The sequence below is a fragment of the Streptomyces sp. NPDC001351 genome, assembly GCF_042896045.1.
In the GTDB taxonomy this organism is placed as follows: Bacteria; Actinomycetota; Actinomycetes; order Streptomycetales; family Streptomycetaceae; genus Streptomyces.
Window position 1 is genome coordinate 341261 of the sequence record NZ_JBIAWS010000005.1, and the last position, 57671, is coordinate 398931.

46 protein-coding genes (2 of these 46 running past the window's edge) are annotated in these 57671 nt (G+C 71.0%); 18 read left to right on the forward strand and 28 right to left on the reverse strand.

The features are described 5' to 3' along the window. The 5 genes from ACFY1U_RS20395 to ACFY1U_RS20415 form a co-directional block, all read right to left on the reverse strand. Positions 1–192: the 5' end (the start) of a hypothetical protein gene (locus ACFY1U_RS20395; protein WP_390695514.1), read on the reverse strand. It extends 837 nt beyond the left edge of the window; 192 of the gene's 1029 nt are visible here — the first part of the coding sequence; it begins with the start codon at positions 190–192; its stop codon lies off the left edge, out of view. Then, a complete protein-coding gene (locus ACFY1U_RS20400) occupies positions 189–1583 on the reverse strand; it encodes a vWA domain-containing protein (RefSeq protein ID WP_390695515.1) in 1395 nt (464 codons plus the stop codon). The genes ACFY1U_RS20395 and ACFY1U_RS20400 overlap by 4 nt, the downstream gene beginning before the upstream one ends. A gap of 89 nt (positions 1584–1672) precedes the next feature. Continuing rightward, on the reverse strand, positions 1673–3982 hold the full coding sequence (locus ACFY1U_RS20405) for a tetratricopeptide repeat protein (protein ID WP_390695516.1): 2310 nt from the start codon (positions 3980–3982) through the stop codon (positions 1673–1675). Positions 3983–4023: 41 nt separating this feature from the next. Continuing rightward, a complete protein-coding gene (locus ACFY1U_RS20410; RefSeq protein ID WP_390695517.1) occupies positions 4024–5343 on the reverse strand; it encodes a serine protease in 1320 nt (439 codons plus the stop codon). Positions 5344–5477: 134 nt separating this feature from the next. Further along, the gene (locus tag ACFY1U_RS20415) at positions 5478–10691 is read right to left on the reverse strand and encodes a family 43 glycosylhydrolase (protein ID WP_390695518.1); all 5214 of its coding nucleotides are present in this window, start codon (positions 10689–10691) and stop codon (positions 5478–5480) included. 199 nt (positions 10692–10890) lie between these two features. Between ACFY1U_RS20415 and ACFY1U_RS20420 the strand changes: the two genes are divergently transcribed. Further along, a complete protein-coding gene (locus tag ACFY1U_RS20420) occupies positions 10891–12306 on the forward strand; it encodes a phytoene desaturase family protein (protein WP_390695519.1) in 1416 nt (471 codons plus the stop codon). An 18-nt stretch (positions 12307–12324) separates the two neighbouring features. On the opposite strand, the gene ACFY1U_RS20425 is transcribed toward ACFY1U_RS20420, so the two are convergent. The 10 genes from ACFY1U_RS20425 to ACFY1U_RS20470 form a co-directional block, all read right to left on the reverse strand. Then, positions 12325–13026 (reverse strand): gamma-glutamyl-gamma-aminobutyrate hydrolase family protein, encoded by a 702-nt coding sequence (locus tag ACFY1U_RS20425; RefSeq protein ID WP_390695520.1) that lies wholly within the window; start codon positions 13024–13026, stop codon positions 12325–12327. Next, positions 13023–14513, reverse strand: coding sequence for an aldehyde dehydrogenase (locus ACFY1U_RS20430; RefSeq protein ID WP_390695521.1), 1491 nt, complete (start codon positions 14511–14513; stop codon positions 13023–13025). The genes ACFY1U_RS20425 and ACFY1U_RS20430 overlap by 4 nt, the downstream gene beginning before the upstream one ends. Further along, complete coding sequence (locus ACFY1U_RS20435; protein WP_390695522.1) at positions 14513–16003, reverse strand: APC family permease; 1491 nt, start codon at positions 16001–16003, stop codon at positions 14513–14515. Before ACFY1U_RS20435 ends, ACFY1U_RS20430 begins: the two co-directional genes overlap by 1 nt. A gap of 164 nt (positions 16004–16167) precedes the next feature. After that, positions 16168–16770, reverse strand: a complete 603-nt coding sequence (locus tag ACFY1U_RS20440) for a TetR/AcrR family transcriptional regulator (RefSeq protein ID WP_390695523.1) — start codon at positions 16768–16770, stop codon at positions 16168–16170. 42 nt (positions 16771–16812) lie between these two features. Then, a complete protein-coding gene (locus tag ACFY1U_RS20445; protein WP_390695524.1) occupies positions 16813–17658 on the reverse strand; it encodes a fumarylacetoacetate hydrolase family protein in 846 nt (281 codons plus the stop codon). A gap of 10 nt (positions 17659–17668) precedes the next feature. Continuing rightward, positions 17669–18604: a 3,4-dihydroxyphenylacetate 2,3-dioxygenase gene (locus ACFY1U_RS20450; protein WP_390695525.1), complete on the reverse strand. Its 936-nt coding sequence runs from the start codon at positions 18602–18604 to the stop codon at positions 17669–17671. Beyond that, the gene (locus ACFY1U_RS20455) at positions 18597–20063 is read right to left on the reverse strand and encodes an aldehyde dehydrogenase (RefSeq protein ID WP_390695526.1); all 1467 of its coding nucleotides are present in this window, start codon (positions 20061–20063) and stop codon (positions 18597–18599) included. Before ACFY1U_RS20455 ends, ACFY1U_RS20450 begins: the two co-directional genes overlap by 8 nt. Positions 20064–20097: 34 nt before the next feature. Further along, complete coding sequence (locus ACFY1U_RS20460) at positions 20098–20904, reverse strand: acetoacetate decarboxylase family protein (RefSeq protein WP_390695527.1); 807 nt, start codon at positions 20902–20904, stop codon at positions 20098–20100. Between the two features lie 2 nt (positions 20905–20906). Then, on the reverse strand, positions 20907–22127 hold the full coding sequence (locus ACFY1U_RS20465; RefSeq protein ID WP_390695528.1) for an NAD(P)/FAD-dependent oxidoreductase: 1221 nt from the start codon (positions 22125–22127) through the stop codon (positions 20907–20909). Positions 22128–22129: 2 nt separating this feature from the next. Next, positions 22130–22318, reverse strand: coding sequence for a ferredoxin (locus ACFY1U_RS20470; RefSeq protein ID WP_123963264.1), 189 nt, complete (start codon positions 22316–22318; stop codon positions 22130–22132). A gap of 168 nt (positions 22319–22486) precedes the next feature. Here ACFY1U_RS20470 and ACFY1U_RS20475 point away from each other — a divergent pair, with 168 nt between their 5' ends. Continuing rightward, a complete protein-coding gene (locus tag ACFY1U_RS20475) occupies positions 22487–23842 on the forward strand; it encodes a glutamine synthetase family protein (protein ID WP_390695529.1) in 1356 nt (451 codons plus the stop codon). 16 nt (positions 23843–23858) lie between these two features. Beyond that, positions 23859–25142, forward strand: a complete 1284-nt coding sequence (locus ACFY1U_RS20480) for a cytochrome P450 (RefSeq protein ID WP_390695530.1) — start codon at positions 23859–23861, stop codon at positions 25140–25142. Positions 25143–25146: 4 nt separating this feature from the next. Here the strand turns inward: ACFY1U_RS20480 and ACFY1U_RS20485 are convergent, their stop codons facing one another. From ACFY1U_RS20485 to ACFY1U_RS20495, 3 genes are all read right to left on the reverse strand, one after another. Then, positions 25147–27318, reverse strand: a complete 2172-nt coding sequence (locus ACFY1U_RS20485; RefSeq protein ID WP_390695531.1) for a GH92 family glycosyl hydrolase — start codon at positions 27316–27318, stop codon at positions 25147–25149. A gap of 161 nt (positions 27319–27479) precedes the next feature. Continuing rightward, a complete protein-coding gene (locus ACFY1U_RS20490) occupies positions 27480–28928 on the reverse strand; it encodes an arabinose isomerase (protein ID WP_390695532.1) in 1449 nt (482 codons plus the stop codon). Positions 28929–28985: 57 nt separating this feature from the next. Beyond that, on the reverse strand, positions 28986–30284 hold the full coding sequence (locus ACFY1U_RS20495; protein ID WP_390695533.1) for an MFS transporter: 1299 nt from the start codon (positions 30282–30284) through the stop codon (positions 28986–28988). 249 nt (positions 30285–30533) lie between these two features. Here ACFY1U_RS20495 and ACFY1U_RS20500 point away from each other — a divergent pair, with 249 nt between their 5' ends. Continuing rightward, positions 30534–34496 (forward strand): glycosyl hydrolase, encoded by a 3963-nt coding sequence (locus ACFY1U_RS20500; protein WP_390695534.1) that lies wholly within the window; start codon positions 30534–30536, stop codon positions 34494–34496. On the opposite strand, the gene ACFY1U_RS20505 is transcribed toward ACFY1U_RS20500, so the two are convergent. Both ACFY1U_RS20505 and ACFY1U_RS20510 read right to left on the reverse strand, forming a co-directional pair. Further along, positions 34479–35498 (reverse strand): LacI family DNA-binding transcriptional regulator, encoded by a 1020-nt coding sequence (locus ACFY1U_RS20505; RefSeq protein WP_390695535.1) that lies wholly within the window; start codon positions 35496–35498, stop codon positions 34479–34481. The genes ACFY1U_RS20500 and ACFY1U_RS20505 overlap by 18 nt on opposite strands. A gap of 117 nt (positions 35499–35615) precedes the next feature. After that, on the reverse strand, positions 35616–35957 hold the full coding sequence (locus ACFY1U_RS20510; protein ID WP_390695536.1) for a cupin domain-containing protein: 342 nt from the start codon (positions 35955–35957) through the stop codon (positions 35616–35618). Positions 35958–36128: 171 nt separating this feature from the next. On the opposite strand from ACFY1U_RS20510, the gene ACFY1U_RS20515 reads away from it, so the two are divergent. The 5 genes from ACFY1U_RS20515 to ACFY1U_RS20535 all read left to right on the forward strand — a co-directional run bounded on the left by ACFY1U_RS20515 (position 36129) and on the right by ACFY1U_RS20535 (position 41550). Continuing rightward, the gene (locus tag ACFY1U_RS20515) at positions 36129–37607 is read left to right on the forward strand and encodes a glutamate--cysteine ligase (RefSeq protein WP_390695537.1); all 1479 of its coding nucleotides are present in this window, start codon (positions 36129–36131) and stop codon (positions 37605–37607) included. Positions 37608–37732: 125 nt separating this feature from the next. Further along, a complete protein-coding gene (locus ACFY1U_RS20520) occupies positions 37733–37858 on the forward strand; it encodes a hypothetical protein (RefSeq protein WP_390695538.1) in 126 nt (41 codons plus the stop codon). Between the two features lie 103 nt (positions 37859–37961). Beyond that, positions 37962–38921 (forward strand): LysR family transcriptional regulator, encoded by a 960-nt coding sequence (locus tag ACFY1U_RS20525; protein ID WP_390695539.1) that lies wholly within the window; start codon positions 37962–37964, stop codon positions 38919–38921. 192 nt (positions 38922–39113) lie between these two features. Next, positions 39114–41060 (forward strand): collagenase, encoded by a 1947-nt coding sequence (locus ACFY1U_RS20530; protein WP_390695864.1) that lies wholly within the window; start codon positions 39114–39116, stop codon positions 41058–41060. 208 nt (positions 41061–41268) lie between these two features. After that, positions 41269–41550: a hypothetical protein gene (locus ACFY1U_RS20535; RefSeq protein WP_390695540.1), complete on the forward strand. Its 282-nt coding sequence runs from the start codon at positions 41269–41271 to the stop codon at positions 41548–41550. A gap of 346 nt (positions 41551–41896) precedes the next feature. Here ACFY1U_RS20535 and ACFY1U_RS20540 read toward each other — a convergent pair whose 3' ends face one another. Then, a complete protein-coding gene (locus ACFY1U_RS20540; RefSeq protein ID WP_390695541.1) occupies positions 41897–42184 on the reverse strand; it encodes a hypothetical protein in 288 nt (95 codons plus the stop codon). 216 nt (positions 42185–42400) lie between these two features. Between ACFY1U_RS20540 and ACFY1U_RS20545 the strand changes: the two genes are divergently transcribed. Beyond that, positions 42401–43159, forward strand: a complete 759-nt coding sequence (locus tag ACFY1U_RS20545; RefSeq protein ID WP_390695542.1) for an IclR family transcriptional regulator — start codon at positions 42401–42403, stop codon at positions 43157–43159. Positions 43160–43273: 114 nt separating this feature from the next. Further along, positions 43274–44434, forward strand: coding sequence for a PP2C family protein-serine/threonine phosphatase (locus tag ACFY1U_RS20550; protein WP_390695543.1), 1161 nt, complete (start codon positions 43274–43276; stop codon positions 44432–44434). A gap of 43 nt (positions 44435–44477) precedes the next feature. Here ACFY1U_RS20550 and ACFY1U_RS20555 read toward each other — a convergent pair whose 3' ends face one another. From ACFY1U_RS20555 to ACFY1U_RS20565, 3 genes are all read right to left on the reverse strand, one after another. Beyond that, complete coding sequence (locus ACFY1U_RS20555; RefSeq protein ID WP_390695544.1) at positions 44478–45605, reverse strand: Gfo/Idh/MocA family protein; 1128 nt, start codon at positions 45603–45605, stop codon at positions 44478–44480. Further along, positions 45575–46285: a ThuA domain-containing protein gene (locus tag ACFY1U_RS20560; protein ID WP_390695545.1), complete on the reverse strand. Its 711-nt coding sequence runs from the start codon at positions 46283–46285 to the stop codon at positions 45575–45577. Before ACFY1U_RS20560 ends, ACFY1U_RS20555 begins: the two co-directional genes overlap by 31 nt. Before the next feature lie 112 nt (positions 46286–46397). Next, complete coding sequence (locus ACFY1U_RS20565) at positions 46398–47261, reverse strand: class I SAM-dependent methyltransferase (protein ID WP_390695546.1); 864 nt, start codon at positions 47259–47261, stop codon at positions 46398–46400. 74 nt (positions 47262–47335) lie between these two features. Here ACFY1U_RS20565 and ACFY1U_RS20570 point away from each other — a divergent pair, with 74 nt between their 5' ends. Continuing rightward, positions 47336–47776 (forward strand): helix-turn-helix domain-containing protein, encoded by a 441-nt coding sequence (locus tag ACFY1U_RS20570; protein WP_390695547.1) that lies wholly within the window; start codon positions 47336–47338, stop codon positions 47774–47776. Positions 47777–47801: 25 nt separating this feature from the next. On the opposite strand, the gene ACFY1U_RS20575 is transcribed toward ACFY1U_RS20570, so the two are convergent. Then, positions 47802–48191, reverse strand: coding sequence for a winged helix-turn-helix transcriptional regulator (locus ACFY1U_RS20575; RefSeq protein WP_390695865.1), 390 nt, complete (start codon positions 48189–48191; stop codon positions 47802–47804). Positions 48192–48339: 148 nt separating this feature from the next. On the opposite strand from ACFY1U_RS20575, the gene ACFY1U_RS20580 reads away from it, so the two are divergent. Continuing rightward, positions 48340–49185 (forward strand): NAD(P)H-binding protein, encoded by an 846-nt coding sequence (locus ACFY1U_RS20580; RefSeq protein ID WP_390695548.1) that lies wholly within the window; start codon positions 48340–48342, stop codon positions 49183–49185. Positions 49186–49495: 310 nt separating this feature from the next. Here ACFY1U_RS20580 and ACFY1U_RS20585 read toward each other — a convergent pair whose 3' ends face one another. After that, entirely contained in the window at positions 49496–50629 is a 1134-nt protein-coding gene (locus ACFY1U_RS20585) for a S1 family peptidase (protein ID WP_390695866.1), read from the reverse strand. A 318-nt stretch (positions 50630–50947) separates the two neighbouring features. Here ACFY1U_RS20585 and ACFY1U_RS20590 point away from each other — a divergent pair, with 318 nt between their 5' ends. Genes ACFY1U_RS20590 through ACFY1U_RS20610 form a run of 5 tightly spaced genes read left to right on the forward strand, consistent with a single transcriptional unit; the run spans position 50948 to position 55628 of the window. Then, positions 50948–51886, forward strand: a complete 939-nt coding sequence (locus tag ACFY1U_RS20590) for a PmoA family protein (RefSeq protein ID WP_390695549.1) — start codon at positions 50948–50950, stop codon at positions 51884–51886. A gap of 49 nt (positions 51887–51935) precedes the next feature. Then, the gene (locus tag ACFY1U_RS20595) at positions 51936–53219 is read left to right on the forward strand and encodes an ABC transporter substrate-binding protein (RefSeq protein WP_390695550.1); all 1284 of its coding nucleotides are present in this window, start codon (positions 51936–51938) and stop codon (positions 53217–53219) included. Further along, positions 53216–54160 carry a carbohydrate ABC transporter permease gene (locus tag ACFY1U_RS20600; protein ID WP_390695551.1) on the forward strand — a complete coding sequence of 315 codons (945 nt, stop codon included), beginning with the start codon at positions 53216–53218 and terminating at the stop codon, positions 54158–54160. The genes ACFY1U_RS20595 and ACFY1U_RS20600 overlap by 4 nt, the downstream gene beginning before the upstream one ends. Then, positions 54157–55017, forward strand: a complete 861-nt coding sequence (locus ACFY1U_RS20605; protein WP_390695552.1) for a carbohydrate ABC transporter permease — start codon at positions 54157–54159, stop codon at positions 55015–55017. Before ACFY1U_RS20600 ends, ACFY1U_RS20605 begins: the two co-directional genes overlap by 4 nt. A gap of 5 nt (positions 55018–55022) precedes the next feature. Next, a complete protein-coding gene (locus tag ACFY1U_RS20610) occupies positions 55023–55628 on the forward strand; it encodes a hypothetical protein (protein ID WP_390695553.1) in 606 nt (201 codons plus the stop codon). Positions 55629–55646: 18 nt separating this feature from the next. Here the strand turns inward: ACFY1U_RS20610 and ACFY1U_RS20615 are convergent, their stop codons facing one another. Beyond that, positions 55647–57203, reverse strand: a complete 1557-nt coding sequence (locus ACFY1U_RS20615) for a metallophosphoesterase (RefSeq protein ID WP_390695554.1) — start codon at positions 57201–57203, stop codon at positions 55647–55649. 128 nt (positions 57204–57331) lie between these two features. Then, positions 57332–57671 carry the 3' portion of a VOC family protein gene (locus tag ACFY1U_RS20620; protein ID WP_390695555.1) on the reverse strand. It continues 89 nt past the right edge of the window, so 340 of the gene's 429 nt are visible here — the last part of the coding sequence; its start codon lies off the right edge, out of view; it ends in the stop codon at positions 57332–57334.

The window sequence follows — 57671 nt, forward strand, 5'->3', positions numbered from 1 at the left end:
GGAGAGCGCCTCGACGCCGCGCTGGGTCTGGTGGTAGGAGAGGAGCAGGGAGCCCACCGCCACCATCGCGCACACCGTCAGGACCAGGAGGTGTGCCTCCAGCAGCCGGCGGGTCCGAAAGGGGCTCAGGCGTCCGCGCCAGAAGGCGGCAAGGGAGTGGCCGCGCCGGGAGGTGGCGCCCGTGGTCGTCACAGCAGCTCCTTCCCGCAGGCGATGCAGTAACGGGCCTCGCTCCCGGCCAACGCCGAGCAGTGCCCGCAGTGCGGGCCCGGCCGGGGGTAGACCGTGTCGGTCAGGGTTCCGCCGGGATAGGACCCGGCGCGCAGGATCATCGGGCGGAGGGCACCGGAGTCGACGGCGTTCGGCAGCCGGACCCGTCCCGCGGCAGCGTCCTCGATGTCGGCGACTTCGCGGATCTCGCCCAGCACCCAGTCCGCCTCGAACTTCTCAGCCATGCTCGCGGCCTGCCCCAAGCAGCGTTCGGCGACCTCCCGTTGGCCGTCCTGGAGAGCTTCGAGGCCCTCCCGCAGGGCATTGCGCATGGCGGCGGTGCCGGTCAGGAAGCGCACGCTGTCGGCGCCCGCCGAGGCGTGCGCCGGTGCCGGCCCGGGGCGGTGCCAGCGGGCGACGACGGGCGCATGGACATCGCCGATGGAGACCATGGCGAACTGCAGGTCGGACTCCAGCGGGTCGGTGTCGGCGTCGGCGACGAGAGTGAGCAGATAGTCGCGCCTGCCCTGCTCCTGCCATTGGTAGGTCGGGAAGCTCCAGTGGTGCGGCCGGTCGGGCTGGGACTGCGCGCGCAGGCGGCGCGGCCGGGGCGCCTTCTCGCTGAGCGAGACCTGGCGCACGGAAGGCCGCACGGTCACCTCGATCGGCAGTTGCGGGGTGTGCACCCGGCGCAGCCGCCCGATGGCGCCGGTGATCGCACCGCCGAGCCCCTCGTCCACGAACTCGGCGGTGCCGTGCAGCCGTTCGGCGAGGGCCAGCAAGGGGTCGGGGTTCCAGTTCGCGCCCACGGCGAACACATCGCAGGTGAACTGACCGGCGCAGGCCTCCAGTTCCTCCTCCAGCCGGGTCTCGCCCGGGGCGCTGCTGCCGTCGGTGATCAGCACGAGATGGCGTACGGACAGCGGGCGGCCGGTGAGCAGGGCGCGGGCACCGGCCGCCCAGACGGCGTACCCGGCCGGCCGCGGACCGTCCCGGTGCAGTGGGAGCGCACCTGCGGCGAAGACGGCCCGGCGCTTGACCGCATGGTCGGCGACGGCCCACTCCGCGTCGCCGCGCGGATAGCACCGCACCGGCTCGGGCCCGCTGCCGAGCACGGTGAAGGAGATGCCGTCGGGCAGGGCGCGCAGTGCGGTCGGCAGAGCGTGCCGTACGACCGGCCGGTTGGCCTCGGCGACGTCCACCGCGATGATCACGGCGAGTTCCACCGCGGGCAGGTCGACGGGAGCGCTGTCGGCGGCCACGTCGACCCGCAGATGCGCCTCGATCTTCGCGCTGCGGTGCGGACGCAGGTCACCGTCGAGATCGACGTGCAGCTGGATGGCCGGCTGCAGCGGCAGGGTGTGGCTGCTCATGCCGTACGTCACCGCTCCTTCCCTTTCGTCGCCGTTCGGGCTGTCGTTGCCGTGCGGTCGGCGCGTCGGCCCGTCGGCCCGTCGGCCCGTCAGAAAACTGTCTGCGGCCGCACCGCGTGCAGCAGGTCCACAAGGTGCTCATGGGCGGCGGCCGACTCCCGGTTGCGGGCGGCCAGTTGCCGGTAGTGCGACTCCAGCTGTCTGCGCAGCTCCCGTTCCGCCGCGCTCATGCGTCTGAGGCTGCGGAGGTACAGCCGTCCGGCGTCCCCTCCCGCGGGACCGGGCCTGTCGTCGAGGCCGCGCAGGGCGTCCAGTTTCCATTCGTGCAGTTCCGTGCTCAGGCGCAGCGCCTCGTCCTCGGACAGGCTCGGCTCACCGGCGCCCGGAGTCTGGTGCACCAGACCGGCCAGTTCGGCCAGCGCCGCGTCGACGTCGGCGGGCGCGGGCAGCTGATCGCGCTCCCCGGGCAGCCGGGCCGCGCGGATGCGCAGGGAGGCGATCCGGGCGACCGTGTGGTCCAGGGTGCCGGGGCGGACCCGGCCGAGCACGTCGAGGGCCGCCCTGCGGTCGCCCGCACGCAGTGCGAGGCGGGCCAGGCCCAGGGCGGCGCCGCCGTGCGCGGGGTTGCGGGCGAACACGGCCTCGTACAGCTCCTTGGCGGTCGGGCCGGCCCGGTCGTCGCCGAGCCGCTCCCCGCAGTAGGCGAGGGCCAGTTTGGGCGCGTACTCGCCGGGCAGCTCGAGGTGCACCTGGGCGAAGTGGGTCCTGGCCTCGGCGACCTGCCGCGGGTCGTCGCGCAGGCCGGCGCTGCGCAGCGCGAGCAGCGCGCGGTGCCACTCCAGCCGCCACCGGCGCACGGCGGAGGGGCCGGGGATGGAGTCGGCGGTGTCGAGCTCCAGTTGCGCCCGGTTCAGGTCGTCCTCCGTGTTCCGGTCCAGCAGGACGCGCACGTTGTGCAGGCAGATCTCCACCGAGCGCGGCTCCTTGTCCTCCTGGTCGAGGAGCTGCCCCGGGTCGTAGCCGCTGCTCACCTCGAACCGCGCGGTCTGCGGGTCGCCCGGATAGCGCCGCGGCACCGGCAGACAGCGGGCGATCTCGGCGGGGGTGGGGGCGCCCAGGTCGAGGGCGGGGGCCACCGGCGGTTCGTGGCGGAGGCGGCGGGGGCGCTCCAGCCAGTGCTCGATGCCCGGGACCGTGCCGAGCCGGGCACCGAGCAGCTGCGGGGACGGCCGGAAGTAGTCGGAGGGCTCGGGAGGGTCGGTCTTGCCGCGCAGTGCGCGGATCTCCCGCAGCGCGCCCCGCAGCTGGCCGGCCATCTCCCGGGCGTCGGCGAACCGCTTGCCCGGGTCGGGCCGCACGGCGCGCTCGACGACCTTCCAGAAGGAGGCGCTGCCGAGCCCGGGCACCCTGTCGACGGCCCAGCCTCCGAGTTCCCCCAGGGTGACGCCGACGGTGTGCAGGTCGTGGGCGACGGTGGGGCCCGGCGAGTACGCGGTCTCGGGCGCCATGTACGGGGGCGTCACATGGGCCGGGGGCCGGCTCTGGCCGTGTTCGCGCATGCCGCCGAGATCGATCACCTTGACGCCGTCCCCGTGGTGCACGACGTTCGAGGGCTTCATGTCCCCGTACACGAAGACCCGTTCGCGGCCGGCGTGCAGATGGACGAAGGCCTCCAGGATCTGGCAGCCGTACGCGGCGACATGCTCGATGTCGAGGACCGTCTCACCGCGCCGGGTCTCTTCGACGACCTTCTCGAGGGTGCCGTCGCCGACGTCGTCCATGACGATGTAGCCGCCGGTGACCTGGCCGTCGGTGTCGCTGCGGGCGACGAAGTCGCGGATCTGGACGATGCGCGGGTGGCGGATCGCGACGAGGTTCTGACGTTCGACGTCGGCGAGCCTGGCGCCGTCCTGCTCGTACCGGTTGAGCAGTCCCTTGACGGCGACGACGTCACCGAGATGGGTGTCCTCGGCGAGGTAGACCCAGCCCTGGCCGCCGTGCGCGATGGGTCCCATGATCCGGTACTGGTCGCGCAGCACCTCGCCCTCGGCGAGTTCCGGACGGTACGAGTAGGGCTTGCCGCACACCGGGCAGTACCCCTCGGCCGGCACCGGGCCCTCGGTGTAGGGCGGGGCGAAGGTGATGCCGCACTCGGCGGAGGAGCAGGCCATGGTGATGCGCAGCGGTGCTTCGGGGTCGATGAGGCGTTCCTCAGCGGGGCGCGGTACGCGCTGGGGCAGTGCGAGGAGCAAGTCGGGCCCCAGGTCCCGCGGGTTCTCCGGCAGGGCGGGCAGTTCGGGGGCGTCCTCGGCACGGCCGCAGTCGGAGCAGTAGCCGGTGGGCAGCACGGTGCCGCCGCAGGGGGCTCCGCTGAAACGCCGGTGCGGACAGGCCGTCATGCTCTCGTCCTCCTGCGCTGCCCGGGCCGGGCGCGGCCCCCTCATCCCTGGCCTCGGTGTTGCCGCAGGTCGGCACGTACGGTCTTGATCAGCCCGCGCAGCCGGGACAGTTGCCCGTGCGGGTCCGTGAGGCCTTCGATCACGCGGAGTTCGTGCCGCCGCCGGTCGGCCGTCTCGGTCGCGCGGCTGAGGGAGGCGCTGTCGACGACGCCCCAGCGGATCGCGCGGCCGAACTCCTCGGTCTGCAGACGGGTGATCAGCGCGTCCGCATGGCCGAGCAGGGCGGGCCGCAGCAGTTGGTCGCGGGCGGCGCTCCAGCCGGTGCCGCCCTCGTGACGGAAGACGAGCAGCAGCCGGACGCCGAGGACCCGTAATCGGACCAGGAGTTCGATCAGCGGGCCCGGCTCGGGTTCTTCGTCCAGGCCGTCGACGAGGACCGTGACCGGGCGGACGGGCGCGCGTTCGGCCGCCCGCCGTGGCTGGGGTTTGCGGCCGAGCAGCCAGTACCAGTACGCCAGGTACTCGCCGGTCGGGACGGTGATCCTGTCCAGGGCGTGGTCGGCGAGGTCCGGCCTGCTGGCGCCGCCGCGATGGACGACGTCGGCGCGGTGCAGCAGATGGCGCAGCGAGCGGTCCTTGCCGCTGCCCGCCGTCACCACGGTGATCTTCACCGGGTCCTCGTCCGGGTCCTCGAACCACCGCGTCGACCGCTCCTCGAAGTCGCGGTCCCATGCGGACGGGCGGCTCAACTCTTCGATGAGCGGCGAGAGTCCGGCGATGCGATCAACGGGGATCAGATACGAGAAGGCGAGCCGGTTCTTCTCGGGCAGCACCTCGTTCATGTCGCCGCGCCAGCTGACGACGAGACCGACCACCCGCACGGGCGGTCCTTCGCGCGGCCCTGTGCACACCCCGGCGCCGCTGAAGCCCTTGCGGACCACCTCCGCCTTGGTGACGGCATCGAGCTGCACCAGATCACCGCTGGCCCCGCTGATCCGGCCCCACAGGCTCATGCCGTCGTCGAAGCCCACCGCGTAGCCGGTCGCGTACACCTCCATGCCGCTGTGCAGCGTGCGCTCCAGTGGGGCGGGGCGCGCCTGCGGGCGCGGGCTGTCCAGGCGCAGTACGGCGACGTCCTCACCGCGGTCGGGCAGCCAGCCGCCGGGCAGGACACGTGCGGCCACCGGTTCCAGGTCGCTGTTCTCCGCGAACTCCAGCCACATCACGCCGTCCGGGTGGTCCACCACATGTGCGCAGGTCAGTGCCGTGTCCTGGTCGACGAGGACGCCGGCCCCACAGATGGGCCCATGAGCGCCCTCGCGCCGCAGCCTGAGTCTCCAGTCCGCACGCAGTTCCCCCATGGTGTCTGAGACTACGCTCGGAGCATGCTGCGTCCCTAGACTTGTGACCAGGTTCGATCGGTCAATCAATGGAAGCCGGCCATGAGTTGACATGAGGGTTCCCCGCGCCCCCCTTGGGCGCGGGGAGGGTGCGCCTAGTGCCGGTGGTCTCCGATCCTGACGGTGCCGGTGGTCCTCGTACCGTCCTGGTTGTCGTAGACGACGTCGCCGGTGGACTTCTTCCAGATCCTGATGCGGTACGTGTCCGGGCCGTCGGTGGCGGTGATGCGGAACCCGTAGCCGCCGCGGCCGTCGACCGTGCCGGAGCCCTGGTAGACGGCCCGGGAGCCGGTGATCACCAGCCAGTCGGAGCTGGTGGAGCGGAAGGCGAGCTTGGCGGCCCCGAAGCCGAACACGGCCTCCCCGATGGGGGTGCCGGCCCCCTTTCGGTAGCGGGCGCCGAAGGTGAACGCCGCCTTTCCGGTCAGCCCCGGCTTGGCCGGGAAGGCGCCGGCCGGTGACGTGATCGTGCCGGCGCCGAACGCCGGACCGGCGTCACGGTCGTAGACGATCACCTCGGGGAGCGTGGTGCTGTCCGTGCCCCCGTCGTCGTCGGAGACGGTGAGCACCGGGCGGTGGATGCCCGCGGTGGCGTAGACGTGCCCGGCCCGGCAGGCGTCGCCGGAGTCGGTGAGCCGGCCTGATGCCGGTCCGGTGCCGTCCTTCCAGTCGATCGTGCAGGTGTGGCTGTCGGACGTGCCCGGATCGGTGAAGGAGGCGGTGACAACCACCGGTTTCCCGACCGGAGTCGGGGTCGCCGGGCCTGTCGCCGAGGTGATCGACGGGGCGGCGTTGGCGACCGTGACCGTGGTGGTGTCGGTGCTGCGGCCGCCGGTCAGGGTGAGCTTGAAGGTGCCGTTGTCGGTGCAAGTGACCGTCGTGCGGGCCGAGCCCGGGTCCGTGACCGTGCAGGGTGCGCCGTTCTCCACTGTCCACTTGGGCGTGCCCGCACCGGAGATGGTGCCCGCGAGCGGGATGGCGTCCCCCTCGGTGCCGGTGGCGTCCGGGCCTGCGTGGACGATGGTGACCGGGTCGATGCTCGTGAGTGTCGGGACCACCTTCTCGATCAGGCCGTCGGAGTCGAACTCCATCTTGTCGATGGTGGTTTCACGGTGCGTGCCGTCTCCGCCGGGGATGGCGAAGCGGTGGTAGGCGATGTACCAGTCGTCGGTGTTCGGGACGTGTACGACGCTGTGGTGGCCGGTGCCCTTGATGCCCTGGGAGAGGTCCTTCGAGAGGATCACGCCCCGCTTGGTCCAGGGGCCGGTGGGGGAGGGGCCGGTGGCGTAGGCGACCCGGTAGTTCTCGTCCCGGGTGTCGTTCTCCGACCACATGAAGTAGTAGGTGCCCTTGCGCTTGATGACGAAGGAGCCCTCGTTGTAGCCGCTCGGGGTGATGTCCTTGACCTTCGACGTGTCGATGGAGGTCATGTCCGCGCCCAGCGGGACGACATACGCGTGGCCGTTGCCGAAGTACAGGTACGACTGGCCGTCGTCGTCGGTGAAGACCGCGGGGTCGATCATCTGGCCGCTGAAGTCCCCCGCCTTCAGCAGCGGCTTGCCCAGCGCGTCCTTGAACGGGCCGGTCGGCGAGTCGGAGACCGCGACGCCGATGTTCGCGTCGGCGCAGAAGTAGAAGTAGTACTTCCCGTCCTTCTCGGCGATGGTCGGCGCCCAGGCCCTGCTGTCCGCCCAGGAGATGTCCGGGCCGAGGTCGAGGATGACGCCGCGGTCCTTCCAGTGCACCAGGTCGGTGGAGGAGTACGCCTTGAACTGCGTGCCGCTCCAGCCGTCGAAGCCGTCGGTGGTCGGGTAGATGTAGAAGGTGTCGCCGAAGCGGACGATGTTCGGGTCGGCGTTCAGTCCGGGCAGGACCGGGCTCTTCATGACGAGCGCCGACACGGTCCAGGCGCGCTTCTTGCCGTCGGAGCCCGTCACCTCGTACGTCACCGGCTTGCTGAAGTCCTGGACGCTGCCGGAGGCGGGGCTGATCGCCGCGCCGTGGGCCAGGGTGAACTCAGGTGCCAGCGCGGTGAGATCGGTGCCTTCCTTCATCGGCAGCGTGATTTTGCTGTCGGCGTTGTCGACGATGGCGTCCACCTTCAGATCAGGGTGTGCGGCCTTCGCGATGCCCGCCGTGTTGCCGCTGAGCTCCATGACCTCCGCGGCCGACAGGGCCCGGTCGTAGATGCGGAAGTCGTCGACCTCGCCGCCGAAGTACGGGTCGGCCGAGTACAGGGACCGGCCGATGTAGCCGCTGTAGTCCTTGTTCGCGTCGTACAGCTCGGAGGGCTTGATGGTGGTCGTCGTGCGGGCCGCCTCGATGCCGTCGACGTAGAGGACCATCGTGCCGGTCGAGCCGTCGAGGGTGACGGTGACGTGCCGCCACTCACCGGGCGTGAGCTGCGAGCCGGCCGTCAGCTTCGACTCCGCCGACCAACTGGCCTTCGTGATCGCCGAGTAGAGGCTGGAGCCGCCGTTGGAGGGGGTGGCGAAGAGGTACTTGTCGCTGTCGGGGCCGAGCCCGAACAGCCACTGGAAGCTGCTGCCGCCCTTCCACTTGGCGTAGGTCGACACGGTCACGCTGTCGGCGTTCCTCAGCACGCCGTTCGGGATCTTCACATACGGCGAACTCGACGCGTCCCCCGACATCTTGAACGAGCCGCCCGTCACACCCGTGCCGAAGTCGGGCGTGTGGACGTAGGTGCCGTGGTAGCCGTGTCCGCTGGAGTCATGGGCGATGTTGCCGCCCGTCTCGTCGAAGTCGTAGTGCAGGAGCAGGTCGGCCGGGACGTCCGGGCCCTCCTCCGACACCGTGACCTCGGCCTGGACGGGGAGGGCCGAGCCGTCCGGCAGGCTGCCCGTCACGGTGAAGGTTCCGGGGTTCGCGTAGGCCGAGGCCGGGACGTCGTCCCAGGTGACGGCGACGGGCCGGTCGACCCCGTCGGCGTACTTCGCGATCACGGTGGCCGGCAGGACCGGCGCCTGACCGGTCTTCGTCTTCACCTTCACGCCCTCGACGCTCTCCACCAGCTGGTCGGGCTGGTAGGCGCGCAGCAGTCGGTCGTACTCGGCCTGGGTGACCGGCAGGACGGTGCCGTGGCGCGGCCTGGCCGGCAGGTCGTAGCCGGTGGACGGGGTCCACTTGCCGGAGGCCAGGTCCGTCGTCTCGAACGGGATGTAGCCGCGGCCGCCGAACTCGTCCAGGAAGGCGTACCACTTGTCCTCGGTGTTGGACTTGAACACCAGCGGCCCCTCGGCCGCACTCATCGCGCCCTTGCCGATGCCCTCGGCGACCGGGTCCCAGGAGCCCAGGATCGAGTCGCTCTTCTCCTCGAAGATGAACTTGCTGTTGGGGGTGGAGGAGGTGTTGTTCCGCTCGTCCTTGGACAGGCGGTAGTACGTCCCGTCGTGCTGGATCATCGTGGAGTCGATGACCGAGTAGCCGCGGTCGATCCACACCTTGGGCTCGCTGAAGGTGTAGAAGTCGCGGGTGGTGGCGTACATCATGCGGTTGTACGTGTCGCCGCTGTGCTCGGCGTTGTCGTACAGCTTCGACGCCCAGAAGACCACGTACTCGCCGCGTTTCGCGTCGTAGAAGGCCTCCGGCGCCCAGGTGTTGCCCGCGCTGTCGGGGGAGATCTTCACCAGCCGCTGGTTCGTCCAGTGCACCAGGTCGGTGGACTCCCAGATCATGATGGACTTGCTGCCGGTGCGCTGGGCTGCGTCCCAGTCGCCGTTGCCGTAGATCCTGAGGTCGGTGGCGATCTGGTAGAACTTGTCGCCCTCGGGAGAGCGGATGATGAACGGGTCGCGCAGGCCCTTCTCGCCGAGCGTGGAGGTGAGGACCGGCTTGCCGTCGTTCAACTCCCGCCAGTGCAAGGGGTCGTTGCCCTTGCTGAGGGCGTTGTAGATCTGTTCGCCGTCCGCCGTGCCCTCGCCGGTGAAGTAGCTGAACATGTAGCCCTTGAGGGCCGCCCTGGCGGGCAGTTCGGGCACCTGTGCGGTGAAGGTGCGGGTGGCGGTCGCCTCGCCCTTGGTCACGGTGGCGGTCAGCTCGACGGTGGTGGCGCCGTCGCCGTGCGCGGGGCGGTGGACCACGCCGTCGGCGGAGACGACGTCCGGGTTCGCGGAGGACCAGGCGACCTGCGTGGCGTACGAACCGCTCGTCGGGAGGGTGAGGTTGCCGCGTGCGTCGTCGAGGTTGTGGACGCTCAGCGCGTCGGCGGCCTGCCGGGTGGCGGTGGCGTCGTCGACGTCGGGCAGGACCGTGACCTCGAAGGTGCGGGTGTCGGTGACCGTGCCCTTCTTCAGGGTCGCCGTCAGGGTGGCGTGGCCGTCCGGTGCACCGGCGGCCGGGCGGGTCACCTTGCCCGAGTCCGAGACCACCGCGGTGTTGTCGCTCGCCCAGCTGATCGTGGAGCCGCCCGCCGTACCCGTCTTCGGCAGGTCCAGATCGGCGGTGACGGCGCTGGTGTCACCGAGGCTCAGGGCCGCCTTGTCGTCGGCGACGCCCTGCGTGTCGACGGGAAGGGCGAGTTGCTCGACCTCGGAGCCGGCCAGCGCGCGGTCGTAGACGCGGAAGTCGCGGATACGGCCCTTGAAGAGCTTGTCGCCGGAGTACACGGACTTGCCTATGTAGTTGGCGGTGGTGGTACCGGAGCCGATCGCGCCGGGGGTGATGGTCACCGACGTGTTGCGGCCCACCTCGACGCCGTCCTCGTAGAGCACGCCCGTGGTGCCGGTCTGGGTGTAGGCGAGGTGCTTCCAGACCGCGCGGGTGAGGTTGTGGGAGTCGGACGGCTTCGTGGTCTGTTCCGTCGACCAGTTGCCGGTCGCCACCGAGGTGCGCAGGGAGTTGCCGGTCGTGAACAGGTAGCCGTTGCCGTTGCCGCCGCTGGAGTTGCCGAAGCCGTAGAGGAAGTACGGCGTGCTCTGCGCGGAGTCGAGGAGCACGTCCAGGGAGACGGTGATCGAGTCCATGCCCTTCATGACGTCGTCCGGCACCTTGATGTAGGTGTCGGATCCGTTGAAGGCGAGCCCCTGACCGGAGGCCGACCAGTCGGCGGTGCCGCTCACCGTGCCGTCGCGGCCGTTGCCGGAGGCGTCGCTCACGGTGGTCCCGGATCCGCCGTCGAGTTTGTACCAGAGGGCCAGACCGTCGGTGAGGGCGGAGGCTTCGGCCGTCTGTGCCGCCTGCGCGGGAACGGCGGGACCGGCGAGGGTCAGGAGCATCGCGGCGGCGGTCAGTCCGGCGAGATGACCCGCCAGGCGTCTCGCGCGGGTGCGAAGTCGTGCGCTGTGCGTCATGTCGGGATTCCCTGCTGAGACACGGCTGATGAGGGGGGAAAGGCGGGATGCGGACAAGCGGGAGCGGGCCGACAGCGCGTTCGCCGCGGGCCTGGTGTTACGTGGAGGTGACGTCGTGTTGCGAGAGTTTCAGTCGGCGTCCTACGGGGCGTCAAGAGGTTTCGAACGATGTGCGACAGGTCGAACGAAAGGAGCCGGGATGAGTACGGCGACCGTCGTCGGCGCCGGGCCCAACGGGCTGGCCGCCGCCGTCGCCCTGGCCCGGGCCGGCCTGCGGGTCACGGTGCTGGAGGCGGCCGACACGATCGGCGGCGGCACCCGCTCCGGCGAGGCGATCGTGCCGGGGCTGCTGCACGACTTCTGCTCGGCCATCCACCCCATGGCAGTCGGCTCGTCGTTCCTGAACTCGCTCGGCCTGGAACGCTACGGGCTGCGCTGGGCGTGGCCGGAGATCGACTGCGTCCATCCGCTCGACGGCGGCACGGCCGGGGTGCTGCACCGCTCGGTGACCGCGACCGCCGCCGGTCTCGGCGCCGACGGCCGGACCTGGCGGCGGCTTTTCGAGGGACCGTCGGCGGCGTACGACACCTTGGGCGACGACATCATGGGCCCGCTGCTGCGCCCGCCCCGGCACCCGATCCGCCTGGCCCGCTTCGGCGTTCCCGCGCTCGCCCCCGCCTCCGTGCTGGCGAAGGCGTTCAGGACCGAGGAGGCCCGGGGCCTGTGGGGCGGGGTCGCCGCGCATGCCTTCCACCCGCTGGAGCGGCCGCTGACCGCGAGCATCGGGCTGGGCATCGTCACCGCGGGCCACCGTTACGGCTGGGCCGTGGCCGAGGGCGGCTCGCGTCACATCACCGACGCGATGGCGGCGCTGCTGCGCGAACTCGGCGGGACGATCGAGACCGGGGTACATGTGCGGTCCGTCGCCCAACTCCCGGACGCGGACGTGACCTTGTGGGACGTGGCCCCCACCGCCCTGGCCGACATCCTCGGTGATCTGCTGCCGCCCCGGACCGCCCGCGCCTATCGGCGCTACCGCTACGGACCGGGCGCGTTCAAGGCCGACTTCGCGGTCGAGGGCGGAGTTCCCTGGCGCGCCGAGGCCGCACGGCGGGCCGGCACGGTGCACCTCGGCGGCACCTACGCCGAGATCGCGGCCGCGGAGCGGTACGTCCATGCCGGGCGGATGCCCGAGCGGCCGTTCGTCCTGGTCGGCCAGCAGTACCTGGCCGACCCGTCACGCTCGGCCGGCGACATCCATCCCGTATGGTCGTACGCCCACGTCCCGAACGGCTACACCGGCGACGCCACCGCGGCGATCACCGCCCAGATCGAACGGTTCGCGCCCGGCTTCCGGGACCGCGTCATCGGCACCGCGGTGCGCACCACGCCCGGCTTCGCCGAGTACAACCCCAACTACGTCGGCGGCAACATCATGACCGGCGCCACGGACATCCCCCAGCTCCTCCTCGGAACGCACCTCACCCTGCAGCCCTACGACACCGGAGTTCCCGGCCACTATCTGTGCTCCGCGGCCACCCCGCCCGGCGCCGGCGCCCATGGGATGTGCGGAGCCCATGCCGCGGCCAGGGCCCTGCGGCGGCTGCGCGCGTGACGCGGGGTCCGTCAGGGGTCAATCCCCGTCCCGGGCCGCTCGTACGAGGGCGTCGAAGAGGCCCTGCTGTGCGGTGTCCTCGTGGGCGGTGTCCTCCGGGTGCCACTGAACGGACGTGAACCACCCGTGGGCGTCGGGGAGTTCGAGTCCCTCCACCGTGCCGTCCGCGGCGCGCGCGGTGACCGTGAGCCCTCTGCCGGGGCGGTCCACCCGCTGGTGGTGGTAGCAGGACGCCTCCACCTTCTGCACGCTCGTGGCCTGCTCCAGCAGGGTGCCGGCCCGGATCGCCACCGGGTGCACGAGGTGCCGGTGCTCGCGTTCCGGGCCGCCCATGTCCTGGTGCAGGGTGCCGCCGAGGGCGACGTTGACGACCTGGAGGCCACGGCAGACCGCCAGCAGGGGGAGGCCGAAGTGCAGGGCCGTACGGGCGAGTCCGAGGTCGAAGGCGTCCTGGAGGTCGTCCACGTCGTACACGGTGTCGTGGGTGTCGGTGGCGCCGTAGCGGTGCGGGGCCAGGTCGCCGCCGCCGGGCAGCAGGACGCCGTCGAAGCGGGCGAGCCGGGAGGCGACCTCACCGTCCGCGGGGTGGATGCTCACCGGTTCCCCGCCCGCCCGCCACACCGCCTCGATCAGCGCGCGGGCGTTGACCTCGGCCGCGTACCGCAGGGCAGAGGCGGTGGCGGAGAAGCGCGCGGGGATCGCTATCAAGGGGCGCGTCACAGCTGGATCCAGGTCGTCTTGAGCTCGGTGTACTTCTCGATGGCGTGCACGGACTTGTCACGCCCGTTGCCGGACTGCTTCATACCGCCGAAGGGCACGGTCAGGTCGCCCTCCTCATAGCAGTTGACCCAGACCGTGCCGGCCTTCAGCGCCCGGGAGACCGTGTGGGCGGTGGACAGGTCGGAGGTCCACAGGCCGGCGGCGAGGCCGTACTCGGTGGCGTTGGCGAGTCGTACCGCCTCGTCCAGATCGTCGAAGGCGAGGACAGACAGGACCGGCCCGAAGATCTCCTCGCGGGCCAGCCGCATGCCGGGGGTGACCTGCTCGAAGACGGTCGGCTCCAGGAAGCAGCCGCCGGTGTCGGTGAGGGTGCGGGAGCCGCCCGTGAGCAGGCGTGCGCCTTCCGCACGGCCGGTGGCGACGTGGCCGAGGACGCGGTCCAGATGGTCTTCGCCGACCAGGGCGCCCATCTCGGTCGCCGGGTCCAGCGGATCACCGACCCGCAGCTCGCGGGCCCGGGCCACGATCGCCTCGGTGACGCGTTCGGCGACGGAGGAGTGCACCAGCAGCCGGGAGGGTGCGGTGCACATCTCGCCCTGGTTGAAGAAGATGCCCCAGGCGGCCGTGGCGGCGGCCTTCTCCAGGTCGGGGGCGTCGGGCAGGATGATGTTCGGTGACTTGCCGCCCAGCTCCAGCCAGACGCGTTTGAGGTTGGAGTCGGCCGCGTAGTGCAGGAAGTGGCGGCCGACCGCCGTGGATCCGGTGAACGCCAGGACGTCCACATCGGAATGCAGGCCGATCGCCCGGCCGGCCACCGGTCCGTCGCCGGTCACGACATTGAGCACGCCCGGCGGCAGCCCGGCCTCGGTGGCGAGCCGCCCCAGCAGCACAGCGGACAGAGGTGAGTTCTCGGAGGGCTTCAGGACGACCGTGCAGCCCGCCGCCAGCGCCGGTGCGACCTTCCAACTCGCCAGCGTCAGCGGGAAGTTCCACGGCACGACGGCGCCCACGACACCCGCCGGCTCCCGGGTGATCAGGGCGAGGGCGTCCGGAGCGGTGTGCGGGGACTCGTCGGTGAGTTTGTCCGCCAGCTGCCCGTACCAGCGGAAGGTGTTGATGGCGGCACGCAGTTCGATGTCGTGCGCGTCCGTGATCGGCTTGCCCATCTCCAGGCTGATGGTCAGCGCGAGCTTCTCCCGCTGCTCTTCGAGCAGTTCGGCGATGCGCAGCAGGATCCGCCCGCGGTCGGCGGGCGCGAGGCGCGGCCAGGGGCCGGAGTCGAAGGCACGGCGCGCGGCGGCCACGGCCAGGTCGACCTCGGCGGGCCGGGCGTCGGCGATCTCGGCGAGGACCTGTCCGTCGCGCGGCGAGACGACCGCGAAGGAAGGGCCGGCGCCCGGTTCGTCCGTACCGTCGATGTGGTGCCCGGTGGGCAGCTGCAGATCCTTGGCGCGCCGCAGCAGGTCGTCGTGGGCGAGGGGCGGCATCAGCTGTCCGCTCCCTGGCCCTCGGGGCTTCCGGAGGGTTCGGACCGCTGCCCGTTCCGGGTCAGCCGCGCCGCGGCCAGCCCCAGGACCAGCACCGCCGGGACGGAGAGCTGGAGCCAGACGGCGGTGGCCTGGTCACCGCCGATCAGCGTGGTGAAGTTCTCGATGATCAGCCAGATCCCGCCGGCGATGCCCAGCGCGCCCATAATCGGTGCGACCAGGGTGTTCCAGGTCCGGGTGTCGGCCCGGGTACGGCGGAAGAAGAAGACCACGGAGACGGAGGTCAGGAAGTACAGGAGCATGATCCCCAGGACGGCAACCCCGCTGAACCAGGAGAAGAGCGTCAGCACCGGGTCCTTGCCGAGCAGCGCGAACGGCATGACCAGGGCCACCGCGACCACCGTCTGGACGATTCCCGCAGCCCAGGGGGAGTGGCGCCGGTTCAGCGCGGTCAGCCGGTGCGGCAGCAGCCCTTCACGGCCCAGCGAGAACAGGTAGCGGTTGGCGGAGTTGTGGAACGCCAGGATGCCGGCGAACAGCGAGGTGGCCAGCAGGACGGGCAGCACATCGCCGGCCCAGCCGCCGAACTGGGCGGAGATCGGTGCGAAGACGAAGGACGTGGCGTCGCCCGACGCCAGCGCCTTGCCGGCCTCCGCGGTCGCCTTGGACGCGCCGTGCGCGGAGATCAGCATCCACGAGGTGAAGGCGAAGAAGCCGGTGATCACCGCGACCGCCAGGTAGGTGGCGCGCGGGACGGTCTTCCGGGGATCCCGGGCCTCCTCGCCGTAGATGGCGGTGGCCTCGAAGCCGATCATCGAGGCCACGGCGAACATCAGCGCCACACCGGGGGCGCCCTGCAGTGCGGCGTGGGGAGAGAAGCTGTCGCCGAAGCCGAGCCCCTCGGGGCCACCGCCCTTGACGAAGGTCACGAGGGCGAAGACGGTCAGGATGCTGAACTCCGCCAGCACGAACACGGCCAGGATCTTGGCACCCATCTCGATCCCGGCGGCCCCCAGGACCTGGACGACCGCCATGGTGACCAGCGTGCACACCCACCACGCGACGTGTACGTCCCCGTAGTGCTCGATGAGCCCGCTCACCGTCGCGCCGTACAGCCCGTACATGGCCGCCTGGACGGCGCAGTAGGCGAGGAGGGCGACCCCGGCGCTGCCGGAGCCGGTGGAGCGGCCCAGGCCCTTGCCGATGTACATGTAGAAGGCCCCGGCGTCCACGACGTGACGGCCCATGGCGACGAAGCCGATGGAGAACAGCAGGACCACGAGCCCGGCCGCGAGATAGGCGGCGGGGGTGCCGGCGCCGTTGCCGATGGCGACGGCGATCGGAACCGCTCCGGCGATGCCGGTCAGCGGTGCCTGGGCGGAAAGGACGAAGAAGAGGATGCCCAGGACACCGAGGGAATCGGGCTTGAGCCTGCCGGTCATGGATGAGTCTTGCGCACTGTGCGGGGAGACCGCCGTCTGACTGTCCACTCGGATCACCTGTCGGGCACGGGGAGGGATGGTGGTTCGTTTAGGGTCAAACGAGTTGCTTCATGGTGGGCTGGAACTATCCGTTTGGCAAGGGGGTCGGCGGAGTTTTCCGCGCAACCGCAAAAGGCCCCGGGAAACGCCCCGGGGCCTGGAAAAAGCGCAGCTCAGGAGTCGGCGTCGAGGAGTCTCAGCAGGGCGCGCAGCTGTTCCAGGGCGGCATCCGTGACCGCCGGTTCGCCGAAGACGAGCTGGTGCAGCACCAGGCCGTCGAGCGCGGCGAACACCAACCGGGTCATCGCCTGGTCCGCGCCGGCCGGCAGCATACGGTTCAGCTCGCGCCGGGTGGCGTCGAAGTACTCGTCGTACAGCGCGCGCAGCTGCGGCAGCAGCTCCGGCCTGCGGCGCGCCTCGAGCAGCAGCTCGTACTGGAACGCCTGGATCCCCGGATCCGCCGTCACCATCTCGGAGAGCCCGGTCGAGAAGTCCGCGACCTTGCCGGTGCCCGGTTCGAGGGCGCTGGTGCTCAGCGAGGTACGGATCGTGTGGGCGAGGGCCTCCTCGATCAGCGCGTCGCGCGAACCGAAGTGGTGCACGACGAGCCCGTGGGTGACCCCGGCCTCCTCCGCGACGGCCCGGTAGGTGAGCTTGCGCAGTCCGCCTCGGGCCACCACGCGTACGGCCGCGTTCAGCAGGGCCTCGCGCCCCTCGCCGTACTGCAGGCGCTTGCGTGACGGACGGCCCTTCGGGGCGTCGGCGGACTCGCTCATGCCGGTGACCCTACCCGCACCTGCTGAGCAGCCCTTTCGGCATCAGCGCCGGGGCGGCCGGATGCCGCGGAACTCCCAGTCGCCGCCGAGCGCGGTGGACAGCACCTCCTCGGACTCGGTGGGCTGGGCGCCGACATCGGAGCGGATCGGGGTCGGTCCGGTGACGATGTGGTTGGTGAGGCGGCCCAGGCCCTCGACCTCGACCTCGACGACGTCGCCCGGCTGTACGGGGCGGGAGTTGGCCGGGGTGCCGGACAGCAGCACATCCCCCGGATACAGGGTGATGGTGCGGGCGATGTCGGCGACGAGATAGTGCATGTCCCACTTCATCTCGTCGGTCGAACCGTCCTGGACGACCTCGCCGTTGACATAGGTGCGCAGGCTCTTGCCGTGGAAGTCCCAGTCGGTGACCAGGCCGGGGCCGAGCGGGCAGAGGGTGTCGGAGCCCTTGACCCGGAGCATGGAACCGGCGTCGGTGTCGCGGAAGTCGTGCAGGCCGTAGTCGTTGGCGATCGTGTAGCCGGCGATGTACTCGCCCGCCTCGGCCGGGGAGATGTTCCGCGCGGTCCTCCCGATGACGATGGCGACCTCGCCCTCGTAGTTGAGCCACTTGCAGCCCTCGGGGCGGACGATCGCGCCCTGGTGGGAGTTGAGGGCGGATGTCGGCTTGTGGAAGTAGGTCGGCGTGTCGGGCAGGTCGATCTGGAACTCGTCGACGCGGCTGCGGTGGTTGAGGTGGACGGCGATCACCTTCGACGGCACGACCGGCGGCAGGTGCTGCGCCTGCTCGGTCTTGACGCGGCGGCCGTCCCCGGCGACGAGTGCGTCCCCGTCGACGGTGACCTGGACGGCGGCGCCGTCGAGGAGGATGCGGCGGTATTCGGGCATGGCGGCCTTCCTAGGAGCGGCGGTGCGGGTGGTGGGGTCCGGCGGGCACGGGTGCTCCCGTGCCGGTCCAGCCGTCGGCCGGGCGGTCGAACCACAGGTGGACCTGGCCGGTGCCGACGGCGTTCTCGTACTCGCCGTACTGGCGTGCCCTGGCGGTGCAGGCCCTCTCGCCGAGCGCGCCCGCCATCATCAGGTAGTGGAAGAACTTCGCCTCCGGCTTGAACTTCCAGAACTCGTCCATGGTGTCGAGGACCTTGTCGTGCCGGCCCTCCTTGAACCAGCCGATGCGCTCGAGGTCGGCGGCGCGGGCCGCGGGCGTGAAGATGTGCGCGGGGTCGCTGGCCTCGTGGTCGCGGATCTCGCGCAGCGGCCAGAAGGTGTGCGACAGCGCACCGGAGGCGATCAGCAGGACGCGCCGGCCGGGCGTGGCGGCGATGCCGTCCGCGAGGGCGCGCCCGAGCCGCAGGTGGTCCTCCATGTCGCCGGTCTGGCACACCCCGATGGTCACCCACCGCTTGTCCGGCAGCCCTTGACCGAGGAACTTCCAGAGGTTGATGGTGGCGTAGTAGATCGGCAGGTAGTCGTCCTCGATCGCGGTGATCCAGGTGCCGTGCTGGTCGGCGAACTGCTCCATGTTGCGGGCGAGTTCGGGGTCTCCGGGGAAGTCGTACGGCATCCGACACATACCGCGCGGCAGCTCTTCGGAGGTGAACAGTCCCGCCCGGCGGGTCTGCGCGGTGACGACGAACTCGACCGTGGTCGCCCAGTGGGAGTCGAGGACGACCACGGTGTCGTAGTCGTCGCGCTCGAAGACGTCCCTGCGCAGTTCCTGCAGACCGGTGACGAGGGTGATCTCCTTGCCCTCGTTGAGCTCCAGCCGGTCGGCCTCCGGGAGCACGATGGTGGGCACGTGGGCGAGCAGCCCGGCCCCGACGATCTCACCCATGGTTGTGCTCCCATCCCTTCGGGGCGGTCACGGTGTTCTTCAGGTCGCAGTAGAAGTCGAAGCTCCAGGTGCCGCCCTCGCGGCCGACGCCGGAGAGGCGGGAGCCGCCGAAGGGGGCCTGCAGGTCGCGTACGAAGAAGCAGTTCACCCACACCGTGCCCGCGACGAGCCGGGCGGTGACGCGGTCGGCGCGCTCGCGCGAACCGGTGGCCACGGTGGCGGCCAGCCCGAAGCGGGTGTCATTGGCCAGCCGGACCGCCTCCTCCTCGTCGGCGAAGGTCTGCAGCGTCAGGACCGGACCGAAGACCTCCTCCTGGACGATCTCGCTGTCCTGCCGGACATCGGTGAGCAGGGTCGGCGCGTAGTAATGGCCGTCCCCCCGGTGGCCTCCGATGACGGCGCGGGCTCCGGACGCGAGCGCCCGCTGCACGAAGCCGTCGATCTTCTCCAGCTGGCGGAGGTGGATGTTGGGCCCGATGTCGGTGGCCTCGTCGCGCGGGTCGCCCTGCTTCAGCGCGGTCGCCCTGTCGACGAAACGGCGGGTGAACTCCTCGGCCACCGACTCCTCGACGAGGAGGCGTGTCGCGGCCAGGCACACCTGCCCGGCGTTGTCGTACTGCTCCACCGCGAGGTCGACGGCGAGGTCGAGATCGGCGTCGGCGAACACCAACAGCGGTGATTTGCCGCCCAGTTCGAGGCTGAGCGGGGTGAGGTTGGCCGCAGCCGACTCCGCGATCCGCCGGGCGGTGGGAACGGATCCGGTGAAGCTGATCCGGCGCACGTCCGGGTTCGAGGTGAGCGCGTCGCCGATCTCCGCGCCGTAGCCCTGCACGACGTTGAGGACACCCGCCGGCAGCCCCGCCCCGGCCGCGATGTCGGCCAGCAGCGAGGCGGTCAGCGGAGACCACTCGGCGGACTTCAGGACGACGGTGTTGCCCGCGGCCAGCGCGGGCGCCACCTTCCAGGTCGCCAGCATCAGCGGCGCGTTCCACGGGGTGATCAGGACGCTGGGGCCCGCCGGGTCCCAGCTCACATGGTTGGTGTGGCCACGCGTCTCGAAGTCCTCGTGATCCAGCTTCAGCAGCCAGTCGGCGAAGAAGCGGAAGTTTTGGGCCACGCGGGGCATCACGCCCCGGCGGTGCGAGCGCAGCAGGGCGCCGTTGTCGGTGGTCTCGACGATGGCGAGTTCCTCGAGCCGCTTCTCCACACCCTCAGCGATCGCGTGCAGGATGCGGGCGCGTTCGGCGCGGGAGGTGGCGGCCCAGGCGGGGAAGGCGGCCTTGGCGGCGGCGACCGCGGCGGCGGCCTCCGTCGCCGTACCGCGGGCGATCTCCCCGATCGTGCTGCCGTCGATCGGGGAGACATCGGTGAAGGTGTCGGCGGAGGCGACGCGCTCCCCGCCGATCCAGTGCCGGGTGTCGACGGCGACCCCGGCGACGGTGATGCGGTGCTCGGTCATGTCCGGTCTCCAAGTCCCTTGATGCGTAAGGTGGTCACTCGGCTCCGGACGTACCGGACTCCAGCAGTCGCCCGCCGTCCCAGACGACGCCGACCTGGCGGTAGTAGGCGGCGATCGGCTCGCGGATTTCCAGGCGGGCCAGCTCCTCGGTGGGCGCCTCGAACAGCTCGAGATCGGCGTCCCCGACCCACGGCTGCCCGGCCTCGAAGGCCGCGGCCCCCGTCTCGATCAGCTCGTCCAGCGCCAGGCCCTTGCCCTTCTCGACGGACGGCAGCCAGCGGTGGTGCGCCATGGGGTGGCCGTTGACGAACCCGTTCGTGTCCGACGGCTCCCGCAGCGTCACCACGGCCTGGGCCAGCCTCCGGTCGGCCGCGGCAAGGGTCGCCCCGAACCGTGCGCCCGCCTCGATCCGTGGTGCGGGGCCGTACGGATGCGGGCGGGTCTGGTGGATCGAGCCGAGCTTCTTGGGGTAGCCCTGGTGCAGGCCGCGGGCGATCGCGAAGTCCTTGTCGACCCAGATGTACACACAGCGCGAGTACGTCTGGCCCCGGTACTGGCAGCGGACGACCGCGAAGGCCTCCTTGTACTGCGACAGCACCGGGTCGAGCAGCTCCGCGCCCGAGGCCGAGCAGGACTGCCAGTCGGCCCAGATCAACGCGACCGCACCCGGGTCCTCGTCGGCCAACTCCAGCGGCTCGGGCAGCAGTTCGCGGACGCGTGCGGGATCGGTGCGGTACTCGACGGTGAGCAGGTCACCGGAGTAGCGCCAGGGCGGGGAGGGGATCAGCGACGAGGTGCCCGTCGCCGTCTTGGGGTGGAGGTATCCACGCACGGTGGTCATGGTCAGGAGCTCCCTTGGGCGCTGAGGGCGGGCTGCTTGAGCAGTTCGGCGCGGTGGCGGGCGGCGGCGGACCCGGCGGCGGGGCCGCCGAGCGCCACGACACCGACCAGCCGGCCGTCGTGGTGGTAGCCGACCAGGACGTCCTCGGCCGGATCGCCGTCGAGGACCCGCACGTCGCCGACGCCGAGCGCGGGCGCGCCGAAGGACTGCAGCCGGAAGTCGTGCTGGTCGCTCCAGAACGTGGGCAGCGGAGCGAAGGGCGCGGGCTCGGTGTCGGCGCCGGTGAGATGGGCCACCAGCACCTTCGCCGCGTGCTTGGCCGTGTCGGTGGGGATGCACCAGTGCTCGACCCGGCGCGGTACGCCGTCGTAGCGGGCGTTGGGGAAACGTGCCACGTCGCCCACGGCGACCACCTCCGGACGGCCGCCGACCCGCAGGTGCTCGTCGGTGAGCACCCCGTCGGTCAGGTCGAGGCCGTTGCCGTCCAGCCATTCGGTGTTGGCGAGCGAACCCACCGACTCCACCACCACGTCGGCGGGCAGCACGGTTCCGTCGGCGAGCACCACGCCCGTGACCCGGTCCTCGCCCTCGAATCCGGCGACTCCTGTGCCGAGCGCGAAGCGCACCCCGCGCTGTTCGTGCCGCTCCAGCAGCGCCCGGCCGAGCAACTCGCCCAGCGGGCCGACCATGGGCAGAGGCAGCGGATCGACGACCTTCACCTCGCGGACTCCGAGTCCCACGGCGGTGGCGGCCACCTCGCAGCCGATGAACCCCGCGCCGACCACGACCAACCGGGCGCCGGGGCGGGTCAGTTCGTCCCGCAGCCCCTGGGCGTCGGTCAGCGTGCGGACCGTGTGGCGGCCGGCGAGCGGGCCGGGGCAGCGCAGTCGGCGGGGCCGCATGCCGGTGGCGACGACGAGCCCGTCGTAGGAGAGCGTCGAACCGTCGTCGAGCTCCACGACGCGTTCGGAGAGCCGGGAGGCGACGACCTTCGTGCCGAGGCGCCATTCCGCGTCGGCGACGCTCGCGCGGGGGCGGAAGGCGAGCGATGCGAAGGGTGCCTTCCCGGCCAGTACTTCCTTGGAGAGCGGCGGCCGGTTGTAGGGCATGTGCGGTTCGTCGCCGACGAGCGTGATCGTCCCGGTCCAGCCGGCTGCGCGCAGCTGTTCGGCGGCGCGCAGACCGGCCATGGAAGCGCCGGCCACGATGATGCGTGCGCTCATGCTCAGGCCTCGATCCGGATGGCCTGCAGCGGGCAGACGTCGGCGGCTTCCTCGACCTCGTCGCGCAGCGCGTCGTCGGGGTCGCTGACGTAGCCCAGCCGCCCGTTCTCGTCGAGCTGGAAGACGTCGGGGGCCGCGAAGACGCACTGGCCGTGGTCCTGGCACTTGTTCATGTCGACGACGACCTTCATGGCGGACCCTCCTGGATCTCGTTTGGCTTCAAACAACATAGGAAGCGCACGACCCCTGGTCAATACCTGTCCAGGTGGATAATTTTTTGAGGCCACCCCCTTGCGGGTGGTGGGAGCCGTTCTTATCGTTTGGCATCAAACAACATGCCGGCCGCCGAGGAGACAACGGTGAACGCATCCGAAACACCGGACGTCCGTCAGTACCAGGAGCGGCTTGCCGCCGAGGGCATCGACGTGGTCCGGGTGACCTATCCCGATCTCATCGGCACCGAACGGGCCCGCGACGTCCTGCTCGACCAGCTGCCGACCGCCTGCGAGCACGGGCTCGCCTTCTGCCGGGCCGTCTACCACACCTCACCCCAGGGGGACGTGGTCCCCGTGACCGGCGGCCTGGACGCCGGGCTTCCCGACATCACCGTGCGCCCGGACCTCGCCACCCTGGTCGCGCTGCCCTGGGAGCCCGGGGTCGCCGCCTGCCTGGGGGACGCCATCGACCCGGCGACCGGGGCACCCGCCCCCGAGTCCCCCCGTGACCTGCTGCGCTCGGTCCTCACCCGGTGCGCCGAGCAGGGTCTGCGCCCCGTGGCCGGACCCGAACTCGAGTACTTCCTGTGCGACGCGGACCCGGGATCCCCCAGCGGCTGGAAGCGTTACTCCGCAGCCACCGGAGCCGTCTACACGGCAGGCCTGCGCGCCGACCCCGACAACCATCTGCTGCGCACCCTGCGCCGGCTGCGCGACCTGCGCATCGGCGTCACCAACGGCAACCACGAATTCGACGGCGGACAGTTCGAGATCAACCTCACCCACTCCGAGGCCCTGTCGGCCGCCGACCGCGCCTTCCGCTTCAAGGCCGCCGTCAAGGAACTCGCCCGCAAGGAGGGCCGGCTCGCCACCTTCATGGCCAAGCCCTTCAACGACGCCGGCGGCTCCGGCTTCCACCTCCACCTGTCCTGCGAGGACGACCGCGGCCGCAACGCCTTCGACGACCCGGCGGGCGCCCACGGCCTCTCGGCCACCGCCCGCCATGCCCTCGCCGGCATCCTCGCCCACGCCCCGGCCCTCGCCGCCCTGGCGAACCCGACCGTCAACTCGTACAAACGCTTCGGCCCGGACACCCTCGCGCCCTGGCTGATCGACTGGGGCCTCGACAACCGCAGCGCCATGGTCCGCATCCCGCCCGAGCGCGGCCCCGGCGCCCGCCTGGAGCTGCGGCTCGGCGACGCGAGCGCCAACCCCTACCTGCTGCTGGCCGGCACGATCGCCGCCGCACTGCTCGGCGTCCGGGCGGCGGAGGAGCCGCCCGCCCCGCTGGAGGGCTACGGCTACGACACCGCACGCGCGTCCGTGCTGCCGACGAGTCTGTCCGCCGCCCTCGACGCGCTGGAGGCGGACACCGCCCTGGCCGAGGTGCTCGGCAAGGACTTCACCACCTCATACCTCAGCTACAAGCGCAACGAGGTCGAACGCTTCGGACGGCACGTCACCGACTGGGAGTTCACCGAGTACGCCTACCACCTGTGACGTTTGGGAGCCACCGATGACCGAGACCCTGACCACCGCCGTGGGCGAACCGATGCAGCTCGCGGACGTCGACCTCGCCGACCTCGACAACTTCACCGACGGGGTGACGCCCTGGCGGATGTTCCACACCCTGCGCCACCAGGACCCGGTGCACTGGCAGCCGGAGGAGGCGCCCAACTCCGGTTTCTGGGCGGTGACCCGGCACGCGGACATCGCCCGCGTCGACCGCGACGCCGAGACCTTCACCTCGACCAGGTTCGTCAACCTGGAGGAGGTCGACGACGACCAGATCAAGAAGCGCGCCTCCATCCTCGAAATGGACGGCGTACGGCACCGCGCGCTGCGCAGTGTGATCCAGCGGCAGTTCGGCGCGAGCGTGATCAACGGCTACACCGACTTCCTGCGCGGCCTGACCGCCACCACGCTGGACGCGGCCCTGGCGAAGGGCAGCTTCGACTTCGTCGCCGACGTCTCCGCCGACTTCCCCATCAACGTCCTCGCCCGCCTCCTCGACGTGCCGCCGGAGGACAACCAGAAGCTCATCGACTGGGGCAACCGGATCATCGGCAACACCGACCCCGACTACGCGGACGTGCTGCTGCACAGCGCGGAGAGCGAGAAGTACCGCGACCTGCCCTTCCGCTCACCCGCCTCGCTGGAGGTCTTCGACTACGGCCGTGAGCTGGCCCGGCAGCGGCGCGGCGGCGACGGCACCGACCTCGTCTCACGCCTCGTCAACACCACACCCCGTGACGGGATCCCGCTCTCCGCGCAGGACTTCGACAACTACTTCCTGCTGCTGGTGGTGGCCGGAAACGAGACCACCCGGCACACCATCACCCACTCGATGCTGGCCCTGCTGCAGCACCCGGAGCAGCTCGCCCGCCTGCAGCAGGACCCGTCCCTGATCCCGGTCGCCGTCGAGGAGTTCCTGCGCTGGGCGTCCCCCGTCTACCACTTCCGCCGCACCGCGACCAGGGATGTGGAGCTGGGCGGCAAGCAGGTCAGGGAGGGGGACAAGGTCGTCATGTGGTTCGCCTCCGGCAACCGTGACGAGGAGGTCTTCGGCAACCCGTACGACTTCGACGTCACCCGGCAGCACAACGACCACGTCACCTTCGGCAAGGGCAGCCCCCACCTGTGCCTGGGCAACCTGCTGGCCCGCACCGAGATCCGCATCATGTTCGAGGAGCTGATCCCCCGGCTTGCGGACATCCGCCTGACCGGTGACGTGCCGCGCGTACGGTCCAACTTCGTCAACGGCATCAAGAAGCTGCCCGTCGAGGTGACCCTGGCCTGAGAGATCAGGACGTCATCCCGTAGTGGAGCACACCGCCCGAGGTCAGCACCCCTTCCGGAAGGAAGGGGCCGTTGACGGGGAGCCCGTTCAGCCTCAGGGACCGTACGTGGGTGTTCGTGGCCGAAGCGTCCGGGGCGAGGAGGGACAGGGTGACCCCGTTGCCGCGGCGCACCGTGGCGGCCGGGAACAGCGGCCCCGCCAGGGCGAGTTGGGCGCTTCCCGGCACCTGGGGGTACATGCCCAGGCACGCCCAGACCGCCCACGACGACATCTCGCCCAGGTCGTCGTTGCCGACGAGACCGTCGGGCCGGTCGGTGAAGAGCGTGGTGAGGGCCCGCCGCACGATGTCCTCCGTGCGGTCGGGGCGGCCCGCGTAGTCGTACGCCCAGGGGATGTTGAAGGACGGCTCGTTGCCGAGATAGGCGAACGGCTTGTCCGCGCCCGCGTTGAGCTGGGTGAAGAAGGTGTCGAGACGGGCGGTGGCCGCGGCGGTGCCGCCCATGGCGGTGAACAGACCGGGCAGGTCGTGCGGCACCAGCCAGGTGTACTGCGCGGCGTTGCCCTCGACGTACTCCCCGTGCTGGGTGGGGGAGAAGGACGGCCAGCTTCCGTCGGCGTTGCGGGGCTGGATGTAGCCGCTCACCGGGTTGAACAGATTGCGCCAGTTGCCGGCGGCGCGGGTGAGGGCCTCCTGGGTCTTCGTGTCGCCGAGGCGTCCGGCCAGGTGGGCCAGCGCGGCGTCGGCGATGGCGTACTCCAGCGTGGTGGCCGCGCTGCCCCAGACGCCCTTGGTGCCGGCCGGGATGTAGCCCAGCGTGTCGTACTGCTGGTGCCCCGGCCGCTGCCGGTCGTCCTGCCGGCCCGCCACGGCCGCGCGCAGCAGCCCCCTGGCGTCGAAGTCGGTGCCGCCGAAGGCGTGGATGGAGGCGGCCATGGCCGGCAGCGGGTCGCCGACCATGACGCGGGTGCCGCCGTTGGCCACCGTCCAGCGGTCGAAATACCCTGCCTGGCGGCCTTGGTTGAGGATCGACTGGGCGACGTCGGACGCCTCGTGCGGCGCGATCAGGGCGAGCAGCTGGCCCTGGGAGCGGTAGACGTCCCAGCCGGAGAAGTCCGCGTACTGCACATGCCCCGGCCGGGTGCGGTGGACTTTGCCGTCCATGCCCCGGTAGCGGCCGTCGGTGTCGCTGAACGCGCTGGGGTGCAGCAGCGCGTGATACAGCGCGGTGTAGAACACCCGGCGCTGGGTCTCGGTGCCGCCGCGCACGGCGATCCTGCCCAGCCACTCGTTCCAGCGGTCACGCGCGGCCCTGTGCAGCTGGTCGTAGGAGCGCTTGCCCTGCTCCACGGTGACATTGCGGCGGGCGGCGGCGACGTCCACGAAGGACACACCGACCCGCGCGGTCACCGTGCGGGTCCCGGGCGCGAAGGAGACGTACGCCCCGGAGGTCTTCCCGTCCAGGGGTTCGGTGTGCGCGAAGGGGCGGTCGAAGACGACGTGGAAGTAGAGCCGGTAGCGGTTGGAGGAGTGGCAGAAGCCACCGCTGTCGGTGTAGCCGGACAGGGTGCGCGCCCCGATGCTGATCTTCCCGGTGGCCTTGTTGAAGGCCCGCCCCGCGTCCACCGTCAGTCCGGCGGGCCGCTCGTCGTGGGCCGGGTAGGTGAACCGGGCGATGCCGGAGCGCTGGGTGACGGAGATCTGCGTACGGATGCCGTTGTCGAACCGGACCCCGTAACTGCCCGGCGAAGCCTCCTCGTTGGCGTGGGAGAAGGTGGCGTGGCGCGCCGCGGGGTCCGGGTCCGGGCGGCCGGTGAGCGGCATGAACGGCACGTTGCCGTAGTCGCTGCAGCCCGCGCCGGAGATGTGGGTGAGGCTGAAACCGCGGATCCGGTTGTCCTTGTACGCGTACCCGCCGTGCTGGCGGGTGACCGTGTCGGGGCTCCACTGGATCCCGCCCAACGCCGCCGTGGCGCCGGGGAAGGTGTTCCCGGCGCCTCCGCCGTGGCCGAAGTCGGTGCCTCCCGGAGCGGTGCCGACGAAGGGGTTCACGTAGCCGGCGGGGTCGTCCGTGGCGCGTGCGGGCTCGGCCGTGGCCGGGGCGGCGGACGCCGCCGGGAGCGGCGAGGCCAGCAGCACGGCCGAGGTCAGGGCAGCCGCGACAGGGTGCAGGCGCAAGAAGCTCTCCTCGAGACGGTGGGACGTCGCGGTGGCGTACGACGACGGACCCACCTTCCCGGCCTAACGGCGTGGTTGCGCGACGCCTTGCCGGGGAACGCGCGCGGATCAGGCTCACGGCGCAATGCACCGGAGTGAACAGGGGCGCACGGAAGGGGAGCTCACACCTCCCGGTGGTCGATGTCCAGCAGGCTCGCCGCGGCCCGGAAGTCGGCGCCGTGGCTGCCGACGGCGAGGGACCAGTGGTGGCCGACGCCCGTCGCGCTCCAGGCGTCGACCCATTCGCCGGGGTCACGGCCGAAGTCGACACGGCTGGTGGTGTTGCCGATCTCCAGCAGCGGTCCGGGCACGACGGTGCCCTCGGACGTGATGAACGACAGGCCGCCGTCGGCATCCTGACCGAGGCCGAGGAGGGTGACCGGGCCGTGCCGGACGTCGAACTCCACGCTGACGCCCCAGCCGCGCTTTCCGTGGTAGACGCCGAGACCGCGCAGCAGTGGGTCACGGGCGCTGACGGCGAGGTGGGCGGGCCCGTCGTGACCCATCTCCACCACGCCGTCCTCGAAGTCGAGGGCCTGGATCTCGGTGAAGGAGCCCCCGGCGCCGATGCTCTGCGAGACCAACTGGGCGACGCTGGTGCGCAGTTCGTACTCGCCGGCCGCGGGCACACCCCGGGCGGTGAGCAGGGAGGCGCCCAGGATCATGCCAGCGCCGAGCCGTTCGTGCAGCTCGCCGTCGAGGCCGCGGTGGTAGTAGGCGAGCGTGTCGAGGCCGAAGTCCTCGACCAGCCGGTCCAGGGCGACGGACACCTTGGCGCCCCACGCGAAGTCCTCGTCCGCCACGCTGTCGTCGAGGGTGAAGACCCGGCGGGCCAGCGCCATGCGGTCGCGGGTCTCCGCCTCCGTCACCCGCTCCACCTGGTGCCGCAGGTCGTCGAACTCCAGTACCTCCACGTGCGAGCCGAACGTCGCAGGCAGCAGGGTCAGATCGGTCGACACGTCCAGCATGCCGGGATACAGATGCCCCATCAGGCCGTGCCGGGCGTGCCGCAACGCCGCGCGGACCTGGGCCGCACGGATCCACTGCTCGATGCGCCGCCAGGCTGACTCCTGGCGCAGCCAGCCCGACACCGACCGGAAGGGGATGCCGGCCCGGCGGAAGACATTGCCGACCTCGGGCACCGAGCACTGCGCGCAGTACGCCAGCCAGGCGCCCGTGTCGAAGGTGGCGTGGTCCATCCGCTCGGACGGCTGCAGGTCGACGACCAGCACGGGGGTGTGCGAGCGCCGGGCGATCGGCAGCACCATCGACGAGGTCAGATACGTCGTCAGGAACAGCACGATCAGGTCGCAGTCGGCCCGCCGCAGCTCCTCGGCGGCGACCGCGCCCTCCTCGGCGTCGGAGATGAAGCCGACGTCCGTGACCTCCGCGTCCAGCTGCCCGAGCCGCTCGGCCATGTACGCGGCCGACTCCTTCAACTGCGGCAGCAGACCGGGAAACTGGGGCCAGTAGGTGCCGAGCCCGCCCGAGACCAGGCCGATACGGGTACGGCGCCGGTGCACGGGCGGCAGCAACTCCTGCAGGGACACGGAGTGTTCGGCGGTTGCCATGGCTTGGGACAGCTCCTTCGCGGGTCCACAGTCGGATTGAGGGGGCCTGGGCGGCTCCTACGCCCGGGCCACTCCCAGGTCCGCCGGAGCGGCAGCGGCGCCGGGAGAGCGCCGGATGAGGACACGGATGATGTACACGCCGGCCACCGCCGACAACGCCATGCACAGGGTGATCGACCAGAGCAGCACGGAGGCGCTGTACTCCATCAGGGCGGGCGTGACGAACGCGATGCCCGCGAAGACCCCGCGCGCCAGGGCGTAGGTGAGGCCCTGGGTGGTGCCGCGGGTGTCCGGGGGCAGGGTGAGCTGCGACCACACCTTGTAGTTGGCCTCCCCCGCGAAGGGATAGGAGATCTGGTAGAGCACGAAGAAGATCAGCATCCCGAGCAGGGCGCCGGCGGTGAGGGAGGCGATGCAGAAGGCGATGATCTGCACGATGGTGAACACGTAGAACAGCCGGTCGCGCAGGGGAGTGTCGGCGATCCGCACGAACACGAAGGTCAGCACCAGCGCGACGGGGAGGAAGGCGAGGTTGATCCCGGTGGCCAGGCTCTGCGAGGCACCGCTGACGGTGACCAGCAGATAGGTGCCGAACTGGCCGAAGGTGTTGGCGCCGATGCCCCAGGTGACGTAGTAGGCGAAGGTCGCGACCATCGGCAGCAGCGCGGCACGGTTCAGGAGGTTCTTGAGGTCGATGCCGCGCGGCGCCTCCAGCGCGGCCGCCTCCTCCGCCAGCTCCGTGTCCGAGGGCTCGTCGGCCAGGTCGAGCCGGGAGCGCAGCTGCCAGGTGACCAGCGCGGCGACGGCCAGATGGCCGGTGATGATCCGCGCCCCGGTCATGCCCGTGTGCGACAGCAGGTAGCTCAGGAAGATGACGACGACGATGCCCGCCGTCCACATGACCTGGGTGAAGGACACCAGACGCGCCCGGCCGTCGGCGGGCGCCGCGTCCGAGACCACGGCCAGGGAGGTCGGCAGGTCGGCACCGGCCGCGAGCCCCGCCACGAGCACGCCGATGAAGAGCACGATGTCGTTCGGCGCGAGCGTGATGACGACCGCGCCCAGCGCGAAGCAGAAGATGTCCCAGTTGTAGACACGGCGGCGCCCGAACATGTCGGCGAGCCGCCCGCCGACCAGGGAGCCGACCGCGATGCAGCCGGTGACGATCGCGCTGATCGCGCCCGCCATCCACACGCCCATGTCGTAACTGTCGCGGTAGATGGCCAGGTTGACGGCGATGCTGACGATGAGAGCGGCGTCGAGGTAGGAGGCCATGCCCGACAGGGCCGCCACCTTCCACAACCGCCAGGGGATGGGTTGTTCCGAGCGTTCGGGAGCGGTCGGGGTTCGGACCATGATGCGACTCCGTCGTCTGGGGATGGGCCGAGCGGAGAGAGGGAAGGCGCGGCTCTGAAGGCCGAGTGCAGTGAATATAGGGTCGGAAAAACGTTCCAACAACCCCTCATGCGCCATTTGCAGGAAGACGCGTCGGCATGCTTCCCGCCCTCGGGATCCGGTGCGAACATTCCAGGTTGTCGGCGGCCAGAGCCATGTAAAACGTTTTGATCCCTGAGGTGCCCAGCCGTACTCGGAAGGACCGTGTCCGTGATCTCCTCCGCGCTGCAGCAGCTGTTCGACGACCCGCCCAGGGACTTCGGCCCCACCCCCCTGTGGTGGTGGTCGGGTGCGAAAGTCACCCGCGAGCGCCTCGCCTGGCAGATGCGCAGGTTCGCCGAGGGCGGCGTCCACAACCTCGTGGTGATCAATCTGGCGCCGGCGGGCCCGAGCTTCGGTGCCCGCGCCGACGATCCGCCCTGGTTCGGCGAGGAGTGGTGGGCACGCTTCACCGACGCCTGCGAGTTCGCCCGGGACCTGGGCATGCGCCTGTGGTTCTACGACCAGATCGGGTTCTCCGGCGCCAATGTGCAAGGAGGCGTGACCCGCTCGCATCCCGAGGCGGCCGGCCTCGCCCTGCGCTGCCGCACGGCGACCGTCTCCGACGGCGCCGTCCCGCTGAGGAGTCCGGAGACCCTGGTGGGCGCGTACTCGCCGGAGGGCCGGCGCTTGTCCGCCACCGGCAGGGCGCGGATCGCGGCCGCCGACGGCAGCCAGGTGCAGCTCGTCACCGCCGTCCCCACGGCCTTCGACTACCTGGACCCCGGTGCCGTCCGCCTGCTCCTGGACGCCGTGCACCACGAGTACGACCGCCGTGTCCCCGAGTACCTGGGCAATGTCGTCGCCGGAAGCTTCCAGGACGAGCTGCCCGGCACCAACGCCTGGAGCCGCCGCTTCCCGGAGGAGTTCCTCGCCCGCCGCGGCTACGACCTGCTCGACGAGCTGCCGGCCCTCTTCCACGACACCTCCGACGCCGCTCGGGCCGCGAAGGTCCGCGCCGACTACTACGCGGTCCGCGCCGAACTCACCGAAGAGGCCCTGTTCCAACCCCTCGCCGCCTGGCACGACGAACGCGGCATGCTCCTGGGCTGCGACCAGAGCCACCCCGCCCGCTCCGGCTTCCCGGCCCAGTCCACCCAGATCTACTCGGACTACTTCCGCACCCACCGCTGGTACGGCGCCGCGGGCAGCGACCACCACGGCGACTCCAAGGTCCACTCCTCCATGGCGCATCTCTACGGACACGAGCGGGTGTGGATCGAGGCGTTCCACTCCTCCGGCTGGGGCGGCACCCTCGAGGACACCTACGACTGGCTCCTGCCGTTCCTGCGCAGCGGCGCCAACCTGTACAACCCGCACGCCAGTTACTTCGGCACCGCGGGCGGCTGGTTCGAGTGGGCGCCGCCGTCCACCGACTGGCGCCAGCCCTACTGGCCGCAGTATCCCGCCTTCTCCCGGGCCGTCGCCCGCCTCTGCTCGATCCTGTCCTGGGGCACCTACAGCGCCGACGTCGCGGTCCTGCACCCCACCACCACCATGCAGTCCCTCATCCCGCTGGACGCCCCGGTCCAGCACTTCGGCGACGGCCGCCTCGGCGAGAGCCACGCCGAGGTCGACGAGACCCAGCGCCACTACCTCGACCTGTGCGGCACCAACAACTGGCTGCGGCCCCACATCGGCGCCCTGGACCGGCACGGCGTCTCCTACGACGTCATCGACGACGCCTCGGTGCAGCGGGCCACGCCCGCCGAAGGCGCCCTACGGGTCGGGGACCTGGCCTACACGGCGGTGCTGCTGCCCTCGGCGAGCGTCCTGGAGCAGGACACGGCACGACGGCTGACGGAACTGCTCGACGCCGGCGGACGGGTGGTGGCAGTGGGCCGCCCGCCGGCGGCCGCGGCGGGCCTGGCCGGTGACGACACCGTCGTGGCGGCGCTGTGTGCCCATCCCGGGCTGGAGCGGGCGAGTGACGCCGAGGCAGGCGCCGCGGCCGTGGCGGACCTTGCCGGTTACGCGACCGCCGACGTGCCGCTGCTCGTACGGCGGCACGGAGAGGAAGCGGTCGCGCTGGTGACGGGGGCCTTCCCCGACGCCCGCGCGCATCCGCCCGAGGGCCACCACGACATCGACCCCGCGCGCTACGCCCCCACCAGGTCCCTCACCGTGCGCGCCCCGGTCGCCGCGGCCGAGGTCTGGAACCCGGCGACCGGTGCCCGGCGCCCGGCGCACGTCACCGTCGCCGACGGCGTCTCGACGATCGACGTGCCGCTGGAAGGCGCCCCCGCCGCCCTCGTCGTATGGCGGGAAGGCACCCCGGTGACCCCGAGGCCCGCGCCACCGCCCGAGCCGGCCCGGACCATCGACCTGTCCGGCGGCTGGGCGGGCCGCCTGGCGCCCACCATGGACAACACGTGGGGCGACCTTGCGCTGCCCGCCGGGTCGTCCGTCGGCGAACCGCAGATCTGGACCATGCGGTGGACCGAGAGCGACGCCCCCGACGCACGCTGGGAGCGGACCCGGGCGACGTACGGCAACCGGGTACGCGTGCTGCCCCCGGTGCCCGCCGCGAAGGCCCCCGACCCCCTCGACCGGACGTCCGTCGCACGGGTCCTGGCCGGAGAACAGCCCCTCGTGCCCTGGGACGAGAGCTGGAGCGTGGCGCTGTTCTCGTCGAGCCGGGGGATCCCGGACCCGGACGGGCTGCTGGGCAACAAGGGGCTGGTGTCCGAGGAGTTCGTACGCGTCCCGGTGCCGGGCCCCGGAACCGTCGCCCGGGTCCGGTCGATCCTCGAGACCGACCACCGTGGGCCTGCCGATCTGCACGTCGGCGCGGCAGCGGCCAAGCGGGTGTGGTGGAACGGTGAGCGGCTGCCCACGGGCCGCGGATACCTGGCGTCCGCCCGGGTGGAGGTGGACCGGCCCCGCAATGTGTTGGAGTACGAACTGTCCGACGCCGAGGACCGCCCCTCGATGATCTCGGCCACGGCCCAAGCCCCGTTGGGCAGTTACTTCTGCCTGTCTCTCCCGGACGGGTTCGCGGCCCGTCCGCAGTTCATGTGCCTTCCGGACGGTGCACGGCCGGACGGCGCCGTCACCTACCGGGGCCGACTGTGTCTCTCCGACGGCGGTGCGCGGGCGGTGCTCGTGGTGGGTGCCGCGGCGGGAGTCACCTTGCTGCTCGACGGGGCCGTCGTGGCGCGGCAGGAGAAGGTCGAGTACTACGAGTCCGACTGGGGCGCCGTGCCGATGTTCTTCCGCCACGAACTGACCCTCTCGGCGGGCGATCACGTGCTCGACGTCGTGGCCGACAGCGTCCGCGCCCGGGATGCCGTGTTCGTCGACCTCGTGCCGGAAGGAGGTGTGAGCGCGCTGGTCAGCGGAGGCGGATGGGAGGCCGGGACGGGGCAGTGGCGCGGGCTTACCGTCGAACACGAGGGCAGGTGGGGGGAGTTGCAGCACTGCCATGCCGCCGTACGACCGCATCCGTTGCCGGACACCGAGTGGCTGACCGGCGAACCGGTGCTCGGCACGGCCGTACTGCCAGTGCGGTCCACCGACGAAGTCCGACCCCGTGCACAGCGTTTCCGCTTCACCGTGCCTCCGGGGACCGTGTCGCTCGGGCTGCCGCTGGCGCTGCCCGCACGAGTGAGGGCCGCGGACGGCGCGGAACAGCCACTCGAAGGGCAGGTACTGACCCTGACTCAACCTCTTTCCGAACCAACGGAGTTCGAGGTCATCACCGAACCGACCGCCGTGCTGCGGGGCGGTTCGGCCTGGGGCGGGCCGGTGCGCGTCCGTACCGTGGCGGCGCCGCTGCCGCTCGGGGACTGGCGGTCGCTGGGTCTTGGCGGCTGGAGCGGCGGTGTGACGTACTCGCGTGAGGTGGAGGTGCCCGCCGGGCCGGACCCGGTGCTCGATCTGGGGCGGGTGCGGGGGAGCGTCGCGGTACTGCTCGACGGGGAGCCGGTCGGCGAGGCGTTCTGCGCGCCGTACCGTTTCGAGCTGCGGGGTGCCGCCGGGCGCACCGTACGGATCGACGTGACCGTCCACAACACCCTGGCCCCGTATTTCGCCGAAGCCACCCCCACCGCCTGGGCCTTCCCCTCCCAGTTGACATCGGGGCTGCTGGGGCCGGTGACGCTGCGGATCCCGGAGTCAGCCGCCGGTGAGTGAGCGGGTGGAGTCCCGCAGGACGATGGCCGGCGCGAACACCCTTGTCTCGTGGGCGTGTTCGGCGCGGGCCTCCACCTCGTCGAGGAGCATCTCCACGGCGGCCCGGCCGAGATCCTCGACGGGCTGCCGGACCGTCGTCAGGGTCGTCCCCACGAAGCTCGCGATGTCGAGGTCGCCGTACCCCACCACCTGCACGTCCTCGGGAACCTTCACACCCCGTTCGGCCAGGCCCCGGCAGAGTCCGGCGGCGAGGAAGTCGTTGGTGCAGAACACCCCGTCGGGCAGCTCGTCGAGCCCCTGGGCGATCTCCATGCCGTACGCCACCGTCATCTCCTCGGCGACCACCTGGCCCAGGCGTGCCTCGCGCCGGGTGCGCACGGCCTGCCGGGCGCCCTGGTAGCGGTCGGCGCACTGCCGTATCGACCGTTCGCCGTTCACGACGAGGATGTCGCGCGCCCCGCACTCCAGGAGGTGCTGCACGGCGATGCGGCCGCCGGCGATGTCGTCGACGGAGACGGAGCAGCCGTCCTGCGCGGGCATCGCACGGTCCGCCAGCACCAGGGGAATGCCCCGTTCGCGCAGTCGTGTGAGCCGGCTGGGGTCGGCGCTGAGCGGGACGACCACGGCGCCGACGGCCCGCTGTTCGACGAGCATGGTGAAGTAGCCCTGCTCGCGTTCCGGGGCGTCCCCGCTGTGGCAGAGCACCAGGGAATAAGCGTGGTCGTAGGCGGCGTCGGCGGCGCCCCGTGCGATGCGCGCGTAGAAGGAGTTGGTCACGTCGGGCAGGACCAGGCCGATCGAGGACGTGTGGCCCGTGCGCAGTCCCGCGGCGCCCGGATGGGGTACGTAGTCGAGCGCCGCGACCGCGTCACGGACCCGCTCGGCCGTGGCCGCGTTGACGCGCTCCGGGCGGTTCAGCACGTTCGACACCGTCGACACCGACACTCCGGCGGCGGCTGCGACGTCCTGGATCCGGGCGGGGCGAACCGGGATGGCGTCCACCCCCCTCGCTGTGACAGCCGTGCGACCAGGCACGACGTGGTCCTCATGGGCGACGCAAGTCTACCCCGACGGCGGCTAAAACGTTTTTCAGCCCGGAGGTCCGTCGGCTCGGTGCCCTCATGCCGACCCTCGCCTGACGAGCATCAGCACGCCTTCCGCACTTGTCCACGGCCCGTGCTCCATTCCCGGATGCCGGTACGCGTACATCCCCGCGGTGAACGTCTCGCCGAGGCGCAGGTCGGTCAGCGAGCCTTCGACGAGGTACACCTCCTCGAAGTAGTCGTGCCGGACGCTGCCCTGCGCGCTCGTGTCCGTCCCCGGCTCGTAGCGTTGCAGCACGGTGGCGTCCCCGGTCCGCGGATCCTCGGCCAGCATCTGCTCCCACACGCCGTCGGCTGCCCCGGGCGGTCGCAGCCAGGGCGCCTCGGGACGGTGGAACTCGGACTGCGGTCTGCTCATCGGCGTCGCTCCTCACTGTGTCGACCGAGTTCAGCACAGGTGCCGCGCCATTCACCCTCCGTCGTACCGTCCGGCACTTCTCGTGACCGGCGGGTCGCCGACTGTGCTGGACCCCTTCGAGGTGGGACGCTGGGACGTGAGGTGACCGCCGAGGGGACTCGGGAGGGCCCGATGGGACGTGACGTACCTGCCCTGGTGTTCACGCGGGAGGACCGCCGCCGTTACCGGGACAAGATGCACCTCTGTCTGGACGTGCTGGCGCAGATGCTGCGCGAGTCGGGCTTCGAGAGCGAGCGCCCCCAGGTCGGGCTGGAGATCGAGCTCAACCTCGTGGACGGCGACGGACGGCCCGCGATGCGCAACACCGAGGTGCTGCAGGCGATCGCCGACCCCGCCTGGTCGAGCGAGCTCGGCCGCTTCAACCTGGAGATCAACATCCCGCCCCGGCAGCTGACGGCCGGCGGGCCCGGTGCCTGGGAGCAGGAAATCCGCGACGCCCTCAACCACGCCGAGGAACGCGCCTCCGACGTGGGCGCACACATGATCATGATCGGCATCCTGCCGACGCTGGGGGAGTCGGACGTGGGCGAGTCCGCCCTTTCCGGCGATCCGCGGTACAAGCTGCTCAACGAGCAGATCTTCGCGGCACGCGGCGAGGACCTGCGCATCCGGGTGGACGGCGTGGAGCGCCTGTCGATGTACGCCGACGCCATCACCCCCGAGGCGGCCTGCACCAGCACCCAGTTCCATCTGCAGGTCGCCCCGAAGGAGTTCGCGCCCTACTGGAACGCGGCCCAGGCCATCGCGGGCGTACAAGTCGCTCTGGCCGCGAACTCGCCCTTCCTCTTCGGCCGGGAGCTGTGGCGCGAGACCCGCATTCCCCTGTTCGAGCAGGCAACCGACACCCGCCCGCAGGAGATCAAGGCTCAAGGCGTACGGCCGCGGGTGTGGTTCGGCGAGCGGTGGATCACCAGCGTCTTCGACCTCTTCGAGGAGAACGTCCGCTACTTCCCGGCCCTGCTGCCGCTGTGCGACGAGGAGGACCCGCAGGCGACGCTCGACGGCGGCGGTGTCCCGGAACTGGGCGAACTCACCCTGCACAACGGCACCATCTACCGCTGGAACCGCCCCGTGTACGCCGTCACCGACAGCGGCCCGCACCTGCGCATCGAGAACCGCGTCCTGCCGGCAGGCCCCACCGTGGCCGACATCATCGCCAACGGCGCCCTCTATTACGGCCTCACCCGCGCCCTGGTCGACGAGGACCGGCCGGTGTGGACGCGGATGTCCTTCGCGGTCGCCGAGGAGAACCTGCACGCCGCCGCCCGCGACGGCATCGACGCCCGGCTGTACTGGCCCGGTGCGGGCGAAGTCCCGGTCACGGAACTGGTGTTGCGGCGCCTGCTGCCGCTGGCCCACCGGGGCCTCGAACTGGCCGGCATGGACGCGACCTGGCGCGAACCCCTGCTCGGCATCATCGAGCAGCGCTGCGTCACGGCCCGCAACGGCGCCCTGTGGCAGGCGGAGACGGTCCACCACCTGGAGAAGACCGACACCTGTGACCGCCAGGAGGCGCTGCGCCGGATGACCACCGCATACATGGACTACATGCACCTCAACGTACCCGCGCACACGTGGCCCGTGGACTGACGCGGCGCATGTTGCGCACATTCGGCCGTGACTTCGACCCCATCCGCAAGGTAATCTAAAGGCAAAGATGTAACCGTCGTACGGTAAAGGAGGTACCGGTGTTCGATCTTCGGACAGAGGCTGAGATGAGGCTGCACTCGGAGAAGACGGCCAGGGAACTCGCCCTGAAGAAGCAGCGTGAGGAGACCCTGACGGCTCCTGGTGGCGGCGAAGAGAGTGCGAGCGCCGAAACGCAGCCGCCGCCGACGTAGCGCGCAGGTCGGTTCCTTCAGCCGGAGGGTGGCTGACCTGCGTCTTGTGTGCGGGGCGGCGTGATGGAACGCTTCCTGTCCACGGCGGCAGGGGAGCGTACGGATGGACCTGGAGCTTCGGCATCTGCGCGTCCTGTGTGCGATCGCGGATGCCGGGAGCGTGGGCCGCGCCGCCTCGGACCTCGGCTACTCGCAACCCGCCATGAGCACCCAACTCCGGCGGATCGAGCGCCACTTCGGGCAGCCGCTGTTCGAGCGCGGGGCGACGGGCGTCAGGCCGACACGGTACGGCGTCGAGGTGGTCGCCCAGGCCCGCGACGTCCTGGCCCGCGCCGCGGCGATCGGGTGCCGTCCGGCCGCCGGTGCCACGACCGGTCGTAGGACCCTGCGCGTCGCGGCGACCAACTCGCCGGTGCTGTCCGGCATGGTCTCCCGGGTCCGGGCGCGGTTGCCGGACGTCACGCTCGCTGTCAGCAGCGTGTACTCCTCCTCGCGGATCGTCGAACTCCTGGAGGACGGCGAGGTGGACGCGGCCGTGGCGGCGGACTACCCCGGGATGGAACTGAAGCATGCGGACACGGTGACCCACCGAGGAATCGTCACCGAGCCCACCTTCGTGGCGCTGCCCACCCGCCATCGCCTCGGACACCGCGCCCAGGTCTCGCTCGCCGATCTGGCCGAGGACGCCTGGTTCCTGACACCGGATGACGGAGCGGGCTGGCCGGGCGTCTTCTACACGGCCTGTGCGGCGGCCGGGTTCTCACCGGTCGCCGTACATGAATTCCTCGGTGACCAGCTGCAGTTGCAGAGCATGATCGCCGACGGCCTCGGGGTGTCCGTCGTGCAGGCGACGCTGCGGCCGATCCCGGAGGTGGTGATCAGGCCGCTGATCGGTACACCGCTGTGGTGCCGTTATGTGCTGGCCTGGCGGCGTGAGGCCGTTGCCGAGGACGTGGTGGAGGAGCTGTTCCACTCCGCTGCTTGCGCGTACCGCGAACTCGCCGGGAGGTCACCGCACTTGAGGGCGTGGGCCGCGCGTACTTGGCGGGGGAGCGGAGCGTAGGGGGCGGGCGGACCCCTTGGGCCGTCCGCCGACGACGGGCCGTCCGCGTGTTATGGCCGGTCGCTGCACAGTGCTATGTCACATTCCATTGTTGGCGGCATCCGGCGCTGAGATGGTGCCTCACGCGCCTCAACATCCGTATCGAGGCGCATCCCTCCGCAGAGGAGTCCAGAGAGGCGCTGCCTCTTCGCGCTGCCCAGACGCGCCGCCGTCACCCTCGCCGTCTGCACCACCCTCGCGGGCCTGCTGTCGGCGCCGGCGCTCGCGGCACCCGCCGCTCGGCACGGCGCCACCCCCACGGCACTGGCCCGGCAGACACCGCCGCCCACCGGTTCCACGGCCACCGCCACCGACCAGCCGGCCGTACAGAGCCGCCCGCTCACCACGCCCCAGCTGCCCCCGCTGAAGCCGACCCCTTCCCGGACCCGGCCCGCCACGGAGAGAGGCCCGAAACCCAAACCGAAGCCGGTCTCGTGCACCCCGGCGGACTTCGCGAGCAGGACCGGTCCGGCGCTCGTCGCCTTCGTCGAAGCCTCGACCGCGGGCTGCGTCAACACCCTGTTCGCCGTGACGGGCACGAACGCCCGCGACATCTTCCGCCAGTCCCAGATGGTCACCGTGGCGAAGGCCTTCACACGCGAGGCGCAACGCTATCGGGGCGACGACTTTGCCGGGGTGCGGCAGCTCGTGCTGTTCCTGAGGGCCGGTTACTACGTCCAGTTCAACCACCCGTCCGACGTCGGAACCTACGGCGCGTCCCTGGCCCGGGCCACCACCCGCGGCCTGGACGCCTTCTTCGCCAACCGGCACTCCGGGGACGTCAGCGCGGCGAACGGAGACGTACTCGGCGAGACCGTCATCCTCACCGACAGCGCCGACCAGCAGGCGCGCTATCTGACGGTCTATCAGCGCCTGCTCGACGCCTATGACAGCTCCTACGACGCGGTCCCCAGCATGCTCACCGCCGTCAACGACGTCTACACCCCGCTCTGGCGCGGCAACTGGAACCCGGACTACGTCAGCGCGGTGACCGCCGACCCGGGCATCGCCCGGACCCTGCACGGTTTCGCGCTCAGGCACCTGGACCTGCTCGGCACCGACCGTGCCTACCTGGACTCCAACGCCGGGATGAACGTCGCCCGTTACGTCGAACACACCGCGCTGCGCGCCACGGTCCAGCCGTTGGCCAAGGACCTGCTGAACGCCTCGAAGATCACCGGTCCCACGGCAGGGCTGTGGGTCGCGGTGGCGACCCAGGCCGACTACTACGACCGCCCCGACTGCTCGTACTACGACATCTGCAACCTGCCCGCCCGGCTGACCGACGCGGCCCTGCCCCTCACCCACAGCTGCGACGCGAGCCACACCGTCCGGGCCCAGGCGCTCAGCCCCGCCGACCTCGACGCCGTATGTGCCGACCTCGGCGCCCAGGACCCGTACTTCCACGACCTCGTCAAGGACGACGGCCCGATACCGGGCCAGTACCTGTCGACCGTGCAGCTCGTCGTCTTCGCCAGCCGCGCGGACTACCAGACCTACGCCGGGGCGATCTACGGCGTCAGCACGGACAACGGCGGCATCACGCTGACCGGGGACCCGACGGACCCCGCCGACCAGCCGCTCTCGATCATGTACCAGAAGCCCTCCGACGACGGCTTCACGGCCCGCGTCTGGAACCTCAACCACGAGTACACGCACCTCCTCGACGCCCGCTACGACATGAAGGGCGACTTCACCCGGCAGACGTCGGTGCCGGACGTCTGGTGGATCGAAGGCCTGGCCGAATACGTCTCCTACGGCTACCGGGGCATCACCGACGAGCAGGCCGTCGGCGAGGCGGGCAAGCACACCTACCTGCTGAGCACGCTGTTCCAGAACACCTACGCGAACAGCGACGTGATCCGCACCTACCCGTGGGGCTATCTCGCGGTCCGCTACATGTTCGAGAACCACCCCGCCGACATCCAGCGCATGCTCGCCCGCTTCCGGGTCGGCGACTACACGGGCGGCTACGCCGTCTACACCTCCGGCATCGGTACCCGCTACGACGCCGACTTCGACCAGTGGCTCACGGCATGCGCCGCGGGCGCCTGTTCCGACACGCCCGCCCCCGGAAGGCGTAGCGCATCGGTGTTGTAGGCCGGACGGGGCTGAGACCAGTGCTGGGGGAGCGAACGGCACGCCGAACGCGGAACCGAGGCCGTGACGCCGGACTCCTGCGGATGCGCTGCGGGGCGAAATGGAGTATTGGAGGTGCCCAAGATCCCAAATTACTACTTAGTGGATGTATATGCTCACACTAAGTAGTCAATCCAGGGCCTCGCGCCCAGGTGAGAAAGGGTCAACCATGCGCAGGTTTCAGCGCGCTGCGGTCGTAGCCGTAGCGGTGGGCGGGCTGTCCGTTCTCGGTGTCGGTGTCGGCTTCGCCGACGACGCCGACGGGCCGCGGCAGGCCACCGAAGTCACCCCGCAGTGGCACTTCGCGCCGGCGGTGAGTTCCAAGAAGGCGACGCCGGAGCAGTCACCCAGATACACGGTGCCGGAGTTGGATCTCAATCGGTTCATCGATGCGTTCGTCGCCCCGGTTTCCAAGGACGCCCCGGTTTCCAAGGATGCGAGCGACAAGTAGCCAGGCGCCAAGGGTGCGAGCGGCTCCGTAGCCCGCACCCCGGTCGGCCCACATCCGTCAGAGCGGCAAAAGGCAGCCCGGACGCGCAGACCCACCAGGGTGCGCGCCCGGGCTGCTGTCTTGATTGCGCTCGGGAGCAAGCGCAAGTCCTGTCGCCCGCAGATCCGTGATGGAAAGACCTCCGCCAAGGAGAAATCAATCGTCTGTATTCGCGAATGCCGGACCGGGCAGGTTCCCGATCCGGCATTTCGGCTTTCTGGGGTCGCGGCGGTCGACCTGCTTTTCCGGGCATGGGAAAACCACGGTGCCCCGGCCTGCGGCCGGGGCACCGTGGTGAGCTTTTGTGTTACTTGCCGCCGACGCTGTTGTTGCAGCCCATGGACGAGCCCAGCGAGGTCGACTGCGCGCCCTCGTTGCCCTCGCCGTTGAGCGCGCCGCCCAGCAGGCCGTTGAGCAGTCCGACCTGGCCGAGGATGTCCAGGTTCAGGTCGTGTGACCTGCAGGTGGTGCTCTGCAGGACGGTGTTGCCGCCGCCGCCCTTCCCGCCGTCGTCGTGGGCCTGAGCGGTGCCGGCACCCAGGAGTCCGACGCTGACGGCGGCGACCAGGACGGCAGCCTTGCGAAGCTGGTGCATGTCATCTCCGGTGGAGTGAAGTGGATGCGACCTGCGATAGATCGACTTCGTGCAGTTGTGGAGGCTAATAAGAAATATCCCCGGAACATCCGGCGGCGCGCCGAATTCGAGGAATGACTCACTACCCTGGTCGATGTCCCGGAAATACGACCTGTGACTTGGCCGGTTACCGGGCGAGTTGTTGCGCGCCCTGTGCGCCTGACGCACGCTGGTCACATGGGTGAGCACGACGGCCCCACGCTGATCACTTCCGTCCAGCGGGCCTTCCGGCTGCTGGAGGCGGCGAGCGCGCACGAGAACGGCGCGCCGGCGAAACAGCTGGCACGGGAGACGGGGCTGCCCCTGGCCACCGCCTATCACCTGCTGCGGACGCTGGTCCACGACGGATACCTGCGGAAGCTGGGCGACGGCGGCTTCGTGCTCGGCGACAGACTGCGGACGCTGGAGGCCACGGGCCGTGGACAGGCACTGCTCAGCCGCGTCCGCCCCACGCTCGCCGCACTGCGGGACGAGTTCGCCACCGCCGCCTACCTCACCTTCTACGAGGACGGCGAGATCCGCGTCGCCGAGATCGTCGACAGCGCCCGGGCACCCCGAGTCGACCTGTGGGTGGGGTTCGAGGACGCGGGGCACGCCACCGCGCTGGGCAAGTCCGTGCTGCGGGAACTGGACGACGAGGCCCGCGAGGACTACCTGTCCCGGCACCACCTCGCCGACCTCACCCCGCGGACGATCACCAGCCGGCCGGAGCTGCTGCGGCGGCTGGACGCCTCACCCGTGGCCCCGGCCGTCACGGACCTGGAGGAGTACTCGCTGGGCACGGTCTGTGTCGCCGTCCCCGTCTACAGCGGTGACACCCTCGGCTCGCTCGGCGTCTCGATGCCGGCGGAGCGGCTCTCCCGCCTGCCGGCGATCCGGGCACGACTGCTCCCGACAGCGGACCGTGTGACGAGGAGCCTGTCGCTCACTATCTGAAAAACCTCCGCTTGTGACGGTCTGGGCCCACCGCGTTTCCTGGATGAAACGGACATTTCAGTGGTGGGCCCCAGGACCGACGTGCCCCACACAGGTGAGGACAGCAGACACAAGATGAGTCAGGCCCGAGACCATGGCGGCGGACACTGGCCCGTACAGTCGCTCAGACGCGCAGTCGCGCAGCTGGCCGCGGGGGCACCCGTCCTGCCCGTGCTGATCGTCTCCGTGATCGTGCTCGCCGACCTGGCCGGCGGGGCCGGGATCACCTGGCTGCCGATGCTCGCGGCCGGGCCCGCTCTGGCCGCCACCACCAACGGCCCGCGCGGGGTCCTGTGCGTCGGCCTGCTCGCCGCGGCGCTGGGCGGCGCGCTGGGCTTCCGCAACGGTGTTCCGGACGGTGAGCTGGTGGCCGTACTGTCCGCCCTGGCGGCCGTCACCCTGGCCAGCGGTCTGGCCAGCGCGCTGCGCGGACGCCGCGAACGCGTGCTCGCCGCCGTCCGCTCGGTCGCGGAGACCGCCCAGCATGCGCTGCTCACGCCCGTCCCGGCGACCGTCGGCCCCTTCCAGGTGGCCGTCCGCTACAGCGCCGCCGCGGCCGAGGCCCGTATCGGCGGCGACCTCTACGCGCTGATCCCCACCCCGTACGGGGTACGGCTGATCGTCGGCGACGTGCGCGGAAAGGGGCTGCCGGCCGTGGGGACCGCCGCGCTGGTGCTCGGGATCTTCCGGGAGGCCGCCTACGACGAGCCCGATCTCCTGGCCGTCGTCGACAGGATCGAGCGGAGCCTCGCCCGCAACCTCGGCAGCGACGACTTCGTCACCGCCGTGGTCGCCGGATACCCGAGCGCCGGGCAGCTGGAGCTGGTGAACTGCGGACACGCGCCCCCGCTGCTGGTGCGCGGGGACGGCTGCGTCACCGCGGTGGAGTCCCCGCACCCGGCCCCGCCCCTCGGGCTGCGCGCGCTCACCGATCACACCCCTCACCTCCAGGTGCTGCCCTTCGCCGAAGGGGACCAGCTGCTGCTCTACACCGATGGCGTCACCGAGGCCCGCGACCGCGGCCGCGCGTTCTATCCGCTCGACGAGGGGCTGACGCGCCACGTGTCCGACGACCCGGCCCGCACCCTCGGCGCGCTCCACGACGAACTGCTGGCCCATGTCGGCGGCCGTCTCCACGACGACGCGGCGCTGCTCCTGATCCGTAAACCGGCCCTCAGCGAGTCCGTTGCCGACGCGGAGCCCTGCGGCAGGGACCTGGCCTCCGAAGCTGCCTGACAGCACGTCCATGGCCAGGGCAAGCTGGTGCGGGCCGGCGGTTTCACCGTGCGGCGGTTCGGCCGGCGGCCGGTTCCCTCCACGTCTCGGCGGCCGTGAGCGGAACCAGCGCCGGCGGCGGTGCCGAGGTCGTCAGTTCGATGCGGCGTCCCTCGGCCGACGAGCGGAGGAGAGCGGTCATCGTCTCCAGCACGTGCAGGGCGAGAGCGCCGCTCGCGCGAGGCGTCCGCCGCCCGTCGGCGGTGAGGAAGTCGAGCAGTCCGAGGCCGCGTGCGCCGTCGACGTAACCCGCCGACGGCGGGAGCGTGCGCCACTGGGTGCCGCCGAGTTCGAAGAGCCGCACCTCGCCGTCGAAGTGGTTGGGATCCGGCACCGTGAGCGTGCCGGTCTCGCCGTGGACCTCGATCGGTGCGGCCGTGGTGGCCACGCCGTCGAAGCTCGTCGTGATCGTGGTCAGGGCGCCACCGGCATGTTCGAGCACACCGGAGACATGGCTGTCCACCTCGACCGGGATCCGCTCGCCCGCGCGCGGGCCGGAACCGATCACGCGCTCGGTGCGCAGCCGGCCGGCCGCCCCGATCACGGCACGCACCGGACCCAGCAGATGGACCAGGGACGCGAGGTAGTACGGCCCCATGTCGAGCAGGGGGCCGCCCCCGGCGGTGTAGTAGAAGTCGGGGTGGGGATGCCAGCGCTCGTGTCCCGGGGTGACCATGACGGCCGAGGCGAACTGGGGGCGCCCGATGCTCCCCGCCTCCAGGGCCGCCCGTGCCGTCTGGACTCCGGTGCCCAGGACGGTGTCCGGCGCGCATCCCACGCCGACCCCCGCCTTCTCGGCGGCTTCCACGACGGCCCGGGCGTCGACGAGGGCGGCGGCCAGCGGTTTCTCCCCGTAGACGTTCTTCCCGTGGGCGATGGCGCCCAGGGCTATCTCGGCGTGGGCGGCGGGGACCGTCAGATTCAGCACCGTGTCCACGTCCGGGCTGCTCAGCAGCTCCTCGACGGTCAGCGCCCGGGCGTCGGGCAGCTCGGCGGCGACCGCGGCCGACCGTGCGGCGTCGAGGTCGGCGACCGCGGTGACGCGTACGGCGGGATGGCCGAGGAGCGTGTCCAGATACGCGCGGGAGATGACACCGAGCCCTACGACGCCGATGCGGTGCGCGTCGCCCACAGCATGCCCCTCTCGATGACGGTGCGGACGTTCGGGTTCTCCAGTACGTCCAGGCTGTGCCCCGGTGTCGTCACCACGATCCGCCCGGCGCCCCACTGCCGGGTCCAGATCGCCGGTGAGGTGACGGGCCGCTGCCAGGGCTGCCAGGGGCGGGCGGGGTGCGTGGTGGTGGCGAGGACGTCGATCAGGTCGTCGTGGAGCACCCAGTACTGCTCGGTGCACAGCTCGAAGTCGTCGAGCCCCTCGGTGACGGGGTGCGCACGGCCGAGCTCGGTGATGTCGATGGTGTGCGGCAGGAAGTTGTCCTCCGCCTCGCCCCGGCGCTCGCACGGCTCCTTGGCGGGGTGGCAGGCGAACTGGCCCCCGACCAGCTGGAGATAGTCGGAGGAGGCGCGGAACGAGTCGGCGATGCCGCCGTGCCAGCCGGTGAAACCGGTGCCGGCCGCGACCGCCGCGCTCAGTCCCGACACCTGCTCGGCGCTGATCTCCGACATCGAGATGCACTGCACCACGAGGTCGGTGCGGGCCATCTCGGCGGCATCGGCGTAGACATCGGTCGACTCCTCGACCCGGACCGTGAAACCGCTGCTTTCGAGGAAGGGCAGGAACAACTCCGTGGCCTGGACCGGCCGGTGCCCCTCCCAACCGCCTCGGACCACCAGGGCTTTCTTCGGCTGCATCCTGTTCCTTCACCCCGTCGTACGGAGTCCTCACTATGCGCCAGTCACCCGCGCCCGGCAACGGGCTGCCGCATACGCGAAAGTTTCGCGGCCGCGGAGCCCTCGACCCGGGTCAGCGGGCGGCCGAGGTGGCCGACGCGCGGGCGTCGACCAGCCAGCACGCGGCGGTGAAGCGGACCTCCGTGCCCTGTACAAAGGGGTCGAACGCGGCGCGGACCGTGTCGATGACCTGTGCGCGGGTCTGCTCGTCGACGCCGCCCAGGGCCAGACCGACCGGGCCGAGCCGGGTGAGGTAGTGGACCAACTCGCTCTCGGGCAGGGCACAGGACACGTCGATCGGCCGGATGTCGATCCCGGTCCAGCCGCTCTCCGCCAGGATGCGGCGGACCCGGTCGGGGTCCGCGAAGGCGAACTGCCCCGGCTCGTCCGGGCGGCGCACGGGCAGGTCGGGCAGCAGCGGCGCCGCGGCGCGTTCGGCCGTCGTCATGAACGGGTTCTCCGCGGGGTCGCGCCAAGCGATGAACCGCAGCAGGGCCCCGTCCTTCGCGGCGCGCCGGAGGTTCGTGAACGCCCGCACGGAGTCCTTGAAGAACATGACACCGAAGCGTGAGACGACGGCATCGAAGGCGGCGGGCCGGAAAGCGTGGTCCTGGGCGTCGGCGAGGACGAAGGACGCCGGTGCGCCCTCGCGTTCGGCGCGCGCCCGGGCGGCGGCGATCACCGGTTCTGAGATGTCGACGCCCACGCTGCGGCCTGCCGCACCGAGCTGCCGCGCGACGGCCAGCGTGACACCCCCGGTGCCGCAGCCCACATCGAGCACACGGCCCGCGCGCCCGGTGGCCACGGCCTCGACGAGCAGGTCTTCGAAGGGCTTGAACATCTCGTCCAGCACCCCCTGCAGCTCCACCCAGGCATTGCCGCCGGGCCCCTTCCAACGGGCCGCCTGATCGTCCTCGCTCCCGCGCCTGACGTCCATGATCGCCTCCTCCGCTTGCCTTCGTCCGGTCGAGATGACACCGTGCCACTTCAAGTCGACTTGAGGTAAAGAGGATGACAGAGCTGGACATCGCCGAGGTGGTGCAGCGCGCCGGAGTACCCGCCTCCACCCTGCGGTTCTACGAGGAAAAGGGGCTGATCGCCGCGAGTGGCCGGCGGGGTCTGCGCCGTCAGTACGACCCCGCCGTACTGGATCGCCTGGCGCTGATCGCGATGGGGCGCACCGCCGGGTTCTCCCTCGACGAGATCGCGCGCATGTTCGCGCCGGACGGACAGCCGCGCATCGACCGTCAGGTGCTTGCGGCCAAGGCGGAGGAGCTGGACCGCACGATCCGCGAACTCGGCGTCCTGCGCGACTCCTTGCGGCATGCCGCAGCCTGCCCTGCCCCGAGCCATATGGAGTGCCCCACCTTCCGCCGCCTCCTCAGGGCGACCGCCTCGGGCACTGCCGCCGTATCGAAGCAGCGGGCGCCGCGCTCACCGCAGGAGCGCTGACGGAGTCTGCGGGAGCGGCAGGCCCTCAGGCCGAATCGGCGTCGTACTCCTGCCGGGACCGCTCGACCTTTTCGAGGTTGTCGGCGGACCATGCGGCGAGATGCGCGAAGAGCGGGGCGAGGCTGCGGCCGAGTTCGCTGATCTCGTACTCGACCCGGGGCGGGACCTCCGGGTGATAGGTGCGCACGACGAGCCCGTCGCGTTCCAGCTGCCTCAGCCGCTGGGTCAGGACCTTCGGCGTGATCCTCGCGATGCGCCGCTCCAGCTCGACGAACCGCTGCCGGCCGTACGTGTGCAGGCTCCACAGGATCGGTGTGGTCCACCGGCTGAACACGATGTCCACGACCGGACCGATCGGACAGGCAACTTCCGGATCGGTCCCGGCGGTTGCCGCCGGCATGCCCTTGACCGCCATGCGCATCCCTCCGGGATAGCCACTTTCCCCTAGGTACCTACTATACCGGCGGTGTTAGCGTCCTGGAGGCGCCCGGGAAACAGCACTCCGTGGCGTTCAGGCCCGCTCTGGGCATCGACAACACACCGAACCAACAGGGGAGTTGACCGTGATCGTAGTGACGGGGGCGACTGGCAACGTCGGCCGATCGCTCGTGCAGAGCCTCGCAGCCGGCGGTGAGCAGGTGACCGCGACATCCCGGGCCGTATCGGCCGCTGACGCGCCGCACGGCGTCCGGCACCGGCAGGCGGACCTGACCGATCCGGAAAGCCTCCGGCCGGTGTTCGACGGCGCCGAGGCGCTGTTTCTGCAGAACGGCGGCCCCAGCGCGCATCTGCTCAGCCCGCGGGACATTCTCGACGTCGCCAAGACCGGCGGGATCGAACGAGTCGTGCTGCTCTCCTCCCAAGGGGTCGCGACCCGGCCGGAGTCGGCCTCGCACGGGGGTGTCGCACGCGCCATCGAGGATGCCGTCCGGCAGTCGGGCCTCGACTGGACGATCCTGCGGCCCGGCGGCTTCAACTCCAACACCTACGCCTGGGCCGAGTCGGTGCGCACCCGACGAGCGATCGCCGCGCCGTTCGCCGACATCGGCCTGCCCACGATCGATCCGGACGACATCGCCGAGGTCGCCGCCGCGGCCCTGCGCGAGGACGGCCACGCCGGACGGACCTACGAGCTGACCGGACCCGCCCTCACCACGCCCCGGCAGCAGGCCGAAGCGATCGGCGCCGCGCTCGGCGAACCGGTGCGCTTCATCGAGCAGACCCGCGACGAGGCCCGCGCACAGATGCTGCACTTCCTGCCCGAGCCCGTGGTCGACACGACGCTCGACATTCTCGGCGAGCCCACACCTGCCGAACAACGCATCAGCCCCGACGTCGAGCGGGTCCTTTACCGCGCGCCCCGCACGTTCGCCGACTGGGCGCAGGGCCATGTGGCCGCGTTCCGATGAGCCCTCGTGCCTGCCCAAGGCCGGTGCGGGCTTCGCCGGTTGGTGCGTGGCGAAGCCCGCTCGGTGACGGCAGTGCAGCCTTGGGCGGTCTGGGGGGGCGGACCGTACCGGTTTCGGCGAGCTCATATCCTGCCGAGCTGCGCATCGGCCCTGACGTCGAGCGGGTCCTTTACCGCGCGCCCCGCCCGTTCGCCGACTGGGCGCAGGGCCATGTGGCCGCGTTCCGATGAGCCCTCGTGCCTGCCCAAGGCCGGTGCGGGCTTCGCTGGTTTGTCTGTGGCGAAGCCCGCTCGGTGACGGCAGTGCAGACTCAGGCGGTCTGCAGGGTCAGCCCGTACCGGTTGAGGATCTCGTTGACCGGCTGGTACCAGGTCTCGCCCCCGGAGCTGCAGTTGCCCCAGCCGCCGGAGGTGACGCCCTGTGCCTGGTCGCCGCTGATGAAGGAGCCGCCCGAGTCTCCCGGCTCGGCGCAGACGCTCGTCTTCGTCAGCTCGTGGACGGCGCCCTGGCTGTAGTTGACCGTCTCGTTCTTGGCCAGGACGGTGCCGCAGTGCCAGTGCGAGGTGGAGCCGGAGCGGCAGATGGACGCACCGACGGGGGCTTCGGCGGAACCGCGCACGAGCTGGTCGGAGACCGTGCCCCAGCCGAGGACCACCGGCACGGTCCACCAGCCGCTGCCCACGTTCACCCAGGCGTAGTCGTTGTCCGGGAACGAAGAGCCCTGGAAGTCGCCGACGTAGGAGCCGTCCCAGCCGTACACCGCGCCGGTGTGCTGGTCGCAGTGCCCGGCGGTGACGAAGCCGCCGTACACCGAGAAGCCTATGGAGCAGCGGACGTTGCCGGTGTAGTACGGGTCGCCGCCCACAGTGCCGGCGGCGAAGGTCCGGGGTACGTCGGCGGTCTGCCGCACCGTGACCGGGCCGGCCTGGCGAGCTCGGGCCAGAAACACCCGGACATCGTTGTCATGGAGGTGTGCGGCGACGACGTTCACGACCAGCTTGTTGGCCTTGGCGTCGACGTACCAACTGGCGACGCCCGTGGGCGCGGAGAGTGCGTCGACGCGTGCCTTCGCCGCATCCAGCTGCCGCGCGCTGTACTGCACGAGTCGTACGGTCGCGCCGGTCGCGCGCACGGCCTCGGTGTTCGCGCCACGGGTGACGGCGACGGTCAGCTTGCCGCTTCCCGCGTCGAACCAGGAGCCGCCGTACGACCGCCCGGCGGCACGCTTCGCCTTCCGTTCCACGGCCGTTGCCCTCTTCTCGGCGGTGAGGCGCGCTTCGGCCTGACTCTCCGTCAGGCCCAGGTCGTGCCGCATCGCGGAGAGGAGCGAGGCGGAGGCCGGCGGTTCGGGGGAGTGTGAGGGGGAGTCGGCGGCGGAGGCCGGTACGGCACTCGCGGTGGCCCAGCTGCCGAGCAGGAGGAGTGCGGACAGCGCGGTGCGCATGGCTGTTGTGCGTCTCAAGGGAGGGGCCCCTTCGTTGTTCCAGCAGGGTGGGGGTGGAACAGCAGAACGTTGAGAGCGCTCTCACTTCATGCGCGGCAGAGCTTAGCGGGGGATCGAGAGGAGGTCCATACCAATTCCGGGCGGGAGGGGGAGCGATGAGTCCGCTCGCCTCCGCCCGTTCGCCCGCGCGGACGCCCATCGCTGCACGGGGGTTGTCCTGACATTCCCCCGCACCTAAGGTCACCTTCGGGCGCAAGCGCTTTCTGCAACGAGGCCAGGCATGGCGACCATCCCCCCACTGCGCCCCGAGGAGTGCGCATGAGCATTCGCGTCAGTCACGCCTACGGCGACCACATCGCGGTCGCGGCGCCGGACGGCACCGAGATCCTCCGCTACGTCTACCGTCCCGACCCCGATGCCTTCGAGGCGCGCAAGCCCTACGCGCACCCGGTGCGCACCCTCGCCGGACGCACCGTGACCGGCTACCGGCCCAGCGACCACCGCTGGCACAAAGGCCTGCAGATGACGGCGAGTCATCTCTCCGGGCAGAACTTCTGGGGCGGCAACTGCTATGTCCACGGCAGTGGTTATCTGCCGCTGCCCGACCGCATCGGCTCGATGCGCCACGACGGCTTCCCCGCGTTCACGGTCGAGGACGACCGGCTCGCCTTCACCGAGGCCCTCACCTGGGTGGAGAACGGCGGCGCCGAGTGGGCACGCGAGGAGCGCGGGCTCACCGTCCACTCGGTCGACGAGGAGGCCGGGGCCTGGGCCCTGGACTGGTCGATCCACCTCACCAACCTCCGCGGCGAGCCGCTGGCCTTCGGCTCGCCCACCACCGAGGGCCGTGAGATGGCCGGCTACACCGGTCTGCAGTGGCGCGGCCCCCGCGACTTCACCGGCGGCACCGCCTTCGGCCCCGACCTCGACGGGGGAGCGGGCACGGACGCGGGCAAGCTGATGGGCACCCAGGGCCCCTGGCTGGCCTTCACCACCGAGCACGACGACGTCGACGCGCACTCCACGCTCGTCTTCGCCCACGCACCCGAGAACCTCGACGGGCAGTCGGCGATCCACGACTCGCACTGGTTCGTGCGCTCCGAACCGATCCCCACGGTCGCGTTCTCCTGGGCGTTCTTCGAGGAGTTCGAGCTGCCGCCCGGCGAGTCCTTCGCCTACCGCTATCGGCTCGTCGTCGCCGACGGCGCCTGGGACCGCGACCGCGTGGCCGGCCACCTGGCGGGTCTGGCGTGGTGACCGGCCGGCCCTGAGAGCAAGCAGTTGTGAGGAAAGAGGTGACCTCGGCATGCCCGGACACAGGACAAAGGGGTTCTGCGCAGCGGCCGCCGCACTCGTGCTCAGCGCGGTGCTGGCCGGCTGCGGGGGATCCGGGGAGACGGCCGGCGGCGGCAAGGTCGTGCTGCGCTACACCTGGTGGGGCAACCCCGACCGCGCGGCACGCACCGAGCAGGCCGTAGCCCTGTTCGAGAAGCAGCATCCGAACGTGCGGGTGCAGACGTCGTTCTCCGGCTACGACGCCTACAAGCAGAAGCTCGCCATCCAGGCCACGGGCGGGGACGCCCCCGATGTGATGCAGCTCGACTACCGCCAGATCGACCAGTACGCCTCCGGACATGTCCTGCTCGACCTCGGCAAGGTCAAGGACGTCCTGCGCACCGCCGAGATCGACCCGGGCCTGCTGGCCACCGGCCGGGTGAACGGCACCCAGTACGCCATTCCCCAGGGCCGCGGCACCGAGACCGTCGTCTACGACGTCGCGGCCTGGAAGGCGTCCGGGGTGCCCCTGCCGCGCAAGGGCTGGACCTGGAGTCAATGGGCGGACGGTGTACGGGAGTTGGCCAGGAGGACCGGCAGGCCCGGTGCCACCGACCCGGGCCAGAGCGAGGACGCCTTCGAGGTGTGGCTGCGCGGCCAGGGCAAGGCCCTGTACACCAAGGGCGGCGGCCTAGGCTTCACCGCCGGCGACCTCGCCCGCTGGTGGACCTTCACCGACCGGCTCCGCCGGGAGGGCGCCGTCTCCCCGGCCGAACAGACCACGCAGCTCGACGGCTCCGTCGAGAACACCCCGCTCGGCCGCGGCAAGGCCACCGCCGACTTCAACTGGGACGCCCCGTCCAGCGGTTACCTCGCGCTCGTCAAGGGCGGCGTGGCGCTGGCGCCGATGCCGTCGGGGGAGGACGGCACACCCGGCCAGTACTTCAAGCCGTCCATGTTCCTCGGCGTGGGAGCCCACACCGGCCACCGCAAGGAGGCCGCCGCACTCATCGACTTCCTCCTCAACGACCAGCTGGCGGCGAAGATCCTCGGCGCGACCCGCGGCATCCCCGTCAACGAGACCATCCGCAAGCAGACGGCCTCCCAGCTCAAGGACTTCGACAAGACGGTCGCCGACTTCCAGTCCTCCCTGGAGGGCACCCTCAAGGACCCGCCGCAGGCCCCGCCCTCCGGCGACAACGCCCTGCAGACCACCTTCCAGCGCGACTACGACCAGGTGTCGTACGAGCGCATGTCGCCGCGCCGGGCGGCCGAGAACTATGTCACCGAGGCGAAGGCGGAGCTGAGGTCATGACCACCACCGACATCCCCGCACCCACCGCACGCCCGCCCCGCCCCGCGCCCGCCGCCGGGCGTCGCCCCAAACGCGAACGCGAGGGCGCCGCCTGGGTGTTCCTGTCCCCGTGGGTGCTCGGCGCGAGTGTCCTCACGCTGCTGCCGATGGCCGTGTCGCTGTATCTCTCCTTCACCGACTACGACCTGTTCAACCCGCCGCACTGGGTGGGCCTGCGCAACTACACGCAGATGTTCACCGAGGACCCGCGGTACTGGCGGTCGGTCGTGACGACCCTGACGTACGTCGTGATCGCGGTCCCCCTGCAACTGGCGCTCGCGCTCGTGGTCGCGCTCGCCCTCAAGACCATGAAGCGCGGCAAGGGCTTCTACCGCTCCGCCTTCTACGCCCCCTCGCTGCTCGGCGCGTCCATGTCCATCGCCCTCGTCTGGCGCGCGGTCTTCAACGACGGCGGCACCGTGGACAACCTCTTCGGCACCGGCGGCTGGGTCGACAAACCCGGCTGGGCGCTGGTCGCCGTGGCGCTGCTGACGGTGTGGCAGTTCGGCGCGCCCATGGTCATCTTCCTGGCCGGACTGCAGCAGATACCGGCCGAGCTGTACGAGGCGGCGGCGGTGGACGGGGCGGGCAGATGGCGGCAGTTCCTGTCCGTCACCGTGCCGATGCTGTCCCCGGTGCTCTTCTTCAACCTGGTGCTGCAGACCATCCAGGCGTTCCAGGTGTTCACCCCCGCCTTCGCGGTCAGCGGCGGCAAGGGCGGTCCCGCGGACTCCACCCTCGTCTACACCCTCTACCTCTACGACCGCGGCTTCGTCGCCTCCCACATGGGCTACGCCTCCGCCATGGCCTGGGTGCTGCTGCTCGTCATCGGCACCGTCACCGCGGTGCTGTTCCGCACCTCGCGCTCCTGGGTCTTCTACGCCTCCGAGGGGGAGCGATGACCACAACTGCCCTAGCCCGAAGGCCCGTTCGCTGGGGCCGGATCGCCGTACACGTCGGCTGTGCGGCCGCACTGCTGGTCATGCTCTACCCGCTGGCCTGGCTGCTCGCCACGTCCCTGAAGCCGGCCGACGAGGTCATCGCGAGCCTCAACCTGCTGCCCAGTCATCTGGAGTGGTCGAACTACAAGACCGCCCTGGACGGCGTGAACGACGTGTCCATCTGGCGGCTGCTCGGCAACTCGCTGCTGATCGCGGGCGGTGCGGTCGTCGGCAACGTCGTCAGCTGCTCGCTCGCCGCCTATGCCTTCGCCCGGCTGCGCTTCCGCTTCCGCGGCCCCATGTTCGCGTTCATGATCGCGACGATCATGCTGCCGCACCACGCGGTGCTGATCCCGCAGTACATCATCTTCAACAAGCTCGGCATGGTGAACACGTACTGGCCGCTGATCCTGCCGAAGTTCCTCGCCACCGAGGCGTTCTTCGTCTTCCTGATCGTGCAGTTCATGCGCGGACTGCCGAGGGAGCTCGAGGAGGCTGCGCGCATCGACGGCTGCGGTCCCTTCCGCAGCTTCTTCCAGGTGATCCTGCCGCTCACCCGCCCCGCGCTGATCACCACGGCGATCTTCACGTTCATCTGGACCTGGAACGACTTCTTCACCCAGCTGATCTACCTCTTCGACCCGGACAAGTTCACGCTCACGCTCGCGCTGCGCTCGTTCGTGGACGCCTCCAGCCAGTCGGCGTTCGGGCCGATGTTCGCGATGTCGGTGATCGCGCTGCTGCCGATCGTGCTGTTCTTCCTCGCCTTCCAGCGGTTCCTGGTGGAGGGCATGGCCAGCTCCGGACTGAAGGGGTGAACGGGATGAGCGGGGACACGCGGACGCGGGAGCCGGGCGAGGTCTTCGGGCCGCGCATGACCCTGTTCGCCGACATGCTGAGCGTCGGCCTCGCCACGGCCGCGGCCTGTCTGCCGCTGCTGACCGCCCCGGCCGCGCTGTCGACGGCCTGCGCGGTCCTGCGGGGCGCGCGCGAGGACCAGCCCGTCACCGCCGGCCGCTACTTCGCCCTGCTGCGGCGGCGCCTGCGGGCGGGCGACCTGGTCGCAGGCGCCGCCGCCCTGGCGGGTGCGCTGCTGTTCGCCGCGGACCTGGCGCTGGCGGGGGCGGGGGCGGGACTGCCTGGGGCACCGCTGTTCGCGGTGACCGCCGCCGCGATCGGCGCCTGCGCCACCGTGGCCGCCCTCAGGGCCTGCGCCCGCCCGGAATCCCTCGACGACTGGCCGGCCGCTCTGCGCGAGGCCGCCCGGGACGCGGTACGGGACATGGGCGGCAGCGGCCTGGTGCTCCTCGCGGTGGCGACGGCCGCTGTGTGTGCCTGGGTGCTGGTGCCGCTGGCGTTGCTGGCACCGGGGCCACTGGCGTTGGCGCTCACCGCCGTTGACATGCGGTGGGCCGCCGCCCGTTACTGACCCGGCCGGCATCGGCGGCTACCGCTGTGGACCTACGGCGTGCGCCTCGGGCCGCCGCTGGGAGGGGATCGCCGGTGCCGGGCCGGTGATGCCGGACAGGTCGCGGGCGGCCATGCTGTTGCGGTCGGTCACCGAGCGGCCGAAGGCGTGGTGCGGCCACAGTCCTGCCGCCACCCGGCGGCTGCGCTCGGTCCATTCGCGGGCCGCGGCGCTGCTCGCCTTGTAGTGGTTCACGGCGTACCCGCCGGAGTGGATCCGCAGCAGACAGAACCCGCCGGGATAGTCCTTGACCGCGCTGACCTCCTGCATCGTGACGTGCGGGGCCTGCGGCAGCACCGTGCGCTTGTTGCGGTGGGTGTGGCCCGCGTGATGGAGGAAGACGCCGGGTGCGCTCGCGTAGGCGTCGAGGATGGAACGGGCCTGACGGCGGCCGAGGCGCTGGCCGCCGGTCACCGGGAACACGGAGTCCCGCACGGCCAGCGGATGGTGTCCGAACACCACCGTGGGCTGGTCCCTGTTCTCCCTCAACCGGGCCCGGAACCACGCCAGTTGCTCGGCGCCGAGGCCGCCCGAGTCGGCGCCGTTGCCGTCCTTCTCGTAGGTGTCGAGCCCGACGATCCGCAGCCCGCCGAGCTCGCGCGCGAAATAGGCGGGCCCGTCGCCGCCGAGGAACCCGTCCCGGAAGGAGTCCCCGCAACCGCCGTCACAGGAGCGGCAGTTGCTGTGCCCGGGCCGGTCGTGGTTGCCGCGTACGACGAAGTAGTCCTGACCGTGGTCCCCGAAACCGTCCAGGATCTGCTTGGCCTCGGCCAGGTCGTCGGTCGCTCCGCCGGCCGAGATGTCTCCGGCGGCCAGCAGCACGTCCGCGCCTCGCCGGCGAGCCTCCTCGACCACGGCCCGGCTCATGATCTCGGGATACGGCGCGCGGCCGTGTTCCTGGGTGATCCCGCGCATCAGGGGCATGCCGGTCACCAGGCCGGCGGTGGTCTCGCCCAGGTGCAGGTCGTTGCAGAGTGCGATCGACAGCAGGTGCCGCCCCGGCGGCGGCTGCGGCGTGGTGAAGGAGTACGGGCCTCCGGCCGAGCCCAGCCCGTGGCGGTTGGTGCCGACGGCGTTGCCGCGCACGAGATGCAGTGGCGTCGGCGTCGCGGCCACGCCCCGTGAGCGGGCCTGGTAGTAGTACGTCTGCCCGGGCTCCAGGTCCGTGAGCTCCACGTAGTGGTGCGCCACCGGACCATCCTCCGCGGCGACGCGGGTGAGGCGGCCGGGGTGGGTGCCGTAGACGACCTCGCCCTCCGTGACCGCGGGGAGCATGTGTCCGAAGCCGTCGTCGGTGCCGGGCACGCCGGTGTACCAGGTGATGACGGCGCGGTCCTCGGTCAGGGTGACCAGTTCCAGATGGACGGCGGCCAGGCCGTCGCGGTGGCTGTGCCTGTTCCTGCCCGCGGGGCCGCGCAGGGCATCGGCGGCGGTCCGCAGCAGGGCGGGGGTGAGAAGGGCGCCGGAACGCAGGATCTGACAGGGGTCCGGCAGGGCCGAGAGAGCGGCGAGGGGAGCGGACAGGCAGCAGCGCATGCCCCAGTGTGCGCGCCGGCGGTGAACGGCGGCAGTGATGTGGATGCCGGGACAGCGGCCGGAGGGCGACAAATCCCAGGTCGGCCCCCCTGTGACCGGTCCGGGTGAGAATGCTCACCTCATGATGATCAGCGCGGTTCGCCCTGATATGTACCGAAGTACCAGCGGTTGCCTTCGGGGTCGCGGGCGGCGAAGTCGCGGGAGCCGTAGTCGGTGACATGCAGATCCGTGGTGATCTCGGCGCCGGCGGCCTTGGCACGGGCGTGGACGGCGTCCGGGTCGGCGGTGACGACGTAGGCGCTGAAGGCGCCGGGCGGTGTCGGGCCGGTGCTGGGCTCCTTTTCCTCGCGCACGGAGCCCAGCATGACGCCGCCGCCCTCGGGCCAGCTGAGCTGGGCGTGCTGAACCAGGTCGCCCTCTGCGTGGACCACGGTCTCCTCGAAGCCGAAGGCCTCGACGAGGAAGCGG

Excerpts from the sequence above, each read along its gene's own strand:
- ACFY1U_RS20560 (WP_390695545.1), bottom strand. The coding sequence starts at position 46,285 with ATGCAGCCGAAGAAAGCCCTGGTGGTCCGAGGCGGTTGGGAGGGGCAC.
- ACFY1U_RS20455 (WP_390695526.1), bottom strand. The coding sequence starts at position 20,063 with ATGACCGAGCACCGCATCACCGTCGCCGGGGTCGCCGTCGACACCCGG.
- ACFY1U_RS20590 (WP_390695549.1), top strand. The coding sequence starts at position 50,948 with ATGAGCATTCGCGTCAGTCACGCCTACGGCGACCACATCGCGGTCGCG.
- ACFY1U_RS20480 (WP_390695530.1), top strand. The coding sequence starts at position 23,859 with ATGACCGAGACCCTGACCACCGCCGTGGGCGAACCGATGCAGCTCGCG.
- ACFY1U_RS20470 (WP_123963264.1), bottom strand. The coding sequence starts at position 22,318 with ATGAAGGTCGTCGTCGACATGAACAAGTGCCAGGACCACGGCCAGTGC.
- ACFY1U_RS20610 (WP_390695553.1), top strand. The coding sequence starts at position 55,023 with ATGAGCGGGGACACGCGGACGCGGGAGCCGGGCGAGGTCTTCGGGCCG.
- ACFY1U_RS20510 (WP_390695536.1), bottom strand. The coding sequence starts at position 35,957 with ATGAGCAGACCGCAGTCCGAGTTCCACCGTCCCGAGGCGCCCTGGCTG.
- ACFY1U_RS20525 (WP_390695539.1), top strand. The coding sequence starts at position 37,962 with ATGGACCTGGAGCTTCGGCATCTGCGCGTCCTGTGTGCGATCGCGGAT.
- ACFY1U_RS20570 (WP_390695547.1), top strand. The coding sequence starts at position 47,336 with ATGACAGAGCTGGACATCGCCGAGGTGGTGCAGCGCGCCGGAGTACCC.
- ACFY1U_RS20550 (WP_390695543.1), top strand. The coding sequence starts at position 43,274 with ATGAGTCAGGCCCGAGACCATGGCGGCGGACACTGGCCCGTACAGTCG.
- ACFY1U_RS20600 (WP_390695551.1), top strand. The coding sequence starts at position 53,216 with ATGACCACCACCGACATCCCCGCACCCACCGCACGCCCGCCCCGCCCC.
- ACFY1U_RS20495 (WP_390695533.1), bottom strand. The coding sequence starts at position 30,284 with ATGGTCCGAACCCCGACCGCTCCCGAACGCTCGGAACAACCCATCCCC.
- ACFY1U_RS20565 (WP_390695546.1), bottom strand. The coding sequence starts at position 47,261 with ATGGACGTCAGGCGCGGGAGCGAGGACGATCAGGCGGCCCGTTGGAAG.
- ACFY1U_RS20585 (WP_390695866.1), bottom strand. The coding sequence starts at position 50,629 with ATGCGCACCGCGCTGTCCGCACTCCTCCTGCTCGGCAGCTGGGCCACC.
- ACFY1U_RS20415 (WP_390695518.1), bottom strand. The coding sequence starts at position 10,691 with ATGACGCACAGCGCACGACTTCGCACCCGCGCGAGACGCCTGGCGGGT.
- ACFY1U_RS20410 (WP_390695517.1), bottom strand. The coding sequence starts at position 5,343 with ATGGGGGAACTGCGTGCGGACTGGAGACTCAGGCTGCGGCGCGAGGGC.
- ACFY1U_RS20440 (WP_390695523.1), bottom strand. The coding sequence starts at position 16,770 with ATGAGCGAGTCCGCCGACGCCCCGAAGGGCCGTCCGTCACGCAAGCGC.
- ACFY1U_RS20445 (WP_390695524.1), bottom strand. The coding sequence starts at position 17,658 with ATGCCCGAATACCGCCGCATCCTCCTCGACGGCGCCGCCGTCCAGGTC.
- ACFY1U_RS20545 (WP_390695542.1), top strand. The coding sequence starts at position 42,401 with ATGGGTGAGCACGACGGCCCCACGCTGATCACTTCCGTCCAGCGGGCC.
- ACFY1U_RS20605 (WP_390695552.1), top strand. The coding sequence starts at position 54,157 with ATGACCACAACTGCCCTAGCCCGAAGGCCCGTTCGCTGGGGCCGGATC.
- ACFY1U_RS20515 (WP_390695537.1), top strand. The coding sequence starts at position 36,129 with ATGGGACGTGACGTACCTGCCCTGGTGTTCACGCGGGAGGACCGCCGC.
- ACFY1U_RS20465 (WP_390695528.1), bottom strand. The coding sequence starts at position 22,127 with ATGAGCGCACGCATCATCGTGGCCGGCGCTTCCATGGCCGGTCTGCGC.
- ACFY1U_RS20420 (WP_390695519.1), top strand. The coding sequence starts at position 10,891 with ATGAGTACGGCGACCGTCGTCGGCGCCGGGCCCAACGGGCTGGCCGCC.
- ACFY1U_RS20400 (WP_390695515.1), bottom strand. The coding sequence starts at position 1,583 with ATGAGCAGCCACACCCTGCCGCTGCAGCCGGCCATCCAGCTGCACGTC.
- ACFY1U_RS20430 (WP_390695521.1), bottom strand. The coding sequence starts at position 14,513 with ATGCCGCCCCTCGCCCACGACGACCTGCTGCGGCGCGCCAAGGATCTG.
- ACFY1U_RS20460 (WP_390695527.1), bottom strand. The coding sequence starts at position 20,904 with ATGACCACCGTGCGTGGATACCTCCACCCCAAGACGGCGACGGGCACC.
- ACFY1U_RS20575 (WP_390695865.1), bottom strand. The coding sequence starts at position 48,191 with ATGGCGGTCAAGGGCATGCCGGCGGCAACCGCCGGGACCGATCCGGAA.
- ACFY1U_RS20535 (WP_390695540.1), top strand. The coding sequence starts at position 41,269 with ATGCGCAGGTTTCAGCGCGCTGCGGTCGTAGCCGTAGCGGTGGGCGGG.
- ACFY1U_RS20490 (WP_390695532.1), bottom strand. The coding sequence starts at position 28,928 with ATGGCAACCGCCGAACACTCCGTGTCCCTGCAGGAGTTGCTGCCGCCC.
- ACFY1U_RS20540 (WP_390695541.1), bottom strand. The coding sequence starts at position 42,184 with ATGCACCAGCTTCGCAAGGCTGCCGTCCTGGTCGCCGCCGTCAGCGTC.
- ACFY1U_RS20595 (WP_390695550.1), top strand. The coding sequence starts at position 51,936 with ATGCCCGGACACAGGACAAAGGGGTTCTGCGCAGCGGCCGCCGCACTC.
- ACFY1U_RS20450 (WP_390695525.1), bottom strand. The coding sequence starts at position 18,604 with ATGGGTGAGATCGTCGGGGCCGGGCTGCTCGCCCACGTGCCCACCATC.
- ACFY1U_RS20405 (WP_390695516.1), bottom strand. The coding sequence starts at position 3,982 with ATGACGGCCTGTCCGCACCGGCGTTTCAGCGGAGCCCCCTGCGGCGGC.
- ACFY1U_RS20520 (WP_390695538.1), top strand. The coding sequence starts at position 37,733 with ATGAGGCTGCACTCGGAGAAGACGGCCAGGGAACTCGCCCTGAAGAAG.
- ACFY1U_RS20615 (WP_390695554.1), bottom strand. The coding sequence starts at position 57,203 with ATGCGCTGCTGCCTGTCCGCTCCCCTCGCCGCTCTCTCGGCCCTGCCG.